Source organism: Cellulomonas sp. P1_C4, assembly GCF_056406355.1.
The window spans coordinates 1-56,581 of sequence record NZ_JBFUAI010000004.1 but is presented as its reverse complement, the minus strand read 5'-3'; the positions used below and the strand labels follow the sequence as shown (position 1 = coordinate 56,581).

Here is a 56,581-nt window from a genome sequence, read left to right as displayed (position 1 = left end):
GGCGAGGTGGACCTCGTCGGGGCCGTCAGCCAGGCGCAGCGCCCGGGCGGCGGCGAACATCTCGGCGAGCGGCTGGTCGCCGGACAGGCCGGCCGCGCCGAACAGCTGGATGGCGCGGTCGAGGATCTGCTGCACGGCCCGCGGGACCGCGATCTTGATGGCCTGGATCTCGGTCATGGCGGCGCGGTTGCCGACGGTGTCCATGAGCCAGGCGGTCTTGAGCACCAGCAGCCGCAGGGCCTCGATCTGGAGCCGCGACTCGGCCACCCACTCGCGCACCACGCCCTGGTCGGCCAGCCGCTTGCCGAACGCCATGCGCGACGTCGCACGCTCGACCACCAGGTCCATCGCCCGCTCCGCCATCCCCAGCGAGCGCATGCAGTGGTGGATCCGTCCCGGACCCAGCCGCGCCTGGGCGATCGCGAAGCCCTCGCCCTCGCCGGCCAGGATGTTGCTCACGGGCACGCGTGCGCCCTCGAACGCGATCTCCGCGTGGCCGCCGTGATCGCGGTCGTCGTACCCGAACACCGTCAGCGGCCGCACGATCCGGACCCCGGGGCTGTCGCGCGGGACCAGCACCATGCTCTGCCGACGATGGCGCTCCGCCGACGGGTCGGTCGCGCCCATGACCACCAGCAGCGCGCAGTCGGGGTTCATCGCGCCGGTCGACCACCACTTGCGGCCAGTGATCACGTACTCGTCGCCCTCGCGCACGATGCGGGTCGCGATCTGGGAGGCGTCCGACGACGCCACGTCGGGCTCGGTCATGCAGAACGCCGACCGGATCTCGGCGTCGAGCAGCGGTTCGAGCCACTCGTCCTTCTGCTCAGGCGTCCCGAACTCGTGCAGCAGCTCCATGTTGCCCGTGTCGGGCGCGGCGCAGTTCATCGCGACCGGGGCGAGGCGCTGGCTGCGGCCCGTGAGCTCGGCGACCGGCGCGTACTGCAGGGTGGTCAGGGCGCCGCCCGGCAGGAACAGGTTCCAGAGCCCCCGCTCGCTGGCCGCCGCCTGCAGGTCGCGCACGACCGCTCTCGTCCCCCACTCGCCCGGTGTCGCGGCCAGCTGTTCCTCCAGCACCGGCTCGGCGGGGTACACGAGCTCGTCGAGGAAGCGCTGCGTGCGATCCACGAAGTCGACCGTGACCGCGTCCGGGGCGAAGTCCATCAGCGCACCCCCGCCAGCTGCGCGCGGCCCTCGTCGGCCAACGGGGATACCAGGGCGCCGATCCGGTCGAAGCCCTCGCCGACCGTGTCGCCGCCGAGGAATCGGAAGTGGATGCCCTCGAGGATGACCGCGAGCTTGTAGGCGGCGAAGGCGCGGTACCAGCCGAGCTCCGGGATGCTGCTGCCGAGGCGGGCGCTGTAGGCGTCCACCAGCTCGTCGAAGTCCGGGTAGCCGGCGTCGGGATCGACCGCGCTCGGGACGGCGTCGCTGAGCTGCCGGATGTGCCAGTACAGGCCGAGCATGCCGAGGTCGACGGCGGAGTCGCCGAGCGTCGCCATCTCCCAGTCGAGGATCGCCGTGATGTGCGGTCCCTGACCTCCCACGAGCGCGTTGTCCAGCCGGTAGTCGCCGTGCACGATGCTGCTGCGTCCGGTGGTCGGCACCCGTTCCGCCAGGCGTTCCTGCAGGTCGTCGAGGCTCGGCACGGGCCGCGAGTGCGAGCCGTCCAGCTGCGTGCGCCACCGCGTGAGCTGCCGGCCCAGGTAGCCCTCCGAGCGGCCCAGGTCGGCCAGCCCCACGCCGGCGGGGTCGATCGCGTGCAGCTCGGCCAGCAGGGTCGCCAGCTCCAGGCTCACCGCGCGCAGCGCGTCGGGCGGGTACGCCGCGTTCTGCGCGGGGTCCGCGAGCACCACGCCGTCCACCAGGTCCATCACGAAGAAGGTCGTGCCGGTGCCCGCGGACGGGTCGTCGACCAGCGCGACCGTGGGCGGCACCGGCACAGCCGAACCCGCCAGCGCGGACAGGACCCGGTGCTCCCGCGCCATGTCGTGCGCCGTCGTCTGCACGTGGCCGAGCGGCGGGCGGCGGACGACCAGCGGTCGGGTCGCGCCGTCCACCCGGTAGGTGAGGTTGCTGCGGCCGCCGGCGATGACCTGCGCGGACAGGCTGCCGTCCGCCAGGAGTGCCGGGTGCTCGCGGCGCAGGTAGGCCTCGAGCCGCGCCACGTCGAGCCCGGGCGGGTCCGGCATCCGTTCGGTCATCGTCGACCACCTCTCCCGGGCCGCACGTCGCCATACCGCCCGGTCGGTATGCTATCGGATCAGACCACCAGCTCGCGCTCGATGGCGGTGCGGATGCGTTCGGGGATCGGAACCGGGCGCCGCGTCGCGTCGTCGACGAACACGTGCACGAACCGCCCCTCCGCGATCACCTCGCCCTCCCGCAGGATGCCGAGCTCCCACGTCACGGAGCTGGTGCCCACCCGGCCGGCCCGCAGGCCCACCTCGAGCGGCTCGGGGAAGCTGGCCGAGACGCGGAACTCGCAGGACGACGACACGCAGACGCCGATCGGCTCGCCCGCCCGCGGGTCCAGCCCCGCGGAGGCGATGAGCCAGAGATTGATCGTCGTGTCCATGGCCTCGTAGTAGACGGTGTTGTTGAGGTGCCCGTAGACGTCGTTGTCGTTCCAGCGGGTGGGAAAGGGCGCCCGGTGCGGGTAGGTCACGGGCGCAGCACCAGCTCGAACGCCGCCCGCGCGCGCTCCGCGCTGGGCCGGTCGCCGTTGATGAGGTCGGCGTAGGTGAACGACTCCGAGATGCGGACCAGCAGGTAGGCGAGGTCGCGGGCGCTCACCGAACGACCGAACGACTGCTCTCCCAGCTCCTCGCGGACCAGGGTCTCGACGACCGCGACGTAGCGCCGCTGGATCTCGCTCTCCTTCGTCGTGAGCAGCCGCAGCGCTCGCGCCGGCTCGCGCTGCAGGAAGCCACGGAAGTACGGGGCGGTGTTGAGGTCGCGGACGAAGTGCGTGAGGAAATCCGCCACCCGCGGCGAGCCCGTCGCGCCCTGCGTCGCGGCCTCGGCCTGCTCGAGCGTGGGCACGGCGAGCGACCACAGGACCTCGGAGAGCAGCGCGTCGCGGTTGCCCACCCAGCGGAACAACGAGGTCCGATCCACGCCGAGGTTCGTCGCGAGCCTGCCCATGTCGATCCGGGCGCCCTCGATGAACGTCTCGCGGGCCACCCGGAACGCCCGCACGGCCTCCGCGTGCTCGCCGTCCTCGAGCCGTTGCGACAGCCAGGAGGGCGCGGCGCGAGTGCCGACGTGACCGAGCCCGACCGAACGGTCCGCAGCGACGCCGAGGTTCGACATGGCGGCAACCTACTCCTCCCCGTCGAGGGGCCATGCAACATCTGGGAGAGTGATGCAGACTCGAACGGTGATCGGTGCGGATCGACGAGCGGAGCCCCTCGCATGACTGTTGCCCGAAGCGCTGACGCGCTCCAGACGGACCCCTCACGCGCCCTCCTGACGAGCGACTTCTACTCGTTCCAGGACGTCCTCACGCCGGTCGAGAACGAGCACGTCATGGCGATCCGGGAGTTCCTCGAGGCCGAGGTGCGGCCGATCGCGGATGACTACTGGGAGCGCGCGGAGTTCCCGGTGCACCTGATCCCGCGCATCGGCGAGCTCGGGATGCTCGGCCCGATGTGGCCGGAGACCGTCCGGTTCGAGAACAGCGCGGTCTACCGTGGCTGGGTCGCGCTCGAGCTGTCCCGCGTCGACGCCGGCTTCTCGACGTTCATCGGTGTGCAGAACGGCCTGACGATGGGCGCCATCGGCGTCGGTGGGTCGCTCGAGCAGCGCGCCGAGCTGCTCCCGCCGATGAGCCGCGGCGAGCTGGTGGGCGCCTTCGGCCTGACCGAGCCTCTGTCCGGCTCCGACACCGCGCGCGGCCTGCGCACCACCGCGCACCGCACCGGCGACACCTGGGTGCTCAACGGCGCCAAGCGCTGGATCGGCAACGCCACCTTCGCGGACCTCACCGTCATCTGGGCGCGCGACACCGCCGACGACCAGGTCAAGGGCTTCCTCGTCCGCCGCGGCACCCCCGGGTTCACCGCAACCAAGATCGAGCGCAAGCAGGCGCTGCGGTCGGTGCAGAACGCCGACATCCTGCTCGACGGCGTCGAGGTCTCCGAGGCGGACCGGCTGCCGAACATCCACTCGTTCCGCGACGTCGCGACCGTGCTGCGGCTGACCCGAGCCGAGGTCGCGTGGCAGGCGGTCGGCGTGGCCATCGGCGCCTACGAGGCCACCGTGAAGTACGCCCTCGCCCGAGAGCAGTTCGGCAAGCCGATCGCCTCGTTCCAGCTGGTGCAGGACCGGCTCGCCCGCTGCCTGGGAAACATCACCGCCAGCATCGCGCTGTGCGTCCGGGCGTCGCAGCTGGGCGACCAGGACCGCCAGGGTGACCAGCACTCCGCACTGGCCAAGGCGTACACGACGACCGCGATGCGGGAGACCGTCGCCCTGTGCCGGGAGACGCTCGGCGGCAACGGGATCCAGCTCGACCACGGCGTCGCGCGCTACATGGCCGACGCCGAGGCCGTGTACTCGTTCGAGGGCACGAGGGACATGAACAACCTCATCGTGGGGCGCGCCATCACCGGCATCGCGGCGTTCGTCTGATCCCGCAACGTCCGAGCAGATGCGGGTTCCGGCCCGTACTTGCTCGGACGTCCCCTCGGAAAGACCCGCAACGTCCGAGCAAGGACGGGTCCTGACCCCGAGTTGCTCGGACGTTGCGTCAGTGGGCTGCGACGTACAGGACGACCGTGTCCGCAATCAGCGCGGGCTTGGTGGCGCCCTCGATCTCGATCGTCACCGTGAAGCCCGCGCGGACGCCCTGCGCGGTCGGCTCGGCGCTGCGGATCGTCGTCGAGGCCCGGACCCGAGAGCCCACGACGACCGGCTGCACGAACCGGACGCGGTCGAGCCCGTAGTTCACGACCAGGTCGGTCCCGCCCACCTCGACGAGCCCGTCGGTGAGGCGCGGGACGAGGGAGAGCGTGAGGTAGCCGTGCGCGACGGTGGCGCCGAACGGGCCCTGTGCCGCCCGCGACGGGTCGACGTGGATCCACTGGTGGTCGTCGGTGGCGTCGGCGAACGCGTCGATGCGGTCCTGCTCGATCGTCAGCCAGGACTCGGCCGTCGCCGACTGTCCGACCACGTCGAGCAGGCCGGCCGGCGTCGCGACCGTGATCACGCCTTCGGCCCGCCCGCCACGTAGAGGACCTGCCCGTTGACGAAGCTCGCGGCCTCGGAGCAGAAGAACGAGACGGCGTTCGCGATGTCCTCCGGCTGGCCGACCCGCCCGACCGGGATCTCCTTGGACACGACCTCGATGAACTGCTCGTAGGTGATGTGCATGCGCTCGGCGGTCTGCCGGATCATGTCGGTCGCGATGAACCCCGGCGCCACGGCGTTCGTCGTGATCCCGTACCGGCCCAGCTCGATGGCCAGGGTCTTGGTGAAACCCTGCAGCCCGGCCTTCGCGGCCGCGTAGTTCGCCTGCCCGCGGTTGCCCAGCGCCGAGGTGCTCGACAGGTTGACGATCCGCCCCCAGCCGGCGGCGACCTGGTGCTTCTGCACCTCGCGGCTCATGAGGAAGGCGCCGCGCAGGTGCACGGAGACCACCGAGTCCCAGTCGTCCTCCGTCATCTTGAACAGCAGGTTGTCGCGCAGGATCCCGGCGTTGTTGACCAGGACCGTGGGCGCACCGAGCTCGTCGACGACGCGGGCCACGGCCGCCGCGGCGGCACCGGCGTCACCGACGTCCGCCCCCAGGGCCAGCGCCTCGCCGCCGGCGGCGCGGATGGCGTCCACGGTMGCCTCGCAGTCCTGCTCGCGCAGGTCGAGCACGGCCACACGGAATCCGTCGGCAGCCAGCCGCAGTGCGGTCGCGGCGCCGATGCCGCGGGCGGCGCCGGTCACGAGGGCAGTCCTGTTCACAGGGGCGTCCTTTCATCGAGAACGATCAGCTGGCGGAGCTCGACACCGGCCGCGAGGCGGTCCATGGCGACGTCGAGGTCGTGCAGGGTGATGCGGGACGGGCTCACCTCTAACCCGACGATCATCACGGTGTCACCCTCGCGCGGCCGGCCCGCCTTCACCACTGCACCGCCCCGGTCACGCACCTCTGGGGCCCGCTAGTACCCGGCCATCCGGAGCGCCGTGTCGACCAGCTCGACGCGGTCGAGGCCCGCGACCTGGTCCAGCGGGAACCAGGCGGCGGTGTCGGTGCTGCCGTCGACCTCGTCGCGCAGCTCGCCGCCGACGACGTGCGCGCGGTAGACGATCCGCAACGCGTGCAGGGCGCCGTCGGTGGGGTCGAGGCGGTCGGCAGCGGCGACGACGAGCGAGTCGATGCCCAGCAGCCCGTCAAGGACCGCGTGGTATCCGGTCTCCTCGAGCACCTCGCGCACGGCGGCGTCGGCGGGGTCTTCGCCCGGGTCGATGCCGCCGCCCGGCAGGGTCCACCCGGACCGCCCGGCCTCGACCCAGTGCGGGAGCAGGACACGACCGTCGTCGACGATCACGGCGTACGCGGCGACGCGCAGCCGCATCGTCACAGCAGCCGCCGGGCCGCCGCCCAGCGCGTGAGCTCGTGCCGGCTCGACAGCTGCAGCTTGCGCAGCACCGCCGAGACGTGGGTCTCGACCGTCTTGATCGAGATGAACAGCTCGGAGGCCACCTCGCGGTAGGAGTACCCGCGCGCGATGAGCCGCATGACCTCGCGCTCGCGGGCGGAGAGCCGGTCGAGCTCGTCGTCGCCGATCGCGACGTCCCCCGCGGCCGCGCCGAACGCGTCGAGCACGAACCCGGCCAGCCGCGGCGAGAACACGGCGTCGCCGCCGGCCACGCGGCGGACGGCATCGGAAAGGTCGGTCCCGTCGATGGCCTTGGTGACGTAGCCGCGCGCGCCCGCGCGGATGACGGCGACGACATCCTCGGAGGCGTCGGAGACCGAGAGCGCGAGGAACCGGGTCTCGCCCAGCAGGTCGGTGCAGGCCTTGATCACCTCGGCGCCGCCGCCACCGTCACCGCCGGGCAGGTGCACGTCGAGCAGCACCACCGGGGGCTTGAGCTCGCGCACCAGCCGGATCGCGTCGTCGACGGTGTCGGCCTCGCCGATGACGCGCACGCCCGCGTCGAGCGACGCCTTCACACCCGTGCGGAACATGTGGTGGTCGTCGACCAACACCACGTCGACCGTCTCGCTCATGACTGGGCTCCTTGTTCTTCCGGCGTGCGGATGGGCACCACGAGGTGCACCTCGGTCCCGCGCTCGGGGCTGCTGGTGACGGTCGCGGCACCCCCGCGACGCCGCACCCGCCCGATGATCGACTCGCGCACCCCGAACCGGTCGGTGCCCACCTCGTCGAGGTCGAACCCGTCGCCGTGGTCGCGCACGAACACCTCGACCTCGGCCTCCCCGACCTCGAGATACAGCGACACCGGCGGGCGACCGTGCACCACCGCGTTCACCAGCGCCTCGCGCGTGGCCTGCAGCAGCGCCTCCGAGTCGGCATCGGGCACGCGGTCGCCGACGACCACGGACTCGACGGCCACCGGGTCACCCGACGGCCCGGACCGCGAGTCCTCGACCTCCGCGACGATCCCCCGCAGCGCCGCCGCCACGGACGTGCCCGGCGCCGGGCGGTCGTCATAGAGCCACTCCCGCAGCTCGCGCTCCTGCGCGCGGGCCATGCGGGCAACCTCGGCGGAGTCGTCGGACCTCGACCGGATGAGCGCGAGCGTCTGCAGCACCGAGTCGTGCAGGTGGGCGGCGATGTCGGCGCGCTCCGACTCGCGGGCGCGCGCGGCCCGCTCGTCACCGAGCTCACGGACCAGCCGCAGCCACCACGGCGTGAGCACCAGCGCGACGCCGCCGAGCATGATCAGGGCGGCGACGATCGACTGTGCGAGGGTCGCGGTGTCGACGCCCCCGCCCGACGCCAGGCCGACGAACAGCAGCACGCCGACGCCCGCCAGCAGGATCCCGCCGGCCACCCGCAGCACGCTCACCGGCGTCTTGCCGCCGGCCCGGTCCCGCAGGCGTCCCCGCTGCGCGGGGTCCAGCTGGCTCCACGCCAGCCACAGGCCCGCGAGCACGATCAGCGCGGGCAGGATCCAGTCGGCCTGGACGTCCGCGCCGGAGCGGACCGCGATGAGCAGGACTGCGGCTATCACCAGCACCGCGCCGATGGCGATGTCGGTCACGGGGATGCGCCGGCCAGGCTCGATGACCGCCTGCCGACGAGCCAGCCGGGTCAGCGTGCTCGGCCGCACTTCCTGCGCCGCCGCCGCCGGGTCCCCGGCCGGCACCGCCAGCCACCAGAAGACGTACAGCAGGGGGCCGATGCCCGCGATCGGCGTCAGCACCAGGAAGGCGAGCCGCACGAGGCCGACCGGCAGATCGAGGTGGGCCGCGAGCCCGAGCGCCACGCCGCCGAACCAGCGCCCGCGCGCGGGACGGCGCAACGGCAGCCGTCGGCGGACGAGCAGGGGTTCGGTGGAGGTCACGGTCCGATCGTCACACGCGCCGGGTCCTCCCGGGGTGCCGTCCGGGGTTCGTTCAGGGGCGCGCCGCGTGAGGTTCAGGGTGGTCTCAGGGGACCACCCGATGCCGCGCGCTCGGCCGACCGACCAGGATCGAGGCATGGACACGACCACCCCCGCCGGCCCGGAGCCGGCCCCGCCGCAGAGCCCGGCGTACCCGTCGAACAGCTTCTTCGCCGGCATCCGTCGGCTGGGCATCACGCGTTCCGACGACCGCTGGGTCGGCGGCGTCAGCGCGGGCGTGGGAGACAGGTTCGGTATCGACCCCCTGCTGGTGCGCGGGATCTTCGTCGCCTCGCTCCTGCTCGGCGGGCTCGGCCTCGTCGCGTACGGCGCCGCCTGGGCCCTGCTGCCCGAGCGCCGCGACGGCCGGATCCACGTCGAGGAGATGATCCTCGGCCGCTTCGACATCGCCCTCCTGGGCGCCCTGGCGTTCGTCATCGTCGGCTTCGGCCGCGGCGACAACTGGTTCTTCTTCTGGGGGCCGCCCGGGTGGGTCCAGGCGCTGCTCTGGCTCGCGTTCGTCGGCGGGATCGTCACGCTGATCGTCGTCGTCGCCAACCAGCAGCCGTCCCGGCCTCGGCCGCCGACGGCCCCCGGCGCTCCGACCGCCTACCCCGCGACCACCTACCCCGCGGCGGCGGCCTCGACCGCTGTCTACCCGCCGCCCGCTCCCGCGCCGGCTCCGCCCTACGGTGCGCCGCCGGCCCAGGCCTGGACGCCGTCGGCCACGCCCCCTCCCCCGGTTCCTCCGGTCCGCACCACCAAGCACCAGCAGCAGCCGCGCCCACCGCGCCCCCGTACCCCGGGTGCCGGCGTCGGCACGGTCGGCGTGGTCGTCGCGCTCAGCCTGCTCAGCCTCGCGGTCCTGCTCGTCGCCGAGCGCACGGGAGACTTCACCGGGCCCGTCGGGCTCACGGCGCTCGGCATCGGCATCGTGCTCTGCGGTCTCGGCATCATCGTCGCCGGCCTGCGCGGCCGGACCAGCGGCGGCCTCGGCGGTCTCGCGGTCGTCGGCATCCTCGTGGCGGTGCCCCTCGGCGCCCTGCAGAACAACCACTGGATCTGGACGAACGAGGGCCAGCACAACTTCGCCGCGAGCGGGGCGGTCGTGGTGACCTCCCGCACCGACGCCGCCGACGGGTATTCCCTGGGCTTCGGCGACGTGACGATCGACCTGTCCGACGTCCCGATGACCTCCGACACCCTCGAGGTCCCGATCTCGCTCGCCGCCGGCCAGCTCACCATCGTCGTCCCGTCCGACGCGAGCGTCTCGGCCGACGTCGACGCCGGTGCCGGCACCGTCCGTTGGGACGTCGACGGGGAGCAGAAGAGCGTCGACGGCGTCGGCCTCAACCCCCGCACCTTCACGTCCGGAGCGATCGACGCCGGCGGCCCTCAGCTCGCGCTGCAGGTCCAGATCGGCGCGGGCGACGTCACGATCACCGAGGAGAACTGATGTCCACCGAGAAGACCCCCGGCGCCGGTCCCGAGGAAACCACCCCGGCGCCCGCCGACGACACGGTCGTCATCCCGCTCGACGAGGCCACCACGACGCCCGCCGACAACACGGCTGTCCTCGACGTCGGCGACACCGCCGCAGCACCCCCGGACGACACGGTCGTCCTGCCGGTCGACGAGACCACCCCGGCACCCGCCGGTGACACGGCCGTCATCCCGCTCGACGACACCACCGCGGCACCCGCCGACGACACGGCCGTCACCCCGCTGGACGACACCCTGTCAGCACCCGCGGAGGACACGGTCGCCATCCGGCGCGCACCCGCTGTCGACCAAACCGCAGCAGCCACCGACGACGAGGGAGCGGCGGTCGGCGATATCACGGGCCTCCCGGCCGCGGGCGCCACGGCGCTCACCCTCGACGAGACGCGTGCCCTGCCGACCACCGACATCGGGCCGGCGGGTCATGCCGACCCGTTCACGACCCCGGATGACGGGACCACGCCGCTCGCGGCAGCGGACCCCGCGACGCCCTACGCGTCACCGATCGGCGCGCTCTACGCGCCGACCAACCGCCCTGAGCCGACGGCCCCGCCGCGCACCTCGGCGTACGCGGAGCCGGTGGGCGTGCCCTACCCGTCGTCGGACCGCATCGAGCCCGTGGCGGCGCCCGTCGACCCGACGCCCGTCGACCCGCCCCGCCGCCGGCTCCGGGTCGGGACGGTCGTCTGGGGCCTCATCATCGCCGCCATCGGCGTGGGGCTCCTGGCCTGGGCCGCCGGCGTCGCCATCGACCTCCAGCTGGCGATGATCGTGCTGCTCGCGGTCGCCGGCACAGCCCTGCTGGTCGGCTCCATCGTCAGCGGCGCACGCAGCGCACGCCGCTGACCGACCACACACAGCACAACGTCCGAGGAAACGAGCGCCCTGGCGCTCGTTTCCTCGGACGTTGCTGTGCTCAGGCCGTGGGGCCAGAAGGCGGCGGCAGCGGTGTCGACGTGGTCGTCGCCGCTGGCGGTGCCGTCGGACGGGCCGTCGGGATCGGGTCCGGATAGGCAGTCGTCGCGGCGGTCTGGTCCGTCACGAGTCCCGCGAGGGCCGCAGCCCGCCGCAACGCCCAACCGATGAGGATGAACACGACGCCGATACCGACGACCAGCAGCGCGACGCCGAACGCCACGACGGACGTGAACAGCGACGCCCGCAGGAACGAGGCGGTCATGACCGTCTGTCGCTTCGGGTCGTCCTGAGGCAGCTCGGCGTACGTCTTGCCGCCCGACGCCTCCAGTGCGTGGGTGTTGATGATGTCCGCCTGGAACCAGGCCTCCCACGGCGTGTCGACCAGCTGACCGCCGAAGGCCTGGGCATCGTCGGAGACCGTGATCTTCTCGGCCGCCAGGTTGCTCGAGACCGCCCCCCAGGTCACGCCACCCGCGATGATGAAGATGATCCCGAAGATGATCGTGATCAGCCCGAGCACCCGGACTGTCTTCGGGCTGCCTGTTGTCGTCGCCATGTCTCCCTCTCCGAACCCCCAGCAGGACGGGTCCGACAACGCGAACCCGGTGGGCCTCGCGGCCCATGACTGAATCGCCCAACGGAACGACTCTAGGGGAGAAACCGGGCGAATCGGCGAAGGTCAGGCGAGCGCGCGCGCCCGGGCGTACTCCGACTCCGCGGAGCCGAGCACGTCGTCCCACCCGAAGGCGGGCCGGACCGCGCGATTGTGGGTGAGCATGCCCTCGAGCAGGCGGCCGTCGCGGGCGAGGTGCACGATCGCCTCGGTCATCTCGGCGTCGTCGGCGACGAGCAGACCGTCGACGCCGTCCTGGACGAACTCGGCGATCCCCGTACCGCGCCGGGCGACGATGGCGAGCCCGGCCGTGCGAGCCTCGAGGGCGGCGATCCCGAAGGCCTCGAGCTCGGCCGGGGCGAGGAACACGTCGGCGTCGGCGTAGGCCGACCGGACCTGCGAACGGGTCAGCCTGCCGCGCAGCTCGACCACGTGCTGCAGTCCCTGCCCCGCCACGGCGGAGGCCACGCGACCCTGCGCGGGCCCGGCCCCGATGATCGCGAGCCGCAGGCGGTCGGGCGGGAGCCGGCGTGCAGCCTTCCCGACGAGCTCGACCAGCGGGACGGCGCGCTTGCGGGGCGCGAGGCGCATGGTCGAGACCAGCCGCAGGGGACCGTGCTCGCCGGGCCGCCCGCGCCCCTCGGAGAAGCTCTTGGGCGCCCACGCGTCCAGGTCGAGCCCGTTGGGCATCACGGACACCTCGGCGCCGAACGCCTCGTGCACGCGAGCCGCCGCGGCGTGGCTCACGGCGCTCAGGGCGGCCGGCGCGCGGTGCCAGCGGGTGCGGTTGACCAGGGTGCGCAGGGTGCCGACGACGCCGTCCAGCATGCAGTGCCACGTGATCGCCGTCGGTAGGCCGTGATCGAGCGCGATGCGCGCGCCGTCGTACGCGAACGGCGAGAGCACGCCGGCGTGCACGTGGACCACGTCGGGCCGCAGGGCGCCGAACGCCTCGCGGAACAGCCGCGGGCCCACGGGGTTCACGGGCAGGTCGAACGGGATCCGGGCGCCCAGCCGGTGCACGTGGACACCGTTCTCCAGGTCCACGACGCCGCCGCGCTCCCCGCCGACGCCGAGCGTCGCCGTGAGCACGTGCACCTCGTGACCGGCGGCGACCTGGCGGGCCGCGAGGTCGCCGACCTGCGACTCGATCCCGCCGGTGCGCGGTGCGTAGCAGTCGGAGACGTGGACGATCAGCACGCGCACACCCTAACCACGCGAACTGGACGAGCGTTCATGGTCGGGGACATGTCACCCGCGTGCGGCGTCCGCGGCCTCGATCCGCGCCAGTGCCTGCGCGTGCACCTTGCGCTCGAGGATGAACGACATGACCGGGACGACGCCCGCCGCCGCCATCGTCGCCAGACGCCCCAACCGCCAGCGCATCTTCGACCAGAGGTCGAACACCGTGACCAGGTAGACGACGTAGATCCAGCCGTGCGCATAGGCCACCCACGCGCCGATGACCGGGTTCGGGTGGCCGGCCGCGTCGACGCCACCGGCGTGGAACACGTACTTGAGGACGAGCTCGAGGCAGAGCAGGAGCAACATCGTGCCGGTGATCCACGCCAGCACGCGGTACCGCTTCGTCGCCCCGGCTGCCTTGCGGACCCACGGGTCGGTCGTCGGGCCGGAGGCGGACACCGAGGTGGTCGCGGGGGTCGTCTGCGGGGTGCTGTCGCTCACCGGACGATTCTCCCCCATCGCGGGAGCAGGTCCGGTCAGAACCCGCACTCCCTCCGACGTGTGGTCACTCCCACTCGATGGTGCCCGGCGGCTTGCTCGTCACGTCGAGCACCACGCGGTTGACCTCGGGCACCTCGTTGGTGATCCGGGTCGAGATCGTCGCCAGCACGTCGTACGGCAGGCGGGTCCAGTCGGCGGTCATGGCGTCCTCGGACGAGACGGGCCGCAGCACGACCGGGTGGCCGTACGTCCGTCCGTCGCCCTGCACGCCGACCGACCGCACGTCCGCGAGAAGCACCACGGGGCACTGCCAGATGTCACGGTCCAGGCCGGCGCGGGTCAGCTCCTCGCGGGCGATCACGTCGGCCGCGCGCAGGATGTCGAGGCGCTCGGCTGTCACCTCGCCGATGATCCGGATGCCCAGGCCGGGGCCGGGGAACGGCTGGCGCCAGACGATGCCCTCGGGCACGCCGAGCTCCAGGCCGACCGCGCGGACCTCGTCCTTGAAAAGGGTGCGCAGCGGCTCGACCAGCTCGAACTGCAGGTCGTCGGGAAGCCCGCCCACGTTGTGGTGCGACTTGATGTTCGCCGCGCCCTCGCCGCCGCCGGACTCGACGACGTCGGGGTAGAGCGTGCCCTGCACGAGGAACTTCACCTCATCGTCGCTGTGCTCGACGATCTCCCGCGCCGCGTCCTCGAACACGCGGATGAACTCGCGGCCGATGATCTTGCGCTTGGTCTCGGGGTCGGTGTGCCCGGCCAGCGCGTGCAGGAACCGCTCGCGCGCGTCGACGACCTTGAGCTGCACGCCGGTGGCGGCGACGAAGTCCTTCTCCACCTGCTCGGCCTCGCCCGAGCGCAACAGACCGTGGTCGACGAACACGCAGGTCAGCTGGCTGCCGACGGCCTTCTGCACGAGCGCCGCGGCGACGGACGAGTCGACGCCGCCGGACAGCCCGCAGATCACGCGGGACGTGCCCACCTGCGCGCGGATCTTCTCGACCTGCTCCGCGACGACGTTCCCCGCGTTCCAGTCGGGCGTCAGGCCGGCGCCCTCGTAGAGGAAGTTCTCGAGCGCCTTCTGCCCGAGCGGCGAGTGCTTGACCTCGGGGTGCCACTGCACGCCGAACAGGCGGCGGGCGCGGTCCTCGAACGCCGCGACGGGGCTTCCCGACGACGTCGCCAGGACCTCGAAGCCCTCCGGCGCGGCGTGCACGGCGTCGCCGTGGCTCATCCAGACCGTCTGCGACGACGGGCTGCCCGAGAGCACGGTCCCGGCGGACGTGACCTCGACGGCCGTCCCGCCGTACTCGCGCTGGCCGGTCTGCGCGACGGTCCCACCCAGCGCGGCGGCCATCGCCTGGAAGCCGTAGCAGATGCCGAGCACCGGGACACCGGCCTCGAACAGGGCGGGGTCGACGAACGGGGCGCCGGTCGCGTACACCGAGGACGGGCCGCCCGACAGGATGATCGCGGCCGGGTCCTTGGCCAGCAGGTCCGCGACGGACGCGGTGTGCGGCACGATCTCGGAGTACACGTTGGCCTCGCGCACACGCCGCGCGATCAGCTGCGCGTACTGCGCGCCGAAGTCGACGACGAGCACGGGACGATGAGTGGTGGCGGCCGGGTCGGGCGTCTGCGTCACGCCCTCAGGGTAGTCGGCGCACGGACCTCGTCCGTCCTGTGTCCGTGCCCTGGCACGGCTGCGGAAAACGGTTCGAGGAGTGTCGGTAGCCCCACGTAACGTTGCCCCTCGTGCGTTCCCTCCCCCTCGACGACCCCGGTACCCCGCCGCTGAGCGGGCCTACGGCGCTGCTCTGGTGGCTGGCCCGCCGGCAGTGGGGGATCCTCCTGACCGCGGTCGGCCTCGGCGTGGTGATGTTCGGCTGCCAGGCGCTCACCCCGTACGTCGTCGGCCACGCGATCGATGACGGCCTCGACAGCGGCTTCGGCCCGGAGCTGTGGCGCGCGTGCGGCACGTTGCTGGCGCTCGGCGTGGTCATCACCATCACCTCCGCCATCGGCCACCGGTACGACATCGCGAACTGGCTCCGCGCGGCGTTCACGTCGTCCCAGCTGGTCGGCAAGACCGTCTCGCGGTCGGGCCACGCGATCACCTCGGAGCTGCCGACGGGCGAGGTCGTCTCGGCCGTCGCCAACGACGCGCTGCGCATCGGTGAGGTCTACGCGCTGGCCGCTCACTTCCTCGGCAGCCTCGTCGCCTACGGCGTCGTCGCGGTCCTCATGCTCCGCGTGTCCGTGCCGCTCGGGCTCGTGGTGATCCTCGGCCTGCCCACCGTCGCCGCGATCCTCGGCCTGCTGGTCAAGCCGCTGTCCCGGCGGCAGGCGGCTCAGCGCGAGGCCTCCGGTCGCCTGACCACGCTCGGCGCGGACACGGTCTCGGGCCTGCGCATCCTGCGCGGCATCGGCGGCGAGGGCGTCTTCACAGGCCGCTACCGCGAGCAGTCGCAGGAGACGCGACGCCGCGGCGTCGAGGTGGCCAAGACGCAGTCGGTGCTCGACGCCCTGCAGGTGCTCCTGCCCGGCACGTTCGTCGTCGTCCTCATCTACCTCGGCGCGCACATGGCCCTGGCGGGCACCATCACGCCCGGGCAGCTCGTCGCGACGTACGGCTTCGCAGCCTTCCTGTCGTGGCCCGTGCAGAACGCCACACAGATGCTGCAGGCCGCGACGCGTGCGCACATCGGCGCGACCAAGGTGGTCAAGGTGCTGCGGGTCGTCCCGGCGACGGGCGCGACCGACGGCACCGCCACCGTGCCGGACCCGCACGTCCCGCTCGTCGACGAGGTCAGCGAGCTGCGTCTCGACCCGGGCCGTGTCGTCGCCCTGGTCAGTGCGGACCCCGACGAGTCCGCCCGCATCGCCACGCGGCTCGGGCGGTTCGACGACGAGGCCGAGAAGGAGACCCCGGTCCGGCTCGGAGGCGTGCTGCTCTCGGAGCTCGACAAGGACGCGGTGCGCGAGCGGATCGTCGTCGCCGAGGCGACGCCGCACCTGTTCTCGGGGCTGCTGGAGCACGAGCTGGACGTCCGCGGCGGCGCAACGCAGGACGACCTGCTGCGCGTCATCGCGACGGCGGACGCGCACGACGTGCTCGACTCGGTGCCCGACGGCCTGGCCGGAGAGCTGCCCGAGAAGGGCCGGTCGCTGTCGGGCGGCCAGCGTCAGCGGGTCGCGCTCGCCCGTGCGCTGCTGATCGACCCCGAGATCCTCGTGCTGGTCGAGCCGACCAGCGCGGTCGACGCCCACACCGAGGCGCGGATCGCGGCGCGGCTGGCCGACGTCCGGCGCGGTCGCACCACGCTGATCGTCACCGCGAGCCCCCTCGTGCTCGACCACGTCGACGAGGTCGCGTTCGTCCAGGACGGCGTCATCCGCGCCCGCGGCACGCACGACGAGCTGCTGCTGCACGGTGCGGACGACCCTTCCGTGGCGCGCGCCTACCGCGCGGTCGTGGGACGGCAGATGGACGAGGAGTCGCTCGAGAACCGCTCGGTCGAGGACCTGGCGGACGACGAGCGGCTCCTCGAAGAGCTGATGGCGGGCCAGACGGCCGGAGACACGAACGGAGGACAGTCATGAAGCTCCCCATCGCCGACTCGGCGACCGTGCGGGCCTACACCGGCCTCCTGATGCGCAAGCACCGCCGGCCGCTGACGATCATCGCGGTCCTGCACACGCTGGCCGCGACCGCCGGCCTGGCCGGCCCGTGGATCCTCGGCATGCTGGTCGACGCCGTCAACGACGGCACGACGGTCGGCTACGTCAACACGCTCATCGCCATCGGGGCCGCCGCGGTGCTCGCGCAGACGGTGATCATCCGCTTCGCGCAGCGCTCGTCGATGGTGTTCGGCGAGGAGGTCTTCGCCGAGCTGCGCGAGGAGTTCATCGAGAAGGTCACCGCCCTGCCGCTGTCCACGGTCGAGCGCGCCGGGACCGGCGACCTGGTCGCACGCACCACCAATGACGTCAACAAGCTGCAGCACGCGGTGCGCTTCGGCGTCCCGCGCGTCATCGTCGCCGTCGTCACCATCACGCTGACGATCGTCGCCTGCCTGATCGTCTCGCCGCTGGTCTCGATCGCGATGTTCATCGGCGTCCCGACGCTCGTGATCCTCGTGCGCTGGTACCTCAAGCGCGCGACGCCGGCGTACCAGCGGGAGTCGGCGGCGTACGCGACGCTCAACGGCACCATCACCGAGTCGGTCGAGGGTGCGCGCACGGTCGACGCCCTGCGGCTGGGCCGGCGCCGGATGGCCCGGGTGGACGACGACCTGCGCGAGGCGTTCGCCGCCGAGAAGGCGACGCTGCGCCTGCGCACGATCCTGTTCCCCGGCATCGACGGCGCGTTCGTGCTCGCCCCGGCCGCCGTCCTGTTCTGGGGCGGGTACCTGGCCTCGCAGGGGCAGGTCACGGTCGGCGCGGTCACCACGATCGTGCTGTACACCTACCAGGTCACCGGTCCGGTGTGGGAGCTGATCTTCTGGATCGACGAGATCCAGGTGGCGGCCACGTCGCTGGCACGCATCGTCGGGGTGCAGCTGGTCGAGCCGGACCGTCAGTCCCGCGAGGGCACGCCGGTCGACGAGGACATCGCCGCCCGGGACCTCGAGTACGCGTACCGCGAGGGCCACAACGTGCTGCACGGCATCGACCTCGACCTGGCGGCCGGCGAACGGCTGGCGGTCGTCGGTCCGTCGGGCGCGGGCAAGTCGACGCTCGGCCGCATGCTCGCCGGCATCCACCCGCCCACCGGCGGCACGGTGACCGTCGGCGGCGTGCCGCTGATCGACCTGCCGCTGGAGCACCTGCGCGGGCACGTCGCCCTCGTGACCCAGGAGCACCACGTGTTCGTCGGCACGGTCGCGGACAACCTTCGGCTCGCGCAGGAGGACGCCGACCCGGCCGCCCTCGAGCGCGCGCTGCGCGCGGTCGACGCGTGGGAGTGGGTGCAGGCGCTGCCCGACGGGCTGGCCACCGAGGTCGGATCCGGCGGCGCCCCGCTGACGCCTGCGCAGGCCCAGCAGATCGCGCTGGCCCGGCTCGTGCTGCTCGACCCGCACACGCTGGTGCTCGACGAGGCGACCTCGCTGATGGATCCGCGTGCCGCCCGGCACCTGGAGAAGTCGTTGTCGGCCGTGCTCAGGGGCCGGACAGTCGTCGCGATCGCCCACCGCCTCCACACCGCGCACGACGCGGACCGGGTCGCGGTGGTCGACGCCGGCCGCATCACCGAGATCGGCCCGCACGACGAGCTGGTCGCCGCCGGCGGCGACTACGCGGCGCTGTGGCACTCGTGGCAGCACGACGCGGTCTGACGAAGGTGCGCCAGACGATCCATCGATCCGTCAGGGACAATCCGCCCGAATCGGTTAGGTTGCTGTGAACAACCTGTCACCGCCGGAAGGATCTCGCGTGCTCACCACTCGGAGCCGTGCCCGCGGAGTCGTCGCCGCGGTCGTCGCCGGTGCACTCCTGGTCCCCGCGGCCGCCACGGCGCTCAGCGTCGCAGCGGCCGCGCCGGCCGAGGCCTTCAACGTGTGTGGTGTCACCGGCGACCCGACGCGGGGGTTCACCGTCCTCGTCGAGGGCAACGCCTCCCTGGGCGGATCGGAGATCGAAGGCACCCTCGCCGTCGGTGGCTCGCTGTCGTGGCAGTCCACGTTCGACGTGCGCCACTCGACCGGCCTGACACCACCGGACTACGTCCTGCCCACCCTCGACGTCGGTGGCACGACGCTGCCGGTGCGGGTCTCGGCCGGCGCGTACGACCTGGCCGGGTCGCAGGGCATCCTCCAGGTGGGCTCAGGGGCGGACCGATCGACCTGGCCCCGGGGCGAGATGCTGGCTGGCACCTCGACGTGGGCGACGGCCACGTTGCAGGGCCCGGCGGTGTTCATCGGAAACGGCACGGGCCAGGCGCGCGTCCTGCCGCCGCCGCCGGAGCCAGGCCTACCCATCGATGCATGGGTGGCCGCGCACATCGGACCGTTCGCGGTCGCGCCGCTGACCAGCGGTTTCCCGGCGCTCGACAACATCGCGGACGCCGTCTCGGTGCTGTCGGGCGCAGACGCCGGGATCTCCGCCGTGACCCTCAGCGGGAGCGGACCCGAGAGGCAGCTCACGCTCGTCCCCAACGAGCTCAACGTGCTGTCGGCGACGCCCGCGACCTTCGATGGCGTGACAGCACTGAACTTCATCGGGGGGGCCGTGCCGTCCGCCACCACGGGCCTGGTGATCCGGATGACCGGAGGGCCCCAGTTCGCCATCCCGCGGTTCAACGGAGCCAACAACTCGGGCACGAGCAACGTCTTCGCGCCGTACGTGCTCTGGAGCTACGCCAGCGCCGGCCCGCTGACGCTTGCGAGCCAGGACCGGATCACCGGGACCGTCCTCGCTCCGCGTGCGAACGTGACGATGCAGAACGCCAGCCCGCTCGAGGGCCAGCTGATCGCGTCGACACTGACCAAGCCGGGCGGCTCCGGCGAGATCCACCACTACGCGTACCTGGGGTGCATCCCGGCCGACGCCGCCCCGGTCGGCACGGTGCAGCTGAGCAAGACCCTGGTCGCGGACGGCACGTTCGACGCCTTGCCCGCCACCGTCGCCGTGCAGTACTGGCTCGACGGGGTCCGGCAGCAGCCCGACCTGTCGCTCGAGGTGGACGGCACCCCGCTCGGCCTGGCCTCCGTCGCGTCGGGCACGTTGGTCGAGCTCGCCGAGCCCGTACCGCCGACCGTCCCGGGGGGCGTCTGGCAGGCGCCCGTCTGGGCCGTCACGGGTGCGTCGACCGTCATACCCACCCAGGGGGGCGCGCAGGTCGCGTTCCGCGTCCAGGAAGGCGCGAAGGTGGAGGTCTCGCTGACCGACACCCTTCGCGGTCAGGGTCGGTTCAGTGTCGCCAAGTCCGTGGACGACGCCGGTCTCGGTGCGCCGGAGACCTTCAGCTTCCAGTGGTGGGTGGACGGCGTGCGGCAACCGGCGGACCTTGTCGTCGCCTCTGACGGCACCGTCCTCGGCCCGATCGACGTCGCGCCCGACAGCGTGGTCGAGCTGGTCGAGGTCCGGCCCGCGGATCCGGTCGGCGGCACGTGGACGGCCCCGACGTGGGCGGTCACCGGCGGCGCGAGCGCGACCCCCGAGCACGGCGGCTTCGCGTTCACCGTGGGTCGAGGCAGCGCTGTCAGCGCGGTGCGGGTCACGAACGTGGTCGATCCGGACGTCGTCCCGGCGCTCGGCGGCTTCGCGGTCAGGAAGGTCGTGGCCGGAGCGACGGACGCGGTGCCCGCGGGGGCGCTATTCACCGGGACGTGGTCGTGCAACGCGGCCGGCACCACAGGTACGTCATCCGGCACGTGGTCGGTGGCGTCCGGCGGCACGGTCGTCGTGGGCGGGTTCCCCGTCGGGACCGTGTGCACGGTGGCGGAGGACCCGGACCAGCCGGGCGGAGCGTTCACCAGCGTGCTCTCGCCCGCCGGCGGCCAGGTGGTCGTCGCGGCCGGAGACCCCGCGGTCGTCGGCCTCGTCACGGCGACCAACACGTACGCCGCCACGTTGCCCGACGGTGGCAGCACGCCTGGCGCCGGCACGCCTGGAGGCGCCGCGCCTGACGACGCTGCCGCACTCGCGGCGACCGGTGCGGACGGCGTGGGCAGCACGGCCCTGGCCGCGGTTCTCGCGCTCCTGCTCGGCGCGACGCTGACGCTCGCAGCTCGGCGCGCACGTACGCTCCGCGCATGACCGGTCCGCTTGTCCTGCGCGGCGGCGTCGTCGTCCCGGACGACGCCCTCGCGTGGCGCTTCTCCAGGTCGAGCGGGCCGGGCGGCCAGTCGGTCAACACCACCGACTCGCGCGTCGAGCTGACGGTCGACCTCGCGCGGATCCCGTGGACCAGCCCGACCCAGCAGGACCGTGTGCTCGCGCGGCTGTCGGGCCGGTTGCGCGGTCTGCTGCTCACCGTGAGCGCGCAGGAGTACCGGTCGCAGCTGCGCAACCGCGAKGCCGCGCTGACCCGCGTGCACGCCCTGCTCGACGACGCCCTCGCGCCCCCGGGGCCGACCCGCCGGGCCACCCGGCCCAGCCGCGGCTCGCAGGTGCGCCGGGTGCAGGGCGAGCAGAAGCGCCGGGCCGTCAAGGAGCTGCGCCGCCGCCCGCCGCTGGGCTGACGGGGAGGCTCAGGCCGGCGCGGCTCCGCCCGGCTCGGGCTCCACTCCCGATCCGCGGGCCTCGTCGCGGACGAGGCGCAGCCACAGCAGCACGGCGAACGCGCCGAAGATCCACCACTGAGCGGCGTACGCGAGGTTCTGGATGTTGAGGCCCGACCCGGGTTTGGTCGGAGGGTCGAGGAGCACCACCGACGACGCCTGCGTGGGGTCGGACGACGAGACGACCAGGTACCCGGTGTAGATCGGGCCGCCCCACGCGTTGAGCAGCTCGGCGGAGCTGATGCCGTCGGTGCGCCCGTCGGCGATCCCGTCCGCGGACTCCTCGGACGCCTGCAGGTACCCCGTGACGTCGACGCCCCCGGCGGGCGGCTGGTCGGCGTCGGCGGGCGTCGCCACCCACCCACGGACCACGGGCAGCACCGCTCCGTCGACGGTCCGCAGCGGGGTGAGGACGAGGAAGCCGGTCTCGCCGTCGTGCGCGCGGCCCGTCACCAGCAGCTGGCCGGCGGCGTCGTACGTGCCGGTCACCGAGACCTTGCGGCCGACGAGATCGCCGGTGAAGGTCGTCTGGGGTGCCAGGGCGTCCGCGAGCGGGACGGCGGGTGCGGCGACGAGCGCGGCGGTGCGCCTCTCCTCGGCGGCCGCGCCGTGCACCTGCGCGCGGTCGAGCTGCCAGACACCCAGGCGCGCGCACAGCGCAGCGGCCGCGAGCAGCAGGACGAGGAGCAGGAGCATGCGCGGCCGGACCGCGGCCCGCAGCATGGTCGTCGGGGGGCGTCGAGCCGCCTGCTCCCAGGCCGGCGAGGGCCGTGTCGGAGCAGCGGCACCCGGCTCCTGGGCAGCTGGCTGGGTGCGGGTGAGTGCGGCGGGATCGGTGCCGGAGCGGGCCTCCGGGGCGGTCGGCTGCCGGCTCACGCCGGACCCCGCGGCGCGCTCGCGCGCGACGGCTGCGGGGCTCTGCTCGGTCACGCCTCACGGTACCCCGCAGCGCGCACGCGACCGGAACCGGCTCAACCGCCCGCCGAGCCGCCCACAGCCCCGCTGACCTGCACACCCGTCCCCGAGCAGCGCCATCTGCCGTTCCGCGTGCGTTCTCCCACAGAATGCTGCACCCGACGGCGGAGTGCGGTTGTATGACAACAGGGCATGCGCGCGACGGCGGGACCAAGGTCCTCCGCTCGTCGCGAGGCCTGGGCAAGGCTGAGACCGGGCCGGCGGACACCGTCGGAGCGATAACTGGGGAGCGCGCATGACCACGACGACGTCGGCAAGCAGCACGTGGCAGACCGGGAGCGGGGAGGCGATCGACACCGAGACCCTGGCCCGCATCGACCAGTGGTGGCGGGCGGCGAACTTCCTCTCCGTCGGCCAGATCTACCTGCTGGACAACCCGTTGCTGCGTGAGCCGCTCACCCGCGACCACGTGAAGCCCCGCCTGCTCGGCCACTGGGGCACCACGCCGGGCCTGAACTTCCTGTACGCGCACCTCAACCGCGCGATCAAGGAGCGCGAGCAGTCGACGATCTACGTGACCGGCCCCGGCCACGGCGGTCCGGGCCTGGTCGCCAGCGCGTACCTCGACGGCACGTACTCCGAGTACTACTCGGACATCACCGAGGACACCGAGGGCATCCACCGGCTCTTCCGCCAGTTCTCGTTCCCGGGCGGCATCCCGAGCCACGTCGCCCCCGAGACCCCGGGGTCGATCCACGAGGGCGGCGAGCTCGGCTACGCGCTGAGCCACGCGTACGGCGCGGCGTTCGACAACCCGGACCTGCTGGTCGCCACCGTCGTCGGCGACGGCGAGGCGGAGACCGGCCCGCTCGCCACCAGCTGGCACTCGAACAAGTTCGTCAACCCGGAGAAGGACGGCGTCGTCCTGCCGATCCTGCACCTCAACGGCTACAAGATCGCGAACCCGACGGTGCTCGCGCGCATCCCGGACCACGAGCTCGAGTCGCTCATGGTGGGCTACGGCCACAAGCCGCACATGTTCGTCGCGGGCTTCGACGACGAGTCGCACGAGGACATCCACCGCCGCTTCGCCACGCTCCTGGACGAGGTGCTCGACGAGATCGCGGAGATCAAGCGCAGCGCGCACGCCGGCAACGAGCAGCGCCCGCAGTGGCCGATGATCGTGTTCCGCACGCCCAAGGGCTGGACCGGGCCCGACTACATCGACGGCAAGAAGACCACCGGCTCGTGGCGCGCCCACCAGGTGCCGCTGGCCAACGCGCGGGACACCCCGGAGCACCTGGACGTGCTGCGGCAGTGGCTGGAGTCGTACGGGGTCAACGAGCTGTTCGACGAGGGCGGTCGGCTGCACGACGACATCCGGGCGCTGGCACCCACCGGCCACCTGCGGATGAGCGACAACCCGAACGCGAACGGCGGGGCGCTGCTCAAGGACCTGCGCCTGCCCGACTTCCGCAAGTACGCGGTCGACGTGCCGGTGCCGGCAGGCTCGCTCAGCGAGGCCCCGCGCGTGCTGGGCGACTGGCTCACCGACGTCATCCGGCTCAACCCCGACAACTTCCGGATCTTCGGGCCGGACGAGACGGCGTCGAACCGCCTCCAGTCGGTGTTCGCGGTGACGGACAAGCAGTGGAACGCCGAGTTCTTCGGCGCCGACGTGGACGAGCACCTCGCGCGCGCCGGACGCGTGCTGGAGATGCTCAGTGAGCACCAGTGCCAGGGGTGGCTCGAGGGCTACCTGCTCACCGGCCGCCACGGGCTTTTCAACTGCTACGAGGCGTTCATCCACATCATCGACTCGATGTTCAACCAGCACGCTAAGTGGCTGAAGGTCACCAACGACATCCCGTGGCGACGGCCCATCGCGAGCCTGAACTACCTGCTGTCCAGCCACGTCTGGCGCCAGGACCACAACGGCTTCAGCCACCAGGACCCCGGGTTCATCGACCACGTGGTGAACAAGAAGGCCGACGTCATCCGGGTGTACCTGCCGCCGGACGCGAACACGCTGCTGTCCACGTACGACCACTGCCTGCGCAGCCGGCAGTACGTCAACGTGGTCGTGGCGGGCAAGCAGCCGGCCCCGAACTTCCTGACCATGGACCAGGCGATCGCGCACTGCACGCGCGGCCTGGGCATCTGGGACTGGGCGGGCACGGAGGTGGCGGGCGAGAAGCCCGACGTCGTCCTCGGGTGCGCGGGCGACGTGCCCACCCTCGAGGTGCTGGCGGCGGCCGACATCCTGCGGCGCGAGCTGCCGGACCTCAAGGTGCGCGTGATCAACGTGGTCGACCTGATGCGCCTGCAGGACGCGCGGGAGCACCCGCACGGGCTGTCCGACGCGCAGTTCGACGGGCTCTTCACCGAGGACAAGCCCGTGATCTTCGCGTACCACGGGTACCCGTGGCTCATCCACCGGCTCACCTACCGCCGCCACGGGCACGCCAACATCCACGTGCGCGGGTACAAGGAGGAGGGCACGACGACGACGCCGTTCGACATGGTCATGCTCAACGACCTCGACCGGTTCCACCTCGTCATCGACGTCATCGACAACGTGCCGCACCTGCGCACGGCCCAGGCCAACCTGCGGCAGAAGATGGTCGACGCCCGGCTCCACGCCCGCGAGTACACCCGCGCGCACGGCGACGACCTGCCAGAGGTCCGCGACTGGGTGTGGCCCGACGCGCAGGACGCCGCCGACGCGGGGCAGGTGGCCGCCACGATCTCGACGGGCGGCGACAACGAGTAGCACGACCTTCGCCGTGGGGCGGGCGCAACCCGCCCSCCCCACGGCTCCGTTCCACCAGCTCCAGGAGACGCCGACGTGGCCCGCAGCATCTACGTGACCTCCCCCGAGGGGGACTCCGGCAAGTCCATGCTCGCGCTCGGGCTGGTCGACCTCCTCGCGCGCACCGTGAAGCGCGTCGGGGTGTTCCGGCCCGTGGCGCGCTCGACCGACGTGCGCGACTACGTCCTCGAGCTCCTGCTCCAGCACGACGGCGTCGACCTGACGTACGACGAGTGCGTCGGGGTGACGTACGAGCAGGTGCTCGACGACCCCGAGCAGGCCCTCGCCCAGATCGTGTCGCGGTACCACGACGTCGAGCGCCGCTGCGACGCCGTGGTGGTCGTCGGCACCGACTACACGGACGTGGCGGGGCCGACGGAGCTGGCGTACAACGCCCGCATCGCGGCCAACCTCGGCGCCCCGGTGGTGCTGGTGATCAACGGCGGGCACCGTAAGCCGGCGGTCGTCGCGCAGGTGGCCGACGTCGTCGTCACGGAGATGACGGCCAACCATGCGCAGGTGGTGGCGATCGTCGCCAACCGGTGCGCTCCGGGCTCGGTGAGCGGCGTGCGCGACGCACTGCGGGCCGGGACCGGTCTGCCGGCGTGGGCGGTTCCGGAGAACCCGCTGCTCACGGCACCGACCGTCCGGCAGCTCAGCGAGGCGGTGCACGGCACGCTCATCGCCGGCGACGAGACGCTGCAGTCCCGCGAGGTCCTCGACGTGCTCGTCGGGGCGATGTCGTTCGAGCACCTGCTGAGCAGGCTGACGGACGGTGCGGTCGTCATCACGCCGGGCGACCGCTCGGACGTCCTGCTCGGCCTGCTGGTCGCGCACCAGGCCGAGGGCTTCCCCTCGCTCGCCGGGATCGTCCTCAACGGCGGCTTCCGACCCGCGCCGCTGATCGCCCGCCTGGTCGAGGGCATCGGCAGCCGGCTGCCCATCATCAGCACTGAGCTGGGCACGTTCCGGTCCGCGAGCGCGGCCGCGGACACCCACGGCCACCTGACCCGCGACTCGCAGCGCAAGATCGACACCGCGCTCTCGCTGTTCGAGCAGCACGTCGACGGGGCCGCGCTGCTGGCCGCCCTCGACGTCGAGCGGCCCGAGGTCGTCACGCCACTGATGTTCGAGTTCGCGCTGCTGGACCGCGCCCGCGCCGACCGCAAGCACGTCGTCCTGCCCGAGGGCGAGGACGACCGGATCCTGCGGGCGGCGTCGACCCTCCTGCAGCGCGGCGTCGCGGACCTCACGATCCTCGGCGAGGAGCCCTCGATCCGGGCGCGCGCCACCGAGCTGGGCCTGGACCTCGACGCCGCGGCGATCATCGACCCGCGCTCCAACGACCTGCTCGAAGGCTTCGCCGCGCAGTACACCGAGCTGCGCAAGCACAAGGGCATGACCGTCGAGCGGGCGCGGGAGATCGTCACCTCGGTCTCCTACTTCGGCACGATGATGGTCCAGCTCGGCCTGGCGGACGGCATGGTCTCCGGGGCCGCGCACACCACGGCGCACACGATCAAGCCGTCGTTCGAGATCATCAAGACCACGCCGGGCGTCTCCAACGTGTCGAGCGCGTTCCTCATGTGCCTCGAGGACCGCGTGCTCGTCTACGCCGACTGCGCCGTGATCCCCGACCCGACAGCGGAGCAGCTGGCGGACATCGCCATCTCGTCGGCGGGCACCGCGGAGCAGTTCGGCATCGAGCCGCGGATCGCCATGCTGTCCTACTCGACAGGCGAGTCGGGCTCGGGCGCCGACGTGGAGAAGGTGCGCGCGGCGACCGCGCTCGTCCGGGAGCGCCGGCCGGACCTGTCCGTCGAGGGCCCGATCCAGTACGACGCCGCCGTGGACGCCTCGGTGGCCAAGACGAAGATGCCGGACTCGGCGGTGGCCGGGCGGGCGACGGTGTTCATCTTCCCCGACCTCAACACCGGCAACAACACGTACAAGGCCGTGCAGCGCTCCGCCGGCGCCGTGGCCATCGGCCCTGTCCTGCAGGGCCTGCGCAAGCCGGTCAACGACCTGTCGCGCGGCGCGCTCGTGCAGGACATCGTCAACACGGTCGCGATCACGGCCATCCAGGCCCAAGCAGAGGAACCCTCGTGAGCCCCCACACTGTGTCCGACGACGTGCTCGGCGCGCACGGCAGCGTGCTCGTCGTGAACTCGGGCTCGTCGTCGATCAAGTACCAGCTGGTGAACCCGCTGGACGGCGAGGCGATCGCGTCGGGCCTCGTGGAGCGGATCGGCGAGGACGAGGGCACGGTCAAGCACACCTACGCCGGCAGCACGACCGAGCGCAGCGACCCGATCGCGGACCACGGCGCGGGGCTGCGGGCGGTGCTGGCGCTGTTCGACGAGGTCGGTCCGGACCTCACGCACGCGCACGTGGTCGCGGTCGGCCACCGGGTCGTGCACGGCGGCGCGGTCTTCGGCACCCCCGTGATCGTCGACGACAAGGTCGTCGAGCAGATCGACGCCCTGTCTCCCCTGGCGCCGCTGCACAACCCGCCGAACCTCACCGGCATCCAGGTCGCGCGCGAGCTGCTGCCCGACGTGCCGCACGTGGCGGTGTTCGACACCGCGTTCTTCCGGACGCTGCCCGAGGCGGCTGCGACCTACGCGATCGACCGGGAGGTCGCAAGCGAGCACGGGATCCGGCGGTACGGGTTCCACGGGACGTCGCACCAGTACGTGTCGGGCAAGGTCGCGCGCGTGCTCGGGCGGCGGGTCGAGGACCTCAACCAGATCGTGCTGCACCTCGGCAACGGCGCGTCGGCGTCGGCCGTCCGCGGCGGCGTCGCGGTCGAGACGTCGATGGGCATGACCCCGCTCGAGGGACTCGTCATGGGCACGCGCTCGGGCGACCTCGACCCCGCCGTCCTCATCCACCTGCAGCGCAATGCGGGTCTGTCGGTCGACGAGGTCGACGACCTGCTCAACCGCCGCTCGGGGCTCAAGGGCCTCGCGGGCGAGAACGACTTCCGCGAGTTGCACGCGCTCGTCGACGCCGGCGACGAGAACGCGTCGCTCGCGCTCGATGTGTACCTGCACCGGCTGCGCAAGTACATCGGCGCGTACGTCGCCGTGCTCGGGCGGGTCGACGTCATCACGTTCACGGCCGGCGTCGGCGAGAACGACGACATCGTCCGCGCCCGTGCACTCGCAGGGCTGGAGCCGCTGGGCATCGTGGTCGACCCGGAGCGCAACGCCGGCCGCAAGAAGGAGCCGACGACCATCTCGCCCGACTGGACGAGCATCCGGGTCATGGTGGTGCCGACCAACGAGGAGCTGGCCATCGCGCGCCAGGCGGTCGCGACGATCGAGGCCGCCGGCTACGAGGGCACCAGCGACGAGTCGGACCCGGCGCCGGCGGCGACGGGCCACGCCTGACCTGCCCTTACGGCAGCCGGAGCGCCTTCATCGCGCGCAGGGCCTCGGTGTAGACCCGGGGCCACGTCTCGGTGCCGAGGTCGAAGAGCCGGTGCAGGCCGATCCCCGGTGCGCCGAGCACGCCGTGGACGCCGTGCTGGACGGCGACCGTCTGGGTCCGCGTCGTCTCCCAGAGACCCTCGCGGCCGTGCCGGTGCCCGATGCCCGACGCGCCGACCCCGCCCTGCGGCGCGCCGACCGACCCCCAGGTCGCGACGTACGCCTCGTTGACGTTGACCGACCCGGCGTGCACCCGCTCGGCCAGGGCAGCGCCGCGGCGCGTGTCCGCGGTCCACACGCTGGCGTTGAGGCCGAACTCGCTGTCGTTCATCGCGGCGATCGCCTCGTCGTCGGACGCGACCCGGTAGATGCTCACCACCGGTCCGAAGGTCTCCTCGCGGGCCAGCCGCGCCTCGTTCGGGACGTCGGTCAGGATCGTCGGCTCGTAGAACCACGGTCCGAGGTCCGTGCGGTGGACTCCTCCGGCGAGCACGGTCGCGCCGTGCCCGACGGCGTCCTCGACGTGCTCGACGACAGTGGCCAGCTGGGCGGCGGAAGCCAGCGACCCCACGTCCGACCGGTAGTCGAGCCCGGAGCCGAGACGCAGCGCGCGGGTGCGGCGGACGAACGCCTCCGTGAACGCGTCGGCCACGTCCTCGTGCACGTAGATCCGCTCGATGCTCACGCAGACCTGTCCGGTGCCGACGAACGACGCCCGCACGGCTCCMTCGGCGACGACCTCGACGTCCACGTCCTCCGCGACGTACATCGGGTTCTTGCCGCCGAGCTCCAGGGTGACCGGCACCAGCCGCTCCCCCGCCTGCGCGGCGACGATCCGACCGGTGCGCGTCGAGCCGGTGAAGCTCACGTGGTCGACGTGCTCGACCACCGCGGCGCCGACCGTCGGCCCGTCGCCGACGACCACCTGCAGCAGCCCGTCGGGCAGGCCCGCCTCCTCCAGCAGCTCCGCGGCCCACAGAGAAGTGAGGGCCGTCTGCGGGTCGGGCCGCAGGATGACCGCGTTGCCGGCGACCAGGGCCGGCAGCGCGTCGCCGAGCGTGAGCGTCAGCGGGAAGTTCCAGGGCGCGATGATGCCGACCACGCCGACGGGGTGCCGCAGGACGCGGGTCGTCGTGAGGCCCGGGATCAGGCCCTGGACGCGGCGCGGGGCCAGGTACCGACCGGCGCGCGCGGCGTAGTGCCGCGCGACGATGGCGATGTCGCAGACCTCCTCGAACGCCGAGACCCGCGCCTTGCCCGACTCCACCTGGATGAGGTCGAGCACGTCGCTCTGCCGTTCGAGCACGAGGTCGTGCACGCGGGACAGCACGGCCGTCCGGTCACGCAGCGGCCGGGCCGCCCACAGCCGCTGCGCCGCGCGGGCGGCCTTCGCGGCGCGCGCGACGTCTTGCGGCGTGGACAGCGGGATCGCGGCGATCGGGCCGCCCGTGAACGGGGCGTGCGACGTGAACACCTCGGCGCCTGGTGACGCGACGACGCGTCTCAGGAGCGGGCGGACGTCGTCCGGCTCGAGCACGTACGTCGCGAGCGGGTCGGTCTCGGGGTCGTGGAGCTCGGTGTGTCCCGGGTCGTGCGCCATAGGGGCGAGGGTACGCGCGGCTCCTGGGGAAACCGCGCGCCGCGCCTACAGGCCCAACGTGTCCCGCACGTCCGCCTGCAGCAGCCCGACCACGGCGGCCCGCCCCTCGGCCGCCGACGGTGCCGCGAGCGCGGCGGCCGCCATGGTCGCGCACTCGGCCGTCGTGTGGTGGCGCATCGCGTACCGGACCGCCGGCACGGCTCCGGCCGACATCGACAGGCTGGTCACGCCGAGCCCGACGAGCACGAGCGCGAGCACGGGGTCGGACGCGGACTCGCCGCAGACCCCGACCGGCTTGCGGGCGGCGCGGCCGGCACGTGCCGTGGCGTCCACCAGGTCGAGCACGGCGGGCTGCCACGGGTCGAGCAGGTCGGCCAGCTCGCCGCGCAGCCGGTCCGTCGCCATCGTGTACTGCGCCAGGTCGTTGGTGCCCAGGGAGACGAAGTCCACCTCGGCGAGGATCTCCTGCGCACGCAGGGCGGCGGCGGGCACCTCGATCATGACGCCCACCGTGGCGACCCCCGCCGCACGCGCCCGGGTGGCGAACTCGCGCGCCTCGGCGGCCGTGGCGATCATCGGCGCCATGACCCACGGGGTCGTGCCGGTGGCGGTCTGCGCGTGGGCGAGGGCCTCGAGCTGCGTGTCCAGCAGCTCCGGATGCGTCCGGACCAGGCGGTAGCCGCGGACGCCGAGCGCGGGGTTCTCCTCGTCGGGCTGGGTCGCGAACGCCAGCGGCTTGTCGGCGCCGGCGTCGAGCGTGCGGACGACGACCTTGCGGTCTCCGAACGAGCGCAGCACCCGGGTGTACACCGCGGCCTGCGCCTCCTGCGTCGGGGCCACGGCGCTCTCCAGGAACAGCACCTCGGTCCGGAACAGGCCGACGCCCTCGACACCGCCGCCGGACACGCGCGCGGCGTCCTCGGCCGTGCCGATGTTGGCCAGCAGCGCGACCGCGTGACCGTCGGCCGTGCCTCCCGGAGCCGTGTCCGACGCGAGCGCGGTCTCCACCTCGGAGCGCCGGACCAGCTCGGCGCGCAGCGCGTCGTCCGGGTCCACCGTCAGGGTGCCGTCCGCCGCGTCGACCGCGACGTCCGTACCGTCGTCGAGAGCTGTCGCCCCCGCCACCCGCACCAGGCACGGCAGGCCCAGCTGCCCCGCGATGATCGCGGTGTGGCCGGTCGGGCCGCCCAGCTCGGTGACGATCGCGAGCACGTTGGCCAGGTCGAGCGCAGCGGTGTCGGCGGGCGCCAGGTCCTTGGCGACGATGACCGAGGGTCGGTCGAGCGCCGGCACGCCGGGAGCCGGCAGGTCCATGGCACGCGCGACGACGCGGTCGCGGACCGAGCGCAGGTCCGTGACCCGCTCGGCGAGGTAGCCGCCGGCCTGCTGGAACATCGTCGCGAACATCTCCACCACGGCGTCGATCGCGCCCACCACCGCCTCGCCCGCGTCGATCCTGGCGAGCACGCCGCTGCGCAGCGCCTTGTCGTCGGCCATCTGCGCGGTCGCCGCCAAGACGTCCTTCACCGTGCCGGTGGACCGCCCCGACTGCTCGCGCAGCGCCGCGGCCACGTCGGCGAAGGCGGACTCCACGACGCCGTGCGCGGTCGCGGCGTCGGCCGGGACCCCGTCGACCAGCAGGGGCGCGTCGGCCGCGACGTGCGGGGCGGGCCGCACCTGCGCGACGGGTCCGACGATCGCTCGCCRGCCGACCCCGACGCCCTGGAGCACATGGGGGGCGCCGACGGCGGGGGCGCTCACGATGCCTCCTCCGCGTCCAGGTCGGTCGCCAGCAGGTCGACCAGGCCGTCGAGCGCCTCGTCGGCACCCTCACCCTCGGCCTCCAGCGTGACCTCCTCGCCGCTCGGGACACCGAGCGACATGACGAACAAGATGCTGCCGGCGTCGACCGGCTCACCGCCCGGGCGGGCGATGGTGACGGGCAGCCCGGTCTCGGCGACGGCCTGCGTGAACAGCATCGCGGGGCGGGCGTGCAGGCCGACGCGGGAGGCGACGACGACGGTGCGCTGAGGCATGACGGTTCTCCGATCGAGGGTGCCGGCGACTGTGCCGGCAGGGGGACGGGTGGCGAGGGACGGGATCAGGCGGTCGCGGCGGCGAGCGCCTGGGCATCGGCTTCCTGCTCGGCCTTGACGAACTCGTTGGTCCGAGCGCTCTTGAGGGCAACCACGAGCACGGTCGTGACGACCATGCCGACGGCGACCGCCATGAGGAACCCGAGCGGGTTCGAGATGAGCGGCAGCACCCAGATGCCGCCGTGGGGGGCGCGCTGACCGGAGCCGACGGCCATGACGAGGGCACCGGTGACGCTCGAGCCGACCAGCGAGGACACGATGACGCGCCACGGGTCGGCCGCGGCGAACGGGATCGCACCCTCGGAGATGAACGACAGACCGAGCAGCCAGGCCGCCTTGCCGTTCTCGCGCTCGGCGTGCGTGAAGAGCTGCTTGCGCACCACGGTCGCGAGCGCCATGGCCAGCGGGGCCACCATGCCGGCCGCCATCACCGCGGCCATGATCTGGTACTGCACGGCGTCGGTGGCGAGGCCCTCGGTGGCCAGACCGGTCACCGCGAAGGTGTACGCGACCTTGTTGATCGGGCCGCCGAGGTCGAAGCCCATCATCGCGCCGAGCAGGGCGCCGAGCAGCACGAGGTTGGCGCCGGAGAGGCTGTTGAGCCAGTCGCTCAGGCCGGTCATGAGGCTCGCGATCGGCTGCCCGATGATGAGGAACATCACGAGCCCGACGACGAACGACGACAGCAGCGGGATGACGACCACGGGCATCACGCCACGGACGCCCTTCGGCACCTTCCAGCGGCTGATCCAGAGCGCCACGAAGCCGGCGAGGAAGCCGGTCACCAGGCCGCCGAGGAAGCCGGCGCCGACGGCGACGGAGATCGCGCCGCCGACGAAGCCGGGCACGAGGCCGGGCCGGTCGGCGATGCCGTACGCGATGAAGCCGGAGAGCACGGGGACCAGGAACGCGAACGCCACCTTGCCGGTCTGGAACAGCAGCGCCGCCCAGTCCATACCGCTCGCCGCGTTGAAGTCGTTGAGCAGGTGGTCGACGGTGATGTTGGTGACGTCGATGACGCCCTGGGCGCCGCCCGCGAACTGGGCGACCATGAACCCGAGGGCGATGAGGATCCCGCCGGCGGCGACGAACGGGATCATGTAGCTGACGCCGGTCATCAGCCACTGACGGATCTTGGTGCCGGCGCCCGCGTTGCGGTCCACCTTCGTCGCGGGACCTGCGGCCACGGGGGCGGCGGGACCACCGGCGGGCACGCCCGCCTCGACGGCCGCGACGGCCGCCGCGATGACGCCCGGGGCGTCGTGCACGGCCTTCTTCACGCCGACGTCGATGAAGGGCTTGCCGGCGAAACGCTCCTTGTCCTTGACCTCGAGGTCCGCGGCGTAGATGACCCCGTCGGCCGCGGCGATGATCGCCGGGTCCAGCGGCGTGGAGCCGGCGGCGCCCTGGGTCTCGACGTGGACCTCGTGGCCGGCCGCCTTGCCGGCCTGCTCGAGGGCCTCGGCGGCCATGTAGGTGTGCGCGATGCCCGTGGGGCAGGAGGAGACGGCGACGAGCTTCATGAGGGGACCACCTCTCGGGTGACGATGTCGGCGACCGTGGTGGGGTCGGTCGCCTCCTTGAGCGACGTGCGGAACGACTCGTGGACCAGGCGACGGGCGAGCGCCGCGAGGATCTTGAGGTGGTCGCCGTCGCCCTCGGTGGGCGCGGCGATGAGGAAGACGAGGGTGGCCGGGCCGTCCGGGGCGCCGAAGTCGACGCCCGCGGCCACCTTGCCGACGGCGAGGCTCGGCGCGGTGACGAAGCTCGAGCGCGCGTGCGGCAGGCCGATCCCGCCGGGCATGCCGGTGGCCATCTGCGCCTCGCGGGCACGCACGTCGGCGTGGAACCCGTCGGCGTCCGTGACGCGGCCCGCCCGGAAGAGCAGGTCGATCAGCTGACGGGTCGCGTCGTCGCGGTCCGTGGCGACCAGGTCGACGGCGACCAGTTCCGGGGTGATCAGCGGGGTGCTCATGTCACAGCTCCTTGAGGGCGAGTCGGGCATCGGGGTTCTCGATGACCTGGACGGCGCCCAGGTCGATGTCGGTGGGGTCGGGGACGGCTGTGCCGGGCAGCAGCACGGCGGCGCGGCCGAAGGCGACGGCGGTCCGGAGGCGGTCGCCGCCGGACCCGTCGGCGACGAGGAAGCCGGCCAGGGTCGAGTCGCCGGCGCCGACGGTGGACAGCGGGACGATCGACGGGCCGCCGGCCCACCAGGCGCCGTCGGCCACGACGAGCATCGCGCCGTGGGCGCCGAGGCTGACCAGGACCGCCCGGCTGCCGGCGTCGAGCACCTCGTGCGAGGCGTCGACGACGTCCCCGACGGTGACCAGCTCCCGGCCGACCAGCTCGGCCAGCTCCTCGTCGTTGGGCTTGACCAGGGTCAGCCCGCCGGAGCGGACCGCGCGGGCCAGCGGGACCCCTGAGGTGTCGAGCGCGAAGGGGACCGCGTAGCGGGCGGCGAGGCCGGCCAGCTGGACGAAGAACGTCTCGCCCGCGCCGAGCGGCAGGCTGCCCGCGCCGACGAGGGCACGCGGCTGCGTCACCAGCTGGGCCTCGACGGCCGCGAGGAGCGCGTCGACCTCGTCGGGCGTGAGCTTCGGCCCGGGGGCGTTGACCTTGGTGGTCGTGCCGCCGCGCTCGACGAGCGTGAGGTTGGTGCGCGTGTCGCCGTGCACCGGCACTGCCACGGCGGGGACGCCGTGCTCGTCTAGCAGCTCGACCAGGCGGCGACCGTCGGCCCCGCCGGTCGGCAGCACCGCGAGCGACTCGACGCCGTGTCGGACCAGGACGCGGGAGACGTTGATGCCCTTGCCACCCGGGTGGACGTGTGCGGCGTCGGCGCGGTTGACCTCGCCCACCTCGAGCCTGTCCAGCTCGAGGGCGCGGTCGAGGCTCGGGTTGGGGGTCAGCGTGACGATCATGCCGTCACCACCCGGGGGCCGGCGGCCTCGAGCTCCTCGACGAGCTCCGGCTCGACGCCCGAGTCCGTGATGACGGTGTCGATGGCGGACAGCGGAACCACGTGCGCGAACTCGACGCGCCCGATCTTCGAGTGGTCCGCCAGCACCACGGTCCGGCGCGCGTTGGCGACCAGCGCCCGCTTCACCGAGGCCTCCGCCAGGTCGGGCGTGGTCAGCCCGTGCTCGACGCTCAGCCCGTTGGTGCCCAGGAAGGCGACGTCCGCGTGGATGTCGGCCAGCTCCCGCTCGGCCCACGAGCCGACCGCCGCGAGCGTCCGACCGCGAACAGTGCCGCCGACGAGGTGCAGGGTGATGCCGGGCCGCATCGCCAGCACCATCGCGACCGGCAGCGCGTGGGTGACCACGGTCAGCTCCCGGTCCGTCGGCAGCAGCTCGGCGAGCCGCACGGTCGTGGTGCCGGCGTCGAAGATCACCGCGCCGCCGTCCGGGACCTCGTCGAGCGCCGCCTTCGCGATCCGCTCCTTCTCCCCCGCGAACTTGCCCTCGCGGTCGGCGATGCCGGGCTCGAAGCCCAGCCGCTCGACCGGGATCGCCCCGCCGTGCACCCGCCGCACCAGGCCGTGCCGCTCGAGGACCGTGAGGTCCCGGCGGATGGTCTCGGGGGTGACGTCCAGGTCCTCGGCCAGCCGGTTGACGTCGACCCGACCGTCGGCGCGGGCCGTGGCGAGGATCTGCTGGTGTCGCTCCGGTGCGTACACATCGACTCCGTCGTCCGCTGCGCCGACCAGGTCGTCGACGTCCAGTGGCTCCAGAGTGCCCTCACTCACACCGCCGTGTCAAGCAATTCGGACAAACTCGGCGGCAAACAGACGTTGATTCGGGCATCACGCCTGGTCACGGTGGGGGGCTCCTCGGCAAACGGACATGCACGAACGCCCGGCTGCGCCCGTTTCGGGCGCCGCCGGGCGTCTGGTCGTGCGTGGTGCTGCGGGTGCCGGTCAGTGCGGCTGGTACGGGCTGACGACGACCTCGACGCGCTGGAACTCCTTGAGGTCGGAGTAGCCCGTGGTGGCCATCGCGCGCTTGAGGGCGCCGATCAGGTTGAGGGTGCCGTCCGCGGTGTGGCCCGGGCCGAAGAGGATCTGCTCGAGCGAGCCAGCGGTCCCGACCTCGACGCGCTCGCCCCGCGGGAGCTGCGGGTGGTGCGCCTCGGGACCCCAGTGCCAGCCGCGACCGGGAGCCTCGGTCGCCCGGGCGAGCGCCGCGCCGAGCATGACCGCGTCAGCCCCGCACGCGACGGCCTTGACCAGGTCGCCGGACCGGCCCACGCCGCCGTCGGCGATCACGTGCACGTACCGGCCGCCGGACTCGTCGAGGTAGTCCCGGCGCGCGGCGGCCACATCGGCGACCGCCGACGCCATCGGCGCGTGGATGCCGAGCGACAGGCGCGTGGTGTGCGCCGCGCCGCCGCCGAACCCGACGAGCACGCCCGCCGCGCCGGTCCGCATGAGGTGCAGGGCGGCCGTGTAGGTGGACGCGCCGCCAACGATGACCGGCACGTCGAGCTCGTAGATGAAGCGCTTGAGGTTGAGGGGTTCCGCGCGGCCCGAGACGTGCTCGGCGGAGACCGTGGTGCCGCGGATGACGAACAGGTCGACCCCGGCGTCGACGACGGTGCGCCAGAACTCGTTCGTGCGCTGCGGGGAGAGGGCGCCGGCCACGGTGACGCCCGCGGCGCGGATCTCCTTGAGCCGGGCGGTGATGAGCTCGGGCTGGATCGGGGCCGCGTAGATCTCCTGCATGCGGGAGGTCGCCCGCGCGCTGTCGAACGTGGCGATCTCGGCGAGCAGGGGCGCGGGGTCCTCGTACCGGGTCCACAGGCCCTCGAGGTCGAGCACGCCGAGCCCGCCGGCCTGACCCAGCGCCACGGCCGTGGCCGGGCTCATCACGGAGTCCATGGGGGCCGCGATGATCGGGAGGTCGAAGTGGTAGGCGTCGATCTGCCAGCCGACCGAGACCTCCTCGGGGTCACGGGTCCGCCGCGACGGGACGACCGCGACGTCGTCGAAGGAGTACGCGCGGCGTCCGCGCTTGCCGCGGCCGATCTCGATCTCGTTGCTCACCGGACCAGGCTACCGGCGTGCGGTCCCGCCCCCGCCCAGTGGGCCGGGCCGTGCGTGTCCGATCTGCGGCACGCGGGTGGCCCTCCCCGGCCATGTCGGTGCCCGGTGCCATCCTGGCCACGCACGGGATCAACCGAAGGACGAGAGCGGGACACCATGGGCTGGACGGACGGGCCACTGCTCGGCTTCGACACCGAGACCACGGGCGTCGACGTCGACAACGACCGGATCGTCACCGCGGCCCTGGTGCGTCGCGACGAGTCGGGCACGCACGTGCGCAGCTGGCTCATCAACCCCGGCGTCGAGATCCCGGAGGCCGCGGCCGCCATCCACGGCGTGAGCACTGAGCACGCCCGCGAGCACGGCCGCCCGCCGCGTGAGGCACTGGAAGAGATCGCCGCCGACCTGGCGGAGGCGTTCCGCGGCGGCGTGCCGGTCGTCGCGTACAACGCCGCGTTCGATCTCTGCCTGCTCGACGCCGAGCTGCGGCGCCACAAGCTCAAGACCCTCCCCGACCGGCTCTGCAGCGAGGCGCGGCCGGTGATCGACCCGCTGGTGCTCGACCGCCACGAGGACCAGCTCCGGCGCGGCAAGCGCAAGCTGGTCGACCTGTGCGGCTACTACCAGGTGGTCGAGTCGGGCGCCCTGCACACCGCCGACGTCGACGTCGTCGCCACCCTCGACGTGCTCGAGCGGATCGTCGGGCGCTTCCCGCACCTGGCCACTCTCGACCTCGACACGCTGCACGAGTACCAGTCGACGGCGCACCAGGCCTGGGCCGACGGATTCAACGCCTGGCGCGCCGAGCAGGGATTCGACGGGCCCGGAGCCTCCGGGGTCTGGCCCACCCGGGAGCCTGTCGGCACCCTCTGGTGAGACGGTTCGCATATCGCTTCTGAGTTCGAATCCCCTGCTCACGCCGGTTCTGACCGATTCGATCGCGCACATCACAGTGGCGATATCTCATCCATGAGTTAACGTCGACACCATGACCACGACGACCACCCCCGTCCCGACGAGCACCGGCGCCTTCCCCGTCGTCCAGGACCAGCTCGCGCACGTCGGCTCCCTGGTCCGCTCGGCGCGCCAGCACCGGGGCCTGACGCAGACGCAGCTGGCGGAGCGCCTAGGCACCAGCCAGTCGGCCATCCACCGCATCGAGCAGGGCGCGCAGAACGTCAGCCTCGAGATGCTCACGCGCATCGGCGCGGCGCTCGACTCCCCCATCGTCACGCTCGGCGGACCGCAGCGGACGCACCTGCGGGTGCACGGCGGCCAGACCCTGAGCGGCCGCATCGACGTGAACACCAGCAAGAACGGCGCGGTCGCCCTGCTGTGCGCCTCCCTGCTCAACCGTGGGACCACGCGGCTGCGGAACGTCGCCCGGATCGTCGAGGTGGACCGCATCGTCGAGGTCCTGCGCTCCGTCGGGGTCCGCGCGACGTGGTCCACCGACGGTCGCGACCTCGAGATCGTCGTCCCCGAGCACCTCCAGCTCGACGCGATCGACGTCGACGCCGCCCGCCGGACCCGGTCCATCATCATGTTCCTCGGGCCGCTGCTGGGCCTCGAGGACGAGTTCCGGCTCCCATACGCCGGCGGCTGCGACCTGGGTACCCGGACCGTCGAGCCGCACCTCATCGGCCTGCGGCCCTTCGGCCTGGACGTCACGGCGACCGCCGGCGACTACCACGCGCTGGTCAGCCGCGGCGGCGCGAGGGACCTTGCGGTCGTCCTCACCGAGCGCGGCGACACCGTCACGGAGAACGTCATCATGGCCGCCGCGCGGCGCGAGGGCGTCACCACCATCCGCAACGCCAGCCCCAACTACATGGTCCAGGACTTGTGCTTCTACCTGGAGCTGCTGGGCGTGCGGATCGACGGCATCGGCACCACGACCCTGCACGTGCACGGTCTGGCCGACATCGACGCCGACGTCGAGTACGCCGTCTCCGAGGACCCGGTGGAGGCGATGAGCCTGCTCACCGCGGGGATCGTCACGGGCTCCGAGATCACGGTCGGCCGGGTGCCCATCGAGTTCATGGAGATCGAGCTGGCGACCTTGGCCGAGATGGGCCTGCGCTACACGCTCTCGGAGGAGTACTCGGCAGCCAACGGCCGCACCCGGCTTGTCGACGTCACCGTCCACCCCAGCGACCTGGTGGCGCCGATCGACAAGATCCACCCGATGCCGTTCCCGGGGCTCAACATCGACAACCTGCCGTTCTTCGCCGCGATCGCCGCCTGCGCGCAGGGTTCCACCCTGATCCACGACTGGGTGTACGAGGGACGCGCCATCCACCTCACCGACCTCACACGGCTCGGCGCCGACGTGCGGCTCCTCGACGCCCACCGCCTGCAGGTGTCCGGCCCGACCCACTGGTCGGGCGCCGAGGTCTCCTGCCCGCCGGCGCTGCGTCCGGCGGTCGTCATCCTGCTCGCCATGCTCGCCGCCAAGGGCACGTCCGTGCTGCGCGACGTCGACATCATCGCCCGCGGCTACGAGCAGCTGCAGGACCGCCTGGTGGAGCTGGGCGCGCAGATCGAGACCTTCCGCGACTGACACGTCCTGGCCCCCGGCACCTCACACCAGCCGTCCGGCAGCTCGGACCATCTCCGCAGATCAGCGCATCTCGGCAGCTCGGCGCTTCTCGGCAGCTCGGCGCTTCTCGGCAGCTCGGCGCATCTCGGCGCTCACCTCCGGCGCCGACCGACCCTGTGCCCAGCACCGCCGCCCATGCACCCGCACCGGGTACCAGGCACCGGGCACCGCCGACTCCCCCCGCCGTCGGCCCCGCCGGGGCGAGCGGGCCTGCTCGTCTCGCGGCGCTCGTCGTGGCGCGTCAGGTGCGTAGTGGTTGTCCGTGTCGGTCGGCGAACCGCCATCGGCCTGAGTGGTCGCGGGTGATCTCGATGCCTCGGTCGTGGACGACCTCGTGGTGGTGCCAGCACAGTAGGCAGCCGGTGCGCACGTCGGTCGAACCGCCGTCGCGGTGCCAGTGCTCGGTGTGGTGGACCTCCGACATGGCCGGTGGTGCGTCGCAGTCTGGGTACTGGCAGTGCTGGTCGCGGGCGATGATCGCCCGGCGTTTGGCGCCGGTGTAGGTGCGTTCGGTGCGTCCCACGTTCAGCACCTGCGACTGGGGTCCGAACACGACCCGGGTGATCGCCGAGTCACATACCAACCGGGCCAGCACGCTGTCCGGGATCGGACCGGTGCCGACCAGCTCCGCGACCGCGAACCGCTCGACGTCCCCGACGCTCAGGGGCAAGCCCGGCGACGAGACATCGCCGACTGGTGGCGGGCCGCTCGGCGGCGCGACGACGCCCGTGCTCACGTTCTGCGGCTCGCCCGTGGTGGCCGACCCGCCGCCGGACGTCCCGCCCGACCCGCCGCCGGACGCCCCGGCCGAACCGCCGCTGGATGCCCGGGCGCCGGACGGGCGGCCGCCGGGGGCTCGGTCCAGGGCACGGTGCAGGGTCTCGAGGTCGACCACGGCGGTGATGTGGGGGCGGTGGGTCCCGGTCGCGCCGGTCAGGTCCCGGTCCAGGACCAGCCGGGTCAGGTTCACCAACGCACCCGCGCGACGCCGCCCGGCCGGCTCCCCCGCACTGTCCGCGGACGTGGTCGCCACCGCGGACAGCGCCGCCTGCAACGCGTGGCCGTGCTCCGTGGTCAGGAACCCGCGCACGTGGCACCCGTCCATCGTCTGGGCCAACGTCAGGAACTCACGGTCCGTCGCCTCCACATACCCGCGCTCGTCCGCGGCCGGATCCGCATGCGCCGCCCAGCGGCGAGCGAGCAGCTGGAACCGCGAGACCGGAAGCGCTTGCGCGAACTCCAGCAGGAATTGCTCCCCGCACTCGTCGGCGGGCGCCGCCAGCGCCGCACGGCGGTCCTCGGTGTTCGCCACCGCCGCGATCGCGTGCGCCGCCTCCACCGGCACCGTCCCGGCCACGGCCTCGCTCGCGGTGGCGGCCAGGTCGTCCCGGAACGCCCGCCCGAGCGTCACCAGGCGCTTCGCTTGCCCGTGCGTGACCCGCCCCTGCGCCGCCAACCACGTCGTAATCGAGCGGGCACCATCGAGGGTCCACCACCCGTCGGCTTCCACCACCGGCACCACCCGCGCCGCGATCGCAGACAGTCGGCCCGCCACCGCTAACGCCTCCCGCACCACCTCGACCGCAGCCGCGCCCTCCAGGCGGCCCGCCGCCGTCGAAGGATCCGAGGCAACCGCCAACGCATCGACCGCCGACCTCAACGCCGCCAGCGCGACCGCCGCCGGCGCGCCCACGCCCGTCCCCGGTGACCCGCCGACCGTGGCAGCCGGCCCGTCCGGCTCGGCCGACCCGGTCGACCCGGTCGAGCCGGTCGAGGTGGTCGAATGGGCAGACGCAGAGCCGGCATCGCCACCACCCTCGTCGATCGACACAGCGAGCCACCTCCTTCGCGCCACCCGGACAGGCCCCGAGAATCGAGCCCCGACAATCCCGCCACAAAGAAGTCTCCCAGGCACCACTGACATCCATTGCGACATTTGCTCGCATCATGCGACAAGTCGCGAATCAGCATCACCGCAGTTCAGCGCGTCATCGAGCCGCCCACAGCCCCAAATCCGGAACATTTCATCCACAGGATAATGGACGACGAAGAATGCCGACCGACGCCAGACGAATGCAATCTTCGGCGCCGCGGAAAGTCAGGGCACGGTCCAGGTCGACGTCGACGAGCGCACGCATGCAGTCGGGCCGGGCTCACCGAACCCGCAGCGTCACCGTCATCGCGTGGGAGTCCTCCGGATCAACGACGGTCGTCGGCTCGAGTCCCGCCTCGACCGCGAGCGCCTCAAACCGGGCCGGCGTGTACCAGTGCAGGAGCCACACGCGCTCGGCCACCTCGACGGCCCCGTCGACGGACCGCTCGTACCGCAGCGTCGTCCGGCGGGTTCGCGCGGCGAGATCCAGCTCCTCGTCGATCACGGCGAAGCGCAGCACCGCCCCGTCGCTCCGGACCTCGCGGAACACGCCGACCTGCGACGCGGGCGTCGGACCCGGCACGAACAGCGGCACCAGCGCCGTGCCGTCGTCCGTCAGGTGCGCCCGGATCGCGCGCAGCGCCCGCAGGGCGACGTCGTCGTCGGCAAGGAGGTTGAAGGTGGCGCCGGCCAGGAAGATCGACCGGTACCGCCGCGGCAGATCGAGATCCTCCATGCGCTGCCGGTGGACGGTGGCGGTCAGTCCCCGACGAGCGGCCGCGCGCAGCAGGCGGTCGAGCATGTCGGCGGACGAGTCCACGCCGTCGACGTCGTGCCCGAGCGCTCGCAGGTCGAGGAGCGGGTCCCCGTCGCCACAGCCGAGCTCGAGGGCGGGCTCGCCGGACGCACGGATGAACGAGGAGTACGTCGAAGGGTCCGACGTGAACGACCGCAGCGGCGAGTACAGCTCCGCGACGAGCCCGGTGTAGAAGTCGGCCGGGTCGGACAACGCCGTGTCAGCGGCCGGTGTAGTTCGGCGCCTCGACGGTCATCTGGATGTCGTGCGGGTGGGACTCCTTGAGCCCGGCCGCGGTGATCCGGATGAACTTCCCGCGGTCCTGCAGCTGCGGGATGGTGTGCGCGCCGACGTAGAACATCGACTGGTGCAGGCCACCGATCAGCTGGTGCGCGACGGCGGACAGGGGGCCGCGGTACGGCACCTGCCCCTCGATACCCTCAGGGACGATCTTCTCGTCGGAGGACACGTCGGCCTGGAAGTACCGGTCCTTGGAGTAGGAGACCCGGCCGCGGGACGCCATCGCCCCGAGCGAGCCCATCCCGCGGTAGTGCTTGAACTGCTTGCCGTTGACGAACACGAGCTCGCCCGGCGACTCGTCGCAGCCGGCCAGGAGCGAGCCGAGCATCACGGTGTCCGCGCCGGCCACGAGGGCCTTGGCGATGTCCCCGGAGTACTGCAGGCCGCCGTCGCCGATGACCGGCACCCCGGCCGGCTTGCAGGCGCGCGCGGCGTCGTAGATCGCCGTGACCTGCGGGACGCCGACGCCGGCGACGACGCGGGTGGTGCAGATGGAGCCCGGCCCGACGCCGACCTTGACGGCGTCGACGCCGGCGTCGACCAGCGCCTGCGCGCCCGGGGTCGTCGCGACGTTGCCGCCGATGACCTGGACGTGGCGGGTCGACGGGTCGGACTTGAGCCGGCGCACCATGTCGAGCATGAGGCGCGCGTGCCCGTTGGCGGTGTCGACGACCAGTGCGTCGACCCCTGCCTCGACGAGCGCGGTCGCCCGCTCCCACGCGTCCCCGAAGAACCCGATCGCGGCGCCGACGACCAGCCGCCCCTCGCCATCCTTGGTCGCCTCCGGGTACTGCTCGGACTTCACGAAGTCCTTGACGGTGATGAGGCCACGCAGGATGCCCGCGTCGTCCACCAGCGGGAGCTTCTCGATCTTGTGCTTGGCCAGCAGGGCGGCCGCGTCGTCGCGCGCGATGCCGACGGGTGCGGTGACCAGCGGCATCGGCGTCATGATCTCGCGCACGCGGCGGGTCTCGAACTCGCCGCCGGGCACGAAGCGCAGGTCGCGGTTCGTGATGATGCCGAGCAGCAGCCCGTTCTCCGCGATGACGGGCAGCCCCGACACCCGGTAGATGCCGCACAGGTGGTCGAGCTCGGCCAGCGTCGCGTCCGGACCGACCGTGACCGGGTCCGTGATCATTCCCGACTCGGAGCGCTTCACCAGGTCGACCTGGTGCGCCTGGTCCTCGATGGACAGGTTGCGGTGCAGGATGCCGATGCCGCCCTGGCGCGCCATGGCGATGGCCATGCGCGACTCGGTGACGGTGTCCATCGCGGCCGACAGCAGCGGCACGCGCACGGAGATCTCGCGCGTCAGGCGCGAGGACGTGTCCACCTCGCTCGGGATGACGTCGGTCTCCCCCGGCAGGAGGAGCACGTCGTCGTAGGTGAGCCCGATGCGGGCGAACGGGTCGGCAGGCGAGTGCTCCGTCATCCGGCAAGGATACGTGCTCCGAACTACCGGATCAGCCCTCGCCGCAACCCGATCGCGACCGCCTGGGCCCGGTCGTTGGCACCGAGCTTGCGGAACAGCCGGCGCGCGTGCGTCTTGACCGTGTCCTCGGAGAGGTAGAGCTCCGCGCCGATCTGCGCGTTCGACCGTCCGTGGCTCATGCCGGTGAGCACCTCGATCTCGCGCTTGGTCAGCGGCACCCCGGGGATCGCGCCCGTGGTCGGGACACCGACGGGCGCGGCGTTGGCGTCGGCCGGGACGACGACGGGCACGCCGCCCGACGGCGTCCGCGCCTCGGTCCGGAAACCACCCTGGCTGGGCACGTCGACGGGCTGCGGACGATGCCCGCCCGGGGCGGGGAGCACGGGACTCGCGAGCACGTGCGCGGCGACGGCGGAGAGCTCGGCGCGACCGACGTCGGGCGCCAGGAAGCCGCGGGCGCCGAGCGCGAGCGCCCGGTCGAGCGCCACGGTGTCGTCCGGGAGAGCCAGCAGCACGATCGCTGCCGCTGGTGCGACGGCGCGCAGCCGACGGATCGCCTCGATCGCCCCCGGCGCGGCCAGGTGAGCGTCGAGCAGCACGACGGTCGGCGGCATCCGCCGCGCAAGGCTCAGCAGCTCGTCCACCGACGACGCCGCGCGGACCGGACCGAGCGCAGGCACACCGATGGAGGTCACGACGAGCCGTTCACGAACGACCGCCGAGCCGTGACAGACCACGACTCCCGCCATGTTGAATCCCCTCTCGGGCCCCGTCCGGGGCACCTGAGTCATATCGGCCGACGTTCAGTCAGAAGTTAGCCACAGAGACGAACGCCACCCGCTGCCGGCGGGACTTCGTCCGCCTGTGCCCCACCTGAGTGGAATGTCTCCCCCACTCGGCGGCGGTGATTCGTCCGTTCAGCGCTCGACACCGGCCGTCGCGACCGCGAGAACCTCGTGCAGGAGGCCGGTGAACGTGCGGGCGCGGTGCACCGAGCGCCCGAGCGGGACGGCCTGCTCGGCACCGTCGGGAACCATGACGAACTGCGCGAGGTCCGGCAGGTCGTGCGCGAGCCGTTCCACCACCTCGAGGTCCACGTCGACCCGCTCCCCCAGCGTCACCACGGCGCGGGCGCGGGTCATGGCGGAGAGCTCGACGGCGTGGTGCGCCCCCACCGGCCCGCCGACGATCCGGGCGTCGACCCCCTGCGCGGCGAGCGCGCCGGCCAGCGCGTGCGCGACGAGCGGCCGGGCCTCCCGGGGTGCGACGAGGACGAGGATCACGGGTCGGCGGGYGCCCKGCCCCGGCGMCGAGCGCACGCGGAGCGCCGCGAGGACCCCGGCCTGCACCGCGGCGACCGCGTCGACCCCGGGCGGGTCCACCACGGTCCGGCGGGCCAGCGCGGCGAGCACGGGCTCGACCAACGTGGTCCACCACGCGACGACGTCCGCTGCCGGCTCGAGCGCGAGCAGGCGACCGCACCGGTCGACGTCCCCCGCGAGGGCGGCATCGACGACGGCCGTCGGCGTGGGCGTGCCGTCGCGAGCGCTACGGGCCGGTGCCGCGGAGACGTCGGTCGCAAGAGCGATCCGGGCCGACTCGGCGGGGGCGACCCCGTCGAGCGTGAGCCGTCGCATCACGAGCAACCGCTCGACGTCGACGGCGGAGTAGCGGCGGTGGGCCCCCGCCGAGTGCTCGGACGGGCCGAGCCCGTACCGGCGGTCCCAGGTGCGCAGGGTCGCGGGGGCCACCCCGAGCCGACGGGCCACCGCGGCGACGGCGAGGGCGGGCGTCGGCGGTCCCGCCGGTTCGTCGTCCTCGCGCGTCACCATGGCGCGATTCTGCCAGGCCGACGCGACTCGGCCCGTTCAGGCGTGTCGCGGCGCGACACGCCGACCTGGCGGTTCGTCGGCAATCGCTTCATCACCCGAATGTGTGACACGGTCTTGAACAACTTCTGGCGCGGTTGTAACGTCCTCACCAACGCGTCACCCCGTACGGATCTGCAAGAAGCGCAAGTCGTACTCGCATCCCGTGTTCACGACTTTCCCGCCGTAGCCGCCCACCAGCGATGCGACGGAACGACTGAGGAGGAACTCATGGCCGAGATCTCGCGCCTTCCCGGACCGGTGATGGACCTGTGGGAGTGGCAGTTCGACGGCGCCTGCCGCGACGCGGACCAAGACCTCTTCTTCCACCCCGAGGGCGAGCGTGGCTCGGCCCGCCGGCGCCGCGCCGAGGCGGCCAAGGCGATCTGCGCCACGTGCCCGGTGCTCAAGGAGTGCCGCGAGCAGTCGCTCGCCGTGCGCGAGCCGTACGGCGTGTGGGGCGGCCTGTCCGAGGACGAGCGCGCCGCGATCCTCGCGCAGCGCGGCCGCGCCAGCCGGGTCGGCTGACACACCCCCGCACCAACGAGCAGAGCCCTCCCCTCTCGGCACGACGAGAGGGGAGGGCTCTTTTCGTGCGCCGACGAACACGCACGGGTGAACCGCCTCCTCGACCGCCCCTCGGTACGCGACACTCGGGGTGACGACTCGGAGCGGAGGACTCGGTGCGCGCACGACGGCTCGCCGCGCTGGCCGCGAGCGCCGTGGTCCTGGCCGGATGCGGCACGGGCGCGGACGTCCCACCCGAGAGCTTTGCCAGCCGCGCGGCCCTGCCGTCCTGCGGCGAGCTCGAGATCCCGCAGGGTGAGACCGTGCCCGCCGACGCGTGGCAGTGCCTCGACGAGGCCGACCCGGGAACCGGAGCCGAGCTCGTCGTGACGTTCCCGACGACCGAGGGCGACCCGATCACCACCTACTACCGGGTCGGGCCTGGCATCGACGGCGTCGAGGTGTTCACCGACAGCAGCCAGGACGTCTTCGGTGGGGACGGGCCGGCATGGACCCACCAGGTGTGCCCCGACACCGTGACGAGCGCCGACCCCCTCGGGTGCGCCGAGGCCTGAGACGAGAAAGACCCCCACGGCAGTGCCGTGAGGGTCCGTCTCGTGCGGGGCGCGAGCGCCCCTCAGATCACTTGACGACGATCGCGAGGATGTCGCGGGCCGAGAGGATGAGGAACTCCTCGCCCGAGTACTTGACCTCGGTGCCGCCGTACTTCGAGTAGATGACCTTGTCGCCGACGGCGACGTCGAGCGGGATCCGGACACCGTTGTCGTCGACACGGCCGGGACCGACCGCCAGGACCTCGCCCTCCTGGGGCTTCTCCTTGGCGCTGTCCGGGATGACGAGACCGGAAGCGGTCGTCGTCTCTGCCTCGAGCGTCTTGACGACGATCCGGTCCTCGAGGGGCTTGATGGAGACCGACACAGCGGACCTCCCCTTCGCATGTGAGTAGTTCTCTGAGGTTCGTGCGCGCTGTCAGGCCACGTCGTCGCGGGTGCCGTGGCCTGGAGCGCAGCTGGCACACTCACCGGGAGAGTGCCAGCCATCACTCTAGGAACCGGTTAGCACTCGGTCAAGGCGAGTGCCAGCGAGCCGTGCAGATCCGCCGCTGAACTGCCCCTCGGCGGGCCGCTGCGTGCGAGGATCGCGGCATGGACCGCGACGGCATCACCCAGCTGCTCAGCCCCGCGGGCTGGGCGTTGCTGTCGGCGCTGCCGCCGTACGACGAGTCCCGCACGATGGCCCTGTCCGAGCGCCTGCGCGACGAGGGCATCGACCCCGCGCTCGTCGCCGCGGCCCTCACGCAGTCCCGCCTGCGCGCGAAGGCCGTCGCCAAGTTCGGCACGTTCGCCGACGGGATGCTGTTCACCGCCGCGGGACTCGAGCAGGCCACCCGCCTCACGGTCGCAGCCCACCACGCCCGCCGCTTCCGCGACGCCGGCAGCACCCTGGTCGCGGACCTCACCAGCGGGATCGGCGCCGACGCCATGGCCTTCGCGGGGATCGGCCTGCGCGTGCTGGCCACCGACCTCGACGAGGCCACCGCCGCGATCGCCACCGTGAACTTGCGGCACTTCCCCGACGCCGTGGTGCGGCACGGCGACGGGCTCGCGCTGGACCTCGTGGCGGAGGGCGTCGACGGGGTCTACGCCGACCCCGCCCGCCGGACCTCCTCGGGCAGCCGCGTGTTCGACCCGGCCGCCTACGAGCCGTCGCTCGACGCGGTCCTCGCGGTCCGCGAGACGATCCCGGCGCTCGGTCTCAAGCTCGGCCCGGGCATCCCCCACACGGCGCTGCCGCACGACGCCCACGCGCAGTGGGTCTCGACGGACGGCGACGTGGTCGAGGTCGGCCTCTGGTTCGGGCCGCTCGCCCCCGAGGGACCCGGCCGCTCGGCCCTCGTGCTGCGCGACGGCGAGGCGCACGTGGTGGAGCAGACCTCCGAGGAGCGGCCGCCGACCGGGCCGGTGGGCGGATACCTCTACGAGCCGGACGGCGCGGTGATCCGCGCGGGGCTGGTCGGCGAGGTCGCGGCGCAGGTGCGCGGCCGGCTCGTCGACTCCTCCATCGCCTACGTGACGTCGGACGCCCTCGTGCCTCTGCCGTCCGCGACGGCCTACCGGGTGCTCGACGTGCTGCCGTTCGGCCTGAAGCGGCTCCGCACCTACCTCCGAGAGCGGGACGTGGGCAAGCTGACGATCAAGAAGCGCGGCACGGCCGTGGTCCCCGAGCAGCTGCGCCGCCAGCTCGACCTGCGGGGCAGCGCGACGGGCACGATCATCCTCACGCGCGTCGCGGGCAGCCAGCAGGTGCTCGTGGTCGAGCCCGCCTGATGGCCGCGCCGGTCCCTCTGCCGTTCGCGCGGTCGGAGCGGTCCACCGTCGGGATCGAGTGGGAGGTCGGGCTCGTCGACGCCGACTCCGGGGACCTGCGGCAGGCGGCCGAGGCGATCCTCGCGGCGGTCCGTCCGGCGGACGGCTCCGAGCACCCGCACATCACGCAGGAGCTCCTGCTCAACACCGTCGAGATCCGCTCGGGCAAGTGCCGCACGATCGCGGAGGCGACCGGCGACCTGCAGCGCGCGCTCGACGAGGTCGGGGCCGCCGCCGAGCCGCTGCGCATCGAGCTGATGGGCAGCGCCACGCACCCGTTCGCGCAGTGGGCGCAGCAGAGGGTCACCGACAAGCAGCGGTACGCGACGCTCATCGACCGCACGCAGTGGTGGGGTCGGCAGATGCTCATCTACGGCGTGCACGTGCACGTGGGTATCGAGGACCGCGACAAGGTGCTGCCGATCTCCCGGGCGATGCTCACCGTCTTCGCGCACATCCAGTCCCTGTCGGCGTCGTCCCCGTTCTGGGGCGGCAAGGACACGGGCTACGCGTCGAACCGGGCCCTGCTGTTCCAGCAGCTGCCCACGGCGGGCCTGCCGCCCGGGTTCGACCAGTGGTCGCAGCTCGAGCAGTACGTGGGCGACATGATGCACACCGGCGTGATCGACCAGTTCGACGAGATCCGGTGGGACGTGCGCCCCGCGCCCCGGTTCGGGACGCTCGAGATGCGGATCGCCGACGGCGCCTCGAACCTGCTCGAGGTCGCCGCGATCTCGGCCCTCACGCACTGCTTCGTCGAGCACTTCTCCACGATGCTCGACCGCGGCGAGACCCTGCCGACGCTCCCGCCGTGGTTCGCGCAGGAGAACAAGTGGCGCTCCGCGCGGTACGGCATGGACGCGATCATCATCACCAACGCCGCCGGCGACGAGGAGCTGGTGACCGACGCCGTCGGCCGGTGGCTGCTCGACCTCGCACCGGTGGCCGAGCGGCTCGGGTGCGCCGCGGAGCTCGAGCAGGTGCGCGTCATCCTGCGCCGCGGCGCGTCGTACCAGCGGCAGCGCGCGGTGGCCCGTCGGCATGCGGGCGAGCTCGACGCCGTCGTCCGCTCGCTGGTCGCCGAGCTGAAGGCGGGCCGGCCGCTCTAGGCCGACCCCGGTGCCGACGACGACCGGTCAGACCAGGACGGTCGTGAGGGGCATCGAGGAGTCGACCGGTAGGTCCAGCGACGACGGCGGCAGCCCGCGGCGCACGACGGCCGACCCGAGCGCGGCAATCATCGCCCCGTTGTCCGTGCAGTAACGGATCGGTGGGATGCGCAGCTCGATGCCGGCCTCGGCGCAGCGCTTGGCTGCCATGTCCCGCAGCTGCGAGTTCGCCGAGAACCCGCCGCCAACCACGAGCGTCTCGACGCCGTGCGCGCGGCAGGCGGCGATGGTCTTCGCGGTGAGCACGTCGGCCACGGCCTCGGCGAACGACGCCGCCACGTCCGGGAGCGGCACCTCCTGCCCGGCGTCCTGCCGGGCCTCGACCCAGCGGGCGACGGCCGTCTTCAGCCCGGAGAACGAGAAGTCGGCGGCGTGCGCGGCCTGGTCCTTGGCGGCGGTCAGCCCGCGCGGGAACCGGATCGCGGTGGGGTCGCCCTCGCGGGCGAGCCGGTCGATGTGCGGGCCGCCGGGGTAGGGCAGCCCGAGCAGCCGGCCGACCTTGTCGAACGCCTCCCCCGCCGCGTCGTCGAGCGTCGAGCCGAGCTCGGTGACGTGCACGGTGTCGTCGATGAGCAGCAGCGACGAGTGCCCGCCCGAGACGACGAGCGCCATCACCCGCTCCGGGAAGGCCCCGTCGACCAGCTCGTCGACGACCGCGTGCCCGATGACGTGGTTGACGCCGTACAACGGCTTGTCCAGCGCGAGCGCGAGCGCCTTCGCCGCGGACGCCCCGACGGTCAGGGGGCCGACGAGGCCGGGACCGGCGGTGACGGCGATCGCGTCGACCTCGCCGAGCGAGACGTCGGCGGTGGCCAGCGCACGCTCGATCGTCGGCACCATGGCCTCGAGGTGCGCGCGCGAGGCGATCTCGGGGATGATGCCGCCGAACCGCGCGTGCTCGTCCACCGAGCTGGCGACGGCGTCGACGAGCAGGTCGTAGCCGCGCACGAGAGCCACGCCGGTCTCGTCGCAGGACGTCTCGATCCCGAGCACGAGGGGGTCAGCCATGCGCACCAGGATAGGCGGGCGCGGGAGTGTGACGACCGCCACGGCCGCTGCCCGGAACAACCTTGAGTAGTTGATGCTTCAATCAAGCATGACCACTGACACCACTGTCCTGGACGGCCTCGACTTCCCCACATCGGGCCTCGCCGTCGGTGACGACGTCGCCGACCTCCTCTTCCGCGAGGCGCGCACCGCCGCCGCGTTCAGCACCGACGAGGTCAGCGACGAGCAGATCGCCGCGGTCTACGACCTGGTCCGGTGGGGCCCGACGGCCCTCAACATCATCCCGCTGCGCCTGCTCGTGGTGCGCGCGCCCGAGGCCCGTCAGCGCCTCGCAGCCCACATGGCGGAGGGCAACCGCGACCGCGTGCTGGCGGCCCCCGTGTCCCTGGTCCTGGCGGCCGACACCGGCTTCCACGCCCACATCCCGACGCTCGCGCCGCACATGTCCGCACTGGCCGACGCGCTCGAGGGTCAGCCCGAGCAGCGCGAGTCGATGGCCCGCACGAACGCCCTCATCCAGGCCGGGTACCTGATCGTCGGCCTGCGCGCCGCCGGGCTGGCCGCCGGCCCGATGGGCGGCATGGACGCCGAGGGCATCGACAAGGAGTTCTTCGCCGAGAACGGCTGGAAGTCGCTCCTGGTCGTCAACGTCGGCCACCTCGCCGGTTCCAGCACCCCCCGCCCGCGCGGCGAGCGCCTCGCCTACGAGCAGGCGTCGCTCACGGTCTGACCGGACCTCTGCCGGGAGGCCGCGATCCCTACACCGGGGTCGCGGCCTTTCCTGTCTCCGCGGGGCGGCCGGGGTCGTTCGACCACTGCGACCACGAGCCGGGGTAGAGCGCCGCCTCCACGCCGATCGACGCGAGCGCCGCGACCTCATGTGCCGCGGTCACGCCCGAGCCGCAGTACACGGCGACCGGCCCGTCGAGGCCGGCGAAGCGCGCGCGCAGCTCGTCGTCGGCAAGGAACGCTTCGTCCGCGCCGAGGTTGCCCGCCGTGGGCGCCGAGATCGCGCCCGGGATGTGGCCCGCGCGGGGGTCGACCGGCTCGACCTCGCCCGCGTACCGCTCGGCCGCACGGGCGTCGAGCAGCGACCCCGTCCAGGCCGCGGCGCCGTCGGCGTCGATCGTGGGCAACGCTCCGGGCACCAGCACCACGTCGCCCGGCTCCGGCGTCACGGACCCGGCCTCGAGGGGCCGGCCCGCCGCGGTCCACGCCGCGAGTCCGCCGTCGAGCAGCCGCACGTCCCTCAGCCCGGCCCAGCGCAGCAGCCACCACACCCGGGCCGCGGACATCCCGCCGACGGCGTCGTAGGCCACGACGGGCCGGTCGGCCGAGACACCCCACCGCCGCGCGGAGGCCTCGAGGGCCTCCAGGTCCGGCAGCGGGTGCCGGCCGTCCTGCGGGGTGGCGGGCGCCGCGAGCTCGGTGTCGAGGTCGACGAAGACCGCCCCGGGCAGGTGTCCCGCGAGGTACCGGTCGTGGCCGTCCGTCTGCCCCAGCGCCCAGCGCACGTCGAGCAGGACGGGCGGCTCGTCGCCCGCGAGCGCCTCGGCCAGCCCGTCGGCGTCGACGATGACGTCGGTCCTCGTCATGCGGGTGCCCCTGTCTGTCGCAGGTCCAGCCGCATGGTCCACGCGTCGATGTTGCCCGGCTGGTAGTACGCCCGGCGCATGCCGAGCCGCTCGAAGCCCATGCTCTCGTACAGGTGGATCGCGGGGTCGTTGTCCACGCGCACCTCCAGCAGCACCACGGCGGCGCTCAGGGTGCGGGCGCGGTCGAGCAGGTTCTCGAGCATCCGACGCCCGAGCCCGCGCCCCTGGAACCGCTCGTCGGTGCCGATCGTCATGACCTGGGCGTCGAACCCGTCGAACCACAGGCCTGCATAGCCGACGAGCGCGCCGTCGACCACGGCGCCGACGTACCAGCGGCCCGGGCCGACGATCTCGGCGGCGAGGCTCTCCGGCGACCACGCGGCCGCGCCGAACAGCTCGACCTCCATGCGCTCGAGGTCCGGCAGGTCCGCCGGGCACAGCACGCGGACGACGACGCCGTCGGGCTGCTCGGTCATCCGAGCACGCGCTTGCGCGCGGCCTGCGGCACGGCGTCGGGCCGGCGCAGGTAGAGGGGCTCGGTGGCGAGGACCCGACCCTGCGCGACCCGGCTCAGCGCCAGGCGCGCGAGCTCGGCCGGGTCGGGGTCGAGCAGACCGAACGCCTCGAGGTCGGGGGCCGCGTCCGGGACGGGCAGCAGCATCGGCTCGCCGGCGGCGGCCACCACCGGCCCCGGGATCATGGCATCGGTACGTCGGGTGAAGGCGTCCGCGTACAACGACGAGCCGCGCCCGATCACCAGGGCGCCCTCGCTCCGCGGATCCGCCGCGACATCACCGGCCGCGGCGACCTCGGGGGCGACCAGCACGTCGATCCGTCCGGCCTCGACCAGCCGGTACAGCGCCCAGTAGACCTCGCGGCGGCGGGCATCGGTGGCGACGAGCACGTCCGTGCCGACGGGCAGCACGCGCGACGCCCGGGCGGCCACGGCGTCGAGGCTGGGCACGCCGTGCACCGGGATGCCGAGCGCGAGCGCCAGAGTGCGGGCGGTCACGAGCCCCACGCGCAGACCCGTGAACGGTGCCGGTCCGGTACCGACGACCACGGCGGTGAGCTCGCGCCGATCCACCCCGGCCTCCGCCAGGACGTCGGCGACCATGGGCGTGAGCAGCTCGGCGTGGTGGCGCTGCTGTGCGTCGGACCGCTCCGCCAGCACGACGCCGGCATCGTCGGTGAGGGCCACCGCGACGGCGGCGGAGGTGTCGAGGGCGAGGACGGGCACGCGCTCAGCCTGCCACCGGGTCGATGTCGGGCAGCGCGACGTCCGCCCAGCGTGCACCGACGGGCCGGACGGTGACGACGCGCTCCCCCGCGGCCGCGTCGTCCAGGTCGTCCTCGGACATCGCGCCCCCGCGCGGCCGCTGCAGCGTCACCTCCAGCCGGTCCTGCGCGAGCGACTCGACCCAGCCTTCGCCCCACTCGACCACCGTGACCGCCTCGTCGAGGCTGGCGTCGAGGTCGAGCGCGTCCACCTCGTCGAGCGAGCCCAGCCGGTAGGCGTCCACGTGCACGAGCGCGGGTCCGCGGCTGCCGTCCTCACGGGCGAGGGGCGGATGCTCGCGCGCGATGATGAACGTCGGCGACGCCACCTGACCGCGCACGTGCAGCCCGGCGCCGATGCCCTGCGTCAGGGTCGTCTTGCCCGCGCCGAGGTCGCCCGTGAGCACGACGAGGTCCCCGGCCCGCAGCACGCCCGCGAGCGAGCGCCCGAACGCGCGCGTGGCCTCGGCGTCGGGCAGCCGGACCGTGATGGCGGTCATGACGCCTCGCTGTCGACGTGCACGCGCGGGACCCGGGACCCGATGCGCGTGACGATCTCGTAGGAGATGGTCCCGGCGGCGTTCGCCCAGTCCTGCGCGGTCGGCCCGCCGTCGCGGCCCGTGCCGAACAGCTCGACGCGGTCGCCCGCCTGCTCGGTCGCGCCGGGACCGAGGTCCACGACCACCTGGTCCATGCACACGCGCCCGGCGACGCCCAGGGTCCGGCCGCCGACACGCACGGGCCCACCGGGGCGCTCCTGCGTGCCCGACGCGTGTCGCGGGATCCCGTCGGAGTACCCCAGCGGCACCAGCCCGAGCACCGTGTCGCGCGCGGTGACGTACTGGTGCGCGTACGAGACGCCGTGCCCGCCGGGGACCGCCTTGACGTTCGCGAGCTCGGCCTCGAGCGTCATCGCCGGGACGAGCCCGAACTCGTCGGGGCCCCCGAGCTGCGGCACGGGCGAGAGGCCGTAGACGGCGATCCCGGGCCGCACGAGGTCGTAGTGCATCCCCGGGGCGGTCAGCGTGGCCGCGGAGTTGGCTAGGTGCCGCACCTCGAGCGTGACCCCCGCGCCCTCGACCGTCCGCAGCGCGTCGGCGAACACCTCGGCCTGCAGCTTGACCGTGGGGTGCTCGGGCTCGTCGGCGAACGCGAGGTGGCTCCAGAGCCCGACGACCTCGACGGCGCCCTCCGCGCGTAGCCGCAGGACCTCGGGCAGCAGAGCGGCGAAGTCGTCCGGCGTGAGTCCGTTGCGGCCCAGCCCCGTGTCGACCTTGAGGTGCGCGCGGGCCGGGCGGCCGGCGGAGCGCGCGGCGGCGGCGAGCTCGTCGAGGGCCCACGGCGCGGACACGGAGACGTCGATGCCGGCGTCGACGGCCTCCCGCAGGGGTGCACCGGGCGCGTACAGCCAGGTCAGGACCCGCGGGCCGACGATCCCGCCGCGCCGCAGCGCGAGGGCCTCGCCCACCTGCGCGGTGCCCAGCCAGGTGGCGCCGCCGGCGACCGCGGCCGAGGCGGTCGGCAGCAGGCCGTGCCCGTAGCCGTCGGCCTTGACGACGGCCAGTACCTGCGCCGTCGGAGCGTGCGCGGCCAGGGACCGGACGTTGGCGCGGACGGCCGCGAGGTCGACGACGGCACGCGCGGGGTACGAGCTCACGGCGCCCAGTCTCGCACCGTCGGCGCGTCCAGCACGTCTCCGGGCCGCCGGAAGGCGCGACGGTCAGTCGACCCGCACGACGACGTCGGCCCGCACCGCGGTCGCGGCGACCAGCCGGGCGTTGCTCTCGTCGGGACCGTGCGACCAGGCCCGCGCGGCCTCCGGGGTCTTGCCGAACGCCTCGTGCCGGGCCACCAGCCGATCCAGCCGGACCGCGTCGTCGGGCGCCAGGAACCACGACTCGTCGAGCAGCCCGGCCACGGGACCGAAGCCGTGGTCGTCGAGCAGCAGGTAGTTCCCCTCGACCACGACCAGCGGGATCTCGGGCGGCACGGCGATGGCACCCGCGACCGGGTTGCGCAGGTCGCGGCGGTACTCGGGGGCGTAGACCGTGTGCCCGGGCGTCGTCCGCAGGCGCGTGAGCAGCGCGACGAACCCGTCGGCGTCGAACGTGTCCGGCGCCCCCTTCCGGTCGGCGCGCCCGACCCGCTCGAGCTCGGTCTGCGCCAGGTGGAACCCGTCCATCGGCACGACGACCGCGCGGGCGCCGACCAGGGCGACCACCTCCGCCGCGACGGTCGACTTGCCGGCGCCGGGCGGACCGACGATGCCGAGGAGCCGGCGCGGCCCGCTCGCGAGCGCCTCGACGCGCGCGACGAGGTCGGGCGGCAGCGTCATGCGGCCAGCAGCTC

At 73.0% G+C, this 56,581-nt stretch carries 53 protein-coding genes (1 of these 53 cut by a window edge); 17 read left to right on the top strand and 36 right to left on the bottom strand.

What is annotated here, in order from left to right:
- The 4 genes in view from AC1DYZ_RS04025 to AC1DYZ_RS04010 are tightly spaced (at most 59 nt apart) and all read right to left on the bottom strand, a layout consistent with a single transcriptional unit that may run on beyond the window.
- Positions 1-1,164: the 5' portion of an acyl-CoA dehydrogenase family protein gene (locus tag AC1DYZ_RS04025; RefSeq protein ID WP_477063925.1), read on the bottom strand. It extends 42 nt beyond the left edge of the window; only the first 1,164 of its 1,206 coding nucleotides appear in the window; its start codon is at positions 1,162-1,164; the stop codon falls past the left edge of the window.
- Positions 1,164-2,204 (bottom strand): phosphotransferase family protein, encoded by a 1,041-nt coding sequence (locus AC1DYZ_RS04020; protein ID WP_477063924.1) that lies wholly within the window; start codon positions 2,202-2,204, stop codon positions 1,164-1,166. Before AC1DYZ_RS04020 ends, AC1DYZ_RS04025 begins: the two co-directional genes overlap by 1 nt.
- A 59-nt stretch (positions 2,205-2,263) precedes the next feature.
- Positions 2,264-2,668: an acyl-CoA thioesterase gene (locus tag AC1DYZ_RS04015; protein ID WP_477063923.1), complete on the bottom strand. Its 405-nt coding sequence runs from the start codon at positions 2,666-2,668 to the stop codon at positions 2,264-2,266.
- Positions 2,665-3,315, bottom strand: coding sequence for a QsdR family transcriptional regulator (locus AC1DYZ_RS04010; protein WP_477063922.1), 651 nt, complete (start codon positions 3,313-3,315; stop codon positions 2,665-2,667). The genes AC1DYZ_RS04015 and AC1DYZ_RS04010 overlap by 4 nt, the downstream gene beginning before the upstream one ends.
- Before the next feature lie 102 nt (positions 3,316-3,417).
- Here AC1DYZ_RS04010 and AC1DYZ_RS04005 point away from each other — a divergent pair, with 102 nt between their 5' ends.
- Positions 3,418-4,635 carry an acyl-CoA dehydrogenase family protein gene (locus tag AC1DYZ_RS04005; RefSeq protein ID WP_477063921.1) on the top strand — a complete coding sequence of 406 codons (1,218 nt, stop codon included), beginning with the start codon at positions 3,418-3,420 and terminating at the stop codon, positions 4,633-4,635.
- A gap of 118 nt (positions 4,636-4,753) precedes the next feature.
- Here AC1DYZ_RS04005 and AC1DYZ_RS04000 read toward each other — a convergent pair whose 3' ends face one another.
- Genes AC1DYZ_RS04000 through AC1DYZ_RS03975 form a run of 6 tightly spaced genes read right to left on the bottom strand, consistent with a single transcriptional unit; the run spans position 4,754 to position 8,532 of the window.
- Positions 4,754-5,212 (bottom strand): MaoC family dehydratase, encoded by a 459-nt coding sequence (locus tag AC1DYZ_RS04000; protein ID WP_477063920.1) that lies wholly within the window; start codon positions 5,210-5,212, stop codon positions 4,754-4,756.
- Entirely contained in the window at positions 5,209-5,958 is a 750-nt protein-coding gene (gene fabG, locus AC1DYZ_RS03995; protein WP_477063919.1) for a 3-oxoacyl-ACP reductase FabG, read from the bottom strand. The genes AC1DYZ_RS04000 and fabG overlap by 4 nt, the downstream gene beginning before the upstream one ends.
- Positions 5,955-6,119, bottom strand: coding sequence for a hypothetical protein (locus AC1DYZ_RS03990; RefSeq protein ID WP_477063918.1), 165 nt, complete (start codon positions 6,117-6,119; stop codon positions 5,955-5,957). Before AC1DYZ_RS03990 ends, fabG begins: the two co-directional genes overlap by 4 nt.
- 36 nt (positions 6,120-6,155) lie before the next feature.
- Positions 6,156-6,572, bottom strand: coding sequence for an NUDIX hydrolase (locus tag AC1DYZ_RS03985; RefSeq protein WP_477063917.1), 417 nt, complete (start codon positions 6,570-6,572; stop codon positions 6,156-6,158).
- 2 nt (positions 6,573-6,574) lie between these two features.
- Positions 6,575-7,231: a LuxR C-terminal-related transcriptional regulator gene (locus AC1DYZ_RS03980; protein WP_456824822.1), complete on the bottom strand. Its 657-nt coding sequence runs from the start codon at positions 7,229-7,231 to the stop codon at positions 6,575-6,577.
- Positions 7,228-8,532, bottom strand: coding sequence for a PspC domain-containing protein (locus tag AC1DYZ_RS03975; protein WP_477063916.1), 1,305 nt, complete (start codon positions 8,530-8,532; stop codon positions 7,228-7,230). Before AC1DYZ_RS03975 ends, AC1DYZ_RS03980 begins: the two co-directional genes overlap by 4 nt.
- A 136-nt stretch (positions 8,533-8,668) precedes the next feature.
- Here AC1DYZ_RS03975 and AC1DYZ_RS03970 point away from each other — a divergent pair, with 136 nt between their 5' ends.
- Both AC1DYZ_RS03970 and AC1DYZ_RS03965 read left to right on the top strand, forming a co-directional pair.
- The gene (locus AC1DYZ_RS03970) at positions 8,669-10,027 is read left to right on the top strand and encodes a PspC domain-containing protein (RefSeq protein ID WP_477063915.1); all 1,359 of its coding nucleotides are present in this window, start codon (positions 8,669-8,671) and stop codon (positions 10,025-10,027) included.
- Positions 10,027-10,917, top strand: a complete 891-nt coding sequence (locus AC1DYZ_RS03965; protein WP_477063914.1) for a hypothetical protein — start codon at positions 10,027-10,029, stop codon at positions 10,915-10,917. The genes AC1DYZ_RS03970 and AC1DYZ_RS03965 overlap by 1 nt, the downstream gene beginning before the upstream one ends.
- 70 nt (positions 10,918-10,987) lie before the next feature.
- On the opposite strand, the gene AC1DYZ_RS03960 is transcribed toward AC1DYZ_RS03965, so the two are convergent.
- The 4 genes from AC1DYZ_RS03960 to guaA all read right to left on the bottom strand — a co-directional run bounded on the left by AC1DYZ_RS03960 (position 10,988) and on the right by guaA (position 14,933).
- The gene (locus tag AC1DYZ_RS03960) at positions 10,988-11,545 is read right to left on the bottom strand and encodes an aromatic ring-opening dioxygenase LigA (RefSeq protein ID WP_477063913.1); all 558 of its coding nucleotides are present in this window, start codon (positions 11,543-11,545) and stop codon (positions 10,988-10,990) included.
- A 123-nt stretch (positions 11,546-11,668) separates the two neighbouring features.
- A complete protein-coding gene (locus AC1DYZ_RS03955) occupies positions 11,669-12,802 on the bottom strand; it encodes a glycosyltransferase family 4 protein (RefSeq protein WP_477063912.1) in 1,134 nt (377 codons plus the stop codon).
- A 51-nt stretch (positions 12,803-12,853) separates the two neighbouring features.
- The gene (locus tag AC1DYZ_RS03950; RefSeq protein ID WP_477063911.1) at positions 12,854-13,288 is read right to left on the bottom strand and encodes a DUF3817 domain-containing protein; all 435 of its coding nucleotides are present in this window, start codon (positions 13,286-13,288) and stop codon (positions 12,854-12,856) included.
- Positions 13,289-13,352: 64 nt separating this feature from the next.
- Positions 13,353-14,933 (bottom strand): glutamine-hydrolyzing GMP synthase, encoded by a 1,581-nt coding sequence (guaA, locus tag AC1DYZ_RS03945; RefSeq protein ID WP_477063910.1) that lies wholly within the window; start codon positions 14,931-14,933, stop codon positions 13,353-13,355.
- 110 nt (positions 14,934-15,043) lie between these two features.
- Here guaA and AC1DYZ_RS03940 point away from each other — a divergent pair, with 110 nt between their 5' ends.
- The 4 genes from AC1DYZ_RS03940 (at position 15,044) to arfB (ending at position 21,474) form a co-directional block, all read left to right on the top strand.
- Positions 15,044-16,891: an ABC transporter ATP-binding protein gene (locus AC1DYZ_RS03940; RefSeq protein ID WP_477063909.1), complete on the top strand. Its 1,848-nt coding sequence runs from the start codon at positions 15,044-15,046 to the stop codon at positions 16,889-16,891.
- A complete protein-coding gene (locus AC1DYZ_RS03935) occupies positions 16,888-18,627 on the top strand; it encodes an ABC transporter ATP-binding protein (protein ID WP_477063908.1) in 1,740 nt (579 codons plus the stop codon). Before AC1DYZ_RS03940 ends, AC1DYZ_RS03935 begins: the two co-directional genes overlap by 4 nt.
- A gap of 97 nt (positions 18,628-18,724) precedes the next feature.
- A complete protein-coding gene (locus tag AC1DYZ_RS03930; RefSeq protein WP_477063907.1) occupies positions 18,725-21,049 on the top strand; it encodes a collagen-binding domain-containing protein in 2,325 nt (774 codons plus the stop codon).
- A complete protein-coding gene (gene arfB / locus AC1DYZ_RS03925) occupies positions 21,046-21,474 on the top strand; it encodes an alternative ribosome rescue aminoacyl-tRNA hydrolase ArfB (protein WP_477063906.1) in 429 nt (142 codons plus the stop codon). Before AC1DYZ_RS03930 ends, arfB begins: the two co-directional genes overlap by 4 nt.
- A gap of 9 nt (positions 21,475-21,483) precedes the next feature.
- Here arfB and AC1DYZ_RS03920 read toward each other — a convergent pair whose 3' ends face one another.
- The gene (locus AC1DYZ_RS03920; protein WP_477063905.1) at positions 21,484-22,443 is read right to left on the bottom strand and encodes an SURF1 family protein; all 960 of its coding nucleotides are present in this window, start codon (positions 22,441-22,443) and stop codon (positions 21,484-21,486) included.
- A gap of 280 nt (positions 22,444-22,723) precedes the next feature.
- On the opposite strand from AC1DYZ_RS03920, the gene AC1DYZ_RS03915 reads away from it, so the two are divergent.
- The 3 genes from AC1DYZ_RS03915 to AC1DYZ_RS03905 all read left to right on the top strand — a co-directional run bounded on the left by AC1DYZ_RS03915 (position 22,724) and on the right by AC1DYZ_RS03905 (position 28,635).
- On the top strand, positions 22,724-25,201 hold the full coding sequence (locus tag AC1DYZ_RS03915; RefSeq protein WP_477063904.1) for a phosphoketolase family protein: 2,478 nt from the start codon (positions 22,724-22,726) through the stop codon (positions 25,199-25,201).
- Between the two features lie 75 nt (positions 25,202-25,276).
- Complete coding sequence (pta, locus tag AC1DYZ_RS03910; protein WP_477063903.1) at positions 25,277-27,349, top strand: phosphate acetyltransferase; 2,073 nt, start codon at positions 25,277-25,279, stop codon at positions 27,347-27,349.
- The gene (locus tag AC1DYZ_RS03905; protein ID WP_477063902.1) at positions 27,346-28,635 is read left to right on the top strand and encodes an acetate/propionate family kinase; all 1,290 of its coding nucleotides are present in this window, start codon (positions 27,346-27,348) and stop codon (positions 28,633-28,635) included. The genes pta and AC1DYZ_RS03905 overlap by 4 nt, the downstream gene beginning before the upstream one ends.
- A gap of 7 nt (positions 28,636-28,642) precedes the next feature.
- Here the strand turns inward: AC1DYZ_RS03905 and AC1DYZ_RS03900 are convergent, their stop codons facing one another.
- From AC1DYZ_RS03900 to AC1DYZ_RS03865, 8 genes are all read right to left on the bottom strand, one after another.
- Entirely contained in the window at positions 28,643-30,274 is a 1,632-nt protein-coding gene (locus AC1DYZ_RS03900; RefSeq protein ID WP_477063901.1) for a succinic semialdehyde dehydrogenase, read from the bottom strand.
- A 45-nt stretch (positions 30,275-30,319) separates the two neighbouring features.
- A complete protein-coding gene (gene ptsP, locus AC1DYZ_RS03895) occupies positions 30,320-32,035 on the bottom strand; it encodes a phosphoenolpyruvate--protein phosphotransferase (RefSeq protein ID WP_477063900.1) in 1,716 nt (571 codons plus the stop codon).
- Positions 32,032-32,310, bottom strand: coding sequence for an HPr family phosphocarrier protein (locus AC1DYZ_RS03890; protein ID WP_370504995.1), 279 nt, complete (start codon positions 32,308-32,310; stop codon positions 32,032-32,034). The genes ptsP and AC1DYZ_RS03890 overlap by 4 nt, the downstream gene beginning before the upstream one ends.
- Before the next feature lie 65 nt (positions 32,311-32,375).
- On the bottom strand, positions 32,376-33,893 hold the full coding sequence (locus AC1DYZ_RS03885) for a PTS fructose transporter subunit IIC (RefSeq protein WP_477063899.1): 1,518 nt from the start codon (positions 33,891-33,893) through the stop codon (positions 32,376-32,378).
- On the bottom strand, positions 33,890-34,345 hold the full coding sequence (locus AC1DYZ_RS03880; protein ID WP_477063898.1) for a PTS sugar transporter subunit IIA: 456 nt from the start codon (positions 34,343-34,345) through the stop codon (positions 33,890-33,892). Before AC1DYZ_RS03880 ends, AC1DYZ_RS03885 begins: the two co-directional genes overlap by 4 nt.
- 1 nt (position 34,346) lies before the next feature.
- Positions 34,347-35,294 (bottom strand): 1-phosphofructokinase, encoded by a 948-nt coding sequence (gene pfkB, locus AC1DYZ_RS03875; RefSeq protein ID WP_477063897.1) that lies wholly within the window; start codon positions 35,292-35,294, stop codon positions 34,347-34,349.
- Complete coding sequence (locus AC1DYZ_RS03870; RefSeq protein WP_477064047.1) at positions 35,291-36,052, bottom strand: DeoR/GlpR family DNA-binding transcription regulator; 762 nt, start codon at positions 36,050-36,052, stop codon at positions 35,291-35,293. Before AC1DYZ_RS03870 ends, pfkB begins: the two co-directional genes overlap by 4 nt.
- Positions 36,053-36,292: 240 nt before the next feature.
- The gene (locus tag AC1DYZ_RS03865) at positions 36,293-37,417 is read right to left on the bottom strand and encodes a GuaB3 family IMP dehydrogenase-related protein (protein ID WP_477063896.1); all 1,125 of its coding nucleotides are present in this window, start codon (positions 37,415-37,417) and stop codon (positions 36,293-36,295) included.
- A 156-nt stretch (positions 37,418-37,573) separates the two neighbouring features.
- Between AC1DYZ_RS03865 and AC1DYZ_RS03860 the strand changes: the two genes are divergently transcribed.
- Positions 37,574-38,293, top strand: a complete 720-nt coding sequence (locus tag AC1DYZ_RS03860; protein ID WP_477063895.1) for an exonuclease domain-containing protein — start codon at positions 37,574-37,576, stop codon at positions 38,291-38,293.
- Positions 38,294-38,405: 112 nt separating this feature from the next.
- On the top strand, positions 38,406-39,980 hold the full coding sequence (locus AC1DYZ_RS03855; protein WP_477063894.1) for a helix-turn-helix domain-containing protein: 1,575 nt from the start codon (positions 38,406-38,408) through the stop codon (positions 39,978-39,980).
- A gap of 280 nt (positions 39,981-40,260) precedes the next feature.
- Here AC1DYZ_RS03855 and AC1DYZ_RS03850 read toward each other — a convergent pair whose 3' ends face one another.
- The 5 genes from AC1DYZ_RS03850 to AC1DYZ_RS03830 form a co-directional block, all read right to left on the bottom strand.
- Positions 40,261-41,850, bottom strand: coding sequence for an HNH endonuclease signature motif containing protein (locus AC1DYZ_RS03850; protein ID WP_477063893.1), 1,590 nt, complete (start codon positions 41,848-41,850; stop codon positions 40,261-40,263).
- A gap of 322 nt (positions 41,851-42,172) precedes the next feature.
- Positions 42,173-42,901 carry a class I SAM-dependent methyltransferase gene (locus tag AC1DYZ_RS03845; RefSeq protein WP_477063892.1) on the bottom strand — a complete coding sequence of 243 codons (729 nt, stop codon included), beginning with the start codon at positions 42,899-42,901 and terminating at the stop codon, positions 42,173-42,175.
- Positions 42,902-42,908: 7 nt separating this feature from the next.
- Positions 42,909-44,420 (bottom strand): IMP dehydrogenase, encoded by a 1,512-nt coding sequence (gene guaB / locus AC1DYZ_RS03840; protein ID WP_477063891.1) that lies wholly within the window; start codon positions 44,418-44,420, stop codon positions 42,909-42,911.
- A gap of 23 nt (positions 44,421-44,443) precedes the next feature.
- Complete coding sequence (locus AC1DYZ_RS03835; protein ID WP_477063890.1) at positions 44,444-45,115, bottom strand: helix-turn-helix transcriptional regulator; 672 nt, start codon at positions 45,113-45,115, stop codon at positions 44,444-44,446.
- Between the two features lie 222 nt (positions 45,116-45,337).
- Positions 45,338-46,252, bottom strand: a complete 915-nt coding sequence (locus tag AC1DYZ_RS03830; protein ID WP_477063889.1) for a MerR family transcriptional regulator — start codon at positions 46,250-46,252, stop codon at positions 45,338-45,340.
- Positions 46,253-46,519: 267 nt separating this feature from the next.
- Between AC1DYZ_RS03830 and AC1DYZ_RS03825 the strand changes: the two genes are divergently transcribed.
- Together AC1DYZ_RS03825 and AC1DYZ_RS03820 are read left to right on the top strand one after the other, a co-directional pair.
- Positions 46,520-46,816 carry a WhiB family transcriptional regulator gene (locus tag AC1DYZ_RS03825; RefSeq protein WP_477063888.1) on the top strand — a complete coding sequence of 99 codons (297 nt, stop codon included), beginning with the start codon at positions 46,520-46,522 and terminating at the stop codon, positions 46,814-46,816.
- A gap of 155 nt (positions 46,817-46,971) precedes the next feature.
- Complete coding sequence (locus tag AC1DYZ_RS03820; RefSeq protein WP_477063887.1) at positions 46,972-47,370, top strand: hypothetical protein; 399 nt, start codon at positions 46,972-46,974, stop codon at positions 47,368-47,370.
- Positions 47,371-47,437: 67 nt separating this feature from the next.
- Here the strand turns inward: AC1DYZ_RS03820 and groES are convergent, their stop codons facing one another.
- Entirely contained in the window at positions 47,438-47,734 is a 297-nt protein-coding gene (groES, locus tag AC1DYZ_RS03815) for a co-chaperone GroES (RefSeq protein ID WP_370504981.1), read from the bottom strand.
- 227 nt (positions 47,735-47,961) lie between these two features.
- Between groES and AC1DYZ_RS03810 the strand changes: the two genes are divergently transcribed.
- Together AC1DYZ_RS03810 and AC1DYZ_RS03805 are read left to right on the top strand one after the other, a co-directional pair.
- Positions 47,962-49,143, top strand: a complete 1,182-nt coding sequence (locus tag AC1DYZ_RS03810) for a class I SAM-dependent methyltransferase (protein ID WP_477063886.1) — start codon at positions 47,962-47,964, stop codon at positions 49,141-49,143.
- Positions 49,143-50,291 (top strand): glutamate--cysteine ligase, encoded by a 1,149-nt coding sequence (locus AC1DYZ_RS03805; protein WP_477063885.1) that lies wholly within the window; start codon positions 49,143-49,145, stop codon positions 50,289-50,291. Before AC1DYZ_RS03810 ends, AC1DYZ_RS03805 begins: the two co-directional genes overlap by 1 nt.
- Before the next feature lie 27 nt (positions 50,292-50,318).
- On the opposite strand, the gene tsaD is transcribed toward AC1DYZ_RS03805, so the two are convergent.
- Positions 50,319-51,359, bottom strand: a complete 1,041-nt coding sequence (gene tsaD, locus AC1DYZ_RS03800; protein ID WP_477063884.1) for a tRNA (adenosine(37)-N6)-threonylcarbamoyltransferase complex transferase subunit TsaD — start codon at positions 51,357-51,359, stop codon at positions 50,319-50,321.
- Positions 51,360-51,447: 88 nt separating this feature from the next.
- Here tsaD and AC1DYZ_RS03795 point away from each other — a divergent pair, with 88 nt between their 5' ends.
- The gene (locus AC1DYZ_RS03795) at positions 51,448-52,089 is read left to right on the top strand and encodes a malonic semialdehyde reductase (RefSeq protein ID WP_477063883.1); all 642 of its coding nucleotides are present in this window, start codon (positions 51,448-51,450) and stop codon (positions 52,087-52,089) included.
- Between the two features lie 28 nt (positions 52,090-52,117).
- Here AC1DYZ_RS03795 and AC1DYZ_RS03790 read toward each other — a convergent pair whose 3' ends face one another.
- From AC1DYZ_RS03790 to AC1DYZ_RS03765, 6 genes are all read right to left on the bottom strand, one after another.
- Positions 52,118-52,954 (bottom strand): sulfurtransferase, encoded by an 837-nt coding sequence (locus tag AC1DYZ_RS03790; protein WP_477063882.1) that lies wholly within the window; start codon positions 52,952-52,954, stop codon positions 52,118-52,120.
- On the bottom strand, positions 52,951-53,430 hold the full coding sequence (rimI, locus tag AC1DYZ_RS03785; RefSeq protein ID WP_477063881.1) for a ribosomal protein S18-alanine N-acetyltransferase: 480 nt from the start codon (positions 53,428-53,430) through the stop codon (positions 52,951-52,953). Before rimI ends, AC1DYZ_RS03790 begins: the two co-directional genes overlap by 4 nt.
- Positions 53,427-54,194 (bottom strand): tRNA (adenosine(37)-N6)-threonylcarbamoyltransferase complex dimerization subunit type 1 TsaB, encoded by a 768-nt coding sequence (gene tsaB / locus AC1DYZ_RS03780; RefSeq protein ID WP_477063880.1) that lies wholly within the window; start codon positions 54,192-54,194, stop codon positions 53,427-53,429. Before tsaB ends, rimI begins: the two co-directional genes overlap by 4 nt.
- Before the next feature lie 4 nt (positions 54,195-54,198).
- The gene (gene tsaE, locus AC1DYZ_RS03775; RefSeq protein WP_477063879.1) at positions 54,199-54,732 is read right to left on the bottom strand and encodes a tRNA (adenosine(37)-N6)-threonylcarbamoyltransferase complex ATPase subunit type 1 TsaE; all 534 of its coding nucleotides are present in this window, start codon (positions 54,730-54,732) and stop codon (positions 54,199-54,201) included.
- Positions 54,729-55,889, bottom strand: coding sequence for an alanine racemase (gene alr, locus AC1DYZ_RS03770; protein WP_477063878.1), 1,161 nt, complete (start codon positions 55,887-55,889; stop codon positions 54,729-54,731). The genes tsaE and alr overlap by 4 nt, the downstream gene beginning before the upstream one ends.
- A gap of 63 nt (positions 55,890-55,952) precedes the next feature.
- Complete coding sequence (locus tag AC1DYZ_RS03765) at positions 55,953-56,567, bottom strand: nucleoside/nucleotide kinase family protein (protein WP_477064046.1); 615 nt, start codon at positions 56,565-56,567, stop codon at positions 55,953-55,955.
- Positions 56,568-56,581 lie beyond the last annotated feature (14 nt).

Excerpts from the sequence above, each read along its gene's own strand:
- AC1DYZ_RS03805 (WP_477063885.1), top strand. The coding sequence starts at position 49,143 with ATGGCCGCGCCGGTCCCTCTGCCGTTCGCGCGGTCGGAGCGGTCCACC.
- rimI (WP_477063881.1), bottom strand. The coding sequence starts at position 53,430 with ATGACCGAGCAGCCCGACGGCGTCGTCGTCCGCGTGCTGTGCCCGGCG.
- tsaD (WP_477063884.1), bottom strand. The coding sequence starts at position 51,359 with ATGGCTGACCCCCTCGTGCTCGGGATCGAGACGTCCTGCGACGAGACC.
- AC1DYZ_RS03890 (WP_370504995.1), bottom strand. The coding sequence starts at position 32,310 with ATGCCTCAGCGCACCGTCGTCGTCGCCTCCCGCGTCGGCCTGCACGCC.
- AC1DYZ_RS03790 (WP_477063882.1), bottom strand. The coding sequence starts at position 52,954 with ATGACGAGGACCGACGTCATCGTCGACGCCGACGGGCTGGCCGAGGCG.
- AC1DYZ_RS03985 (WP_477063917.1), bottom strand. The coding sequence starts at position 6,572 with ATGCGGCTGCGCGTCGCCGCGTACGCCGTGATCGTCGACGACGGTCGT.
- tsaE (WP_477063879.1), bottom strand. The coding sequence starts at position 54,732 with ATGACCGCCATCACGGTCCGGCTGCCCGACGCCGAGGCCACGCGCGCG.
- guaB (WP_477063891.1), bottom strand. The coding sequence starts at position 44,420 with ATGACGGAGCACTCGCCTGCCGACCCGTTCGCCCGCATCGGGCTCACC.
- AC1DYZ_RS03765 (WP_477064046.1), bottom strand. The coding sequence starts at position 56,567 with ATGACGCTGCCGCCCGACCTCGTCGCGCGCGTCGAGGCGCTCGCGAGC.
- AC1DYZ_RS04010 (WP_477063922.1), bottom strand. The coding sequence starts at position 3,315 with ATGTCGAACCTCGGCGTCGCTGCGGACCGTTCGGTCGGGCTCGGTCAC.
- AC1DYZ_RS03915 (WP_477063904.1), top strand. The coding sequence starts at position 22,724 with ATGACCACGACGACGTCGGCAAGCAGCACGTGGCAGACCGGGAGCGGG.
- AC1DYZ_RS03810 (WP_477063886.1), top strand. The coding sequence starts at position 47,962 with ATGGACCGCGACGGCATCACCCAGCTGCTCAGCCCCGCGGGCTGGGCG.
- AC1DYZ_RS03965 (WP_477063914.1), top strand. The coding sequence starts at position 10,027 with ATGTCCACCGAGAAGACCCCCGGCGCCGGTCCCGAGGAAACCACCCCG.
- pfkB (WP_477063897.1), bottom strand. The coding sequence starts at position 35,294 with ATGATCGTCACGCTGACCCCCAACCCGAGCCTCGACCGCGCCCTCGAG.
- AC1DYZ_RS03935 (WP_477063908.1), top strand. The coding sequence starts at position 16,888 with ATGAAGCTCCCCATCGCCGACTCGGCGACCGTGCGGGCCTACACCGGC.
- AC1DYZ_RS03960 (WP_477063913.1), bottom strand. The coding sequence starts at position 11,545 with ATGGCGACGACAACAGGCAGCCCGAAGACAGTCCGGGTGCTCGGGCTG.
- AC1DYZ_RS03860 (WP_477063895.1), top strand. The coding sequence starts at position 37,574 with ATGGGCTGGACGGACGGGCCACTGCTCGGCTTCGACACCGAGACCACG.
- AC1DYZ_RS03980 (WP_456824822.1), bottom strand. The coding sequence starts at position 7,231 with ATGAGCGAGACGGTCGACGTGGTGTTGGTCGACGACCACCACATGTTC.
- AC1DYZ_RS03825 (WP_477063888.1), top strand. The coding sequence starts at position 46,520 with ATGGCCGAGATCTCGCGCCTTCCCGGACCGGTGATGGACCTGTGGGAG.
- AC1DYZ_RS03855 (WP_477063894.1), top strand. The coding sequence starts at position 38,406 with ATGACCACGACGACCACCCCCGTCCCGACGAGCACCGGCGCCTTCCCC.
- AC1DYZ_RS03970 (WP_477063915.1), top strand. The coding sequence starts at position 8,669 with ATGGACACGACCACCCCCGCCGGCCCGGAGCCGGCCCCGCCGCAGAGC.
- AC1DYZ_RS03880 (WP_477063898.1), bottom strand. The coding sequence starts at position 34,345 with ATGAGCACCCCGCTGATCACCCCGGAACTGGTCGCCGTCGACCTGGTC.
- AC1DYZ_RS03795 (WP_477063883.1), top strand. The coding sequence starts at position 51,448 with ATGACCACTGACACCACTGTCCTGGACGGCCTCGACTTCCCCACATCG.
- AC1DYZ_RS04020 (WP_477063924.1), bottom strand. The coding sequence starts at position 2,204 with ATGACCGAACGGATGCCGGACCCGCCCGGGCTCGACGTGGCGCGGCTC.
- AC1DYZ_RS04005 (WP_477063921.1), top strand. The coding sequence starts at position 3,418 with ATGACTGTTGCCCGAAGCGCTGACGCGCTCCAGACGGACCCCTCACGC.
- AC1DYZ_RS03885 (WP_477063899.1), bottom strand. The coding sequence starts at position 33,893 with ATGAAGCTCGTCGCCGTCTCCTCCTGCCCCACGGGCATCGCGCACACC.